The sequence below is a fragment of the Streptomyces prunicolor NBRC 13075 genome, assembly GCF_000367365.1.
Taxonomy (GTDB): Bacteria; Actinomycetota; Actinomycetes; order Streptomycetales; family Streptomycetaceae; genus Streptomyces; species Streptomyces prunicolor.
Map to the genome: position 1 here is coordinate 1 of NZ_BARF01000110.1, position 57671 is coordinate 57671.

General features: G+C 70.2%; 46 protein-coding genes (1 of these 46 running past the window's edge). 28 read left to right on the forward strand and 18 right to left on the reverse strand.

From position 1 onward, the window contains the following. Nucleotides 1-1295: 1295 nt before the first annotated feature. On the forward strand, nt 1296-2285 hold the full coding sequence (locus tag SPR02S_RS45765; RefSeq protein WP_019063770.1) for a helix-turn-helix transcriptional regulator: 990 nt from the start codon (nt 1296-1298) through the stop codon (nt 2283-2285). Nucleotides 2286-2321: 36 nt separating this feature from the next. Further along, nucleotides 2322-2804, forward strand: coding sequence for a DUF456 domain-containing protein (locus tag SPR02S_RS45770; RefSeq protein ID WP_019063771.1), 483 nt, complete (start codon nt 2322-2324; stop codon nt 2802-2804). A gap of 11 nt (nt 2805-2815) precedes the next feature. On the opposite strand, the gene SPR02S_RS45775 is transcribed toward SPR02S_RS45770, so the two are convergent. Continuing rightward, on the reverse strand, nt 2816-4024 hold the full coding sequence (locus SPR02S_RS45775; RefSeq protein WP_019063772.1) for an SGNH/GDSL hydrolase family protein: 1209 nt from the start codon (nt 4022-4024) through the stop codon (nt 2816-2818). Between the two features lie 181 nt (nt 4025-4205). On the opposite strand from SPR02S_RS45775, the gene SPR02S_RS45780 reads away from it, so the two are divergent. Next, the gene (locus SPR02S_RS45780) at nt 4206-4577 is read left to right on the forward strand and encodes a PPOX class F420-dependent oxidoreductase (RefSeq protein WP_019063773.1); all 372 of its coding nucleotides are present in this window, start codon (nt 4206-4208) and stop codon (nt 4575-4577) included. 31 nt (nt 4578-4608) lie between these two features. On the opposite strand, the gene SPR02S_RS45785 is transcribed toward SPR02S_RS45780, so the two are convergent. From SPR02S_RS45785 to SPR02S_RS45800, 4 genes are all read right to left on the reverse strand, one after another. Then, nucleotides 4609-5118: a methylated-DNA--[protein]-cysteine S-methyltransferase gene (locus tag SPR02S_RS45785; RefSeq protein ID WP_019063774.1), complete on the reverse strand. Its 510-nt coding sequence runs from the start codon at nt 5116-5118 to the stop codon at nt 4609-4611. Next, a complete protein-coding gene (locus SPR02S_RS45790) occupies nt 5115-6548 on the reverse strand; it encodes a DNA-3-methyladenine glycosylase 2 family protein (protein WP_019063775.1) in 1434 nt (477 codons plus the stop codon). Before SPR02S_RS45790 ends, SPR02S_RS45785 begins: the two co-directional genes overlap by 4 nt. 80 nt (nt 6549-6628) lie before the next feature. Next, complete coding sequence (gene rsgA / locus SPR02S_RS45795) at nt 6629-7720, reverse strand: ribosome small subunit-dependent GTPase A (protein WP_019063776.1); 1092 nt, start codon at nt 7718-7720, stop codon at nt 6629-6631. 296 nt (nt 7721-8016) lie between these two features. Next, nucleotides 8017-9039, reverse strand: coding sequence for an LLM class flavin-dependent oxidoreductase (locus SPR02S_RS45800; RefSeq protein WP_026151482.1), 1023 nt, complete (start codon nt 9037-9039; stop codon nt 8017-8019). Between the two features lie 369 nt (nt 9040-9408). On the opposite strand from SPR02S_RS45800, the gene SPR02S_RS59325 reads away from it, so the two are divergent. Beyond that, nucleotides 9409-11502, forward strand: coding sequence for an eCIS core domain-containing protein (locus SPR02S_RS59325; RefSeq protein ID WP_052347161.1), 2094 nt, complete (start codon nt 9409-9411; stop codon nt 11500-11502). 133 nt (nt 11503-11635) lie between these two features. Here SPR02S_RS59325 and SPR02S_RS45810 read toward each other — a convergent pair whose 3' ends face one another. The 3 genes from SPR02S_RS45810 to SPR02S_RS45820 form a co-directional block, all read right to left on the reverse strand. Next, entirely contained in the window at nt 11636-13141 is a 1506-nt protein-coding gene (locus SPR02S_RS45810; RefSeq protein WP_019063778.1) for a cellulose-binding domain-containing protein, read from the reverse strand. 214 nt (nt 13142-13355) lie between these two features. Then, complete coding sequence (locus SPR02S_RS45815; RefSeq protein ID WP_019063779.1) at nt 13356-14684, reverse strand: radical SAM protein; 1329 nt, start codon at nt 14682-14684, stop codon at nt 13356-13358. A gap of 240 nt (nt 14685-14924) precedes the next feature. Further along, nucleotides 14925-15602, reverse strand: coding sequence for a pyridoxamine 5'-phosphate oxidase family protein (locus SPR02S_RS45820; RefSeq protein ID WP_019063780.1), 678 nt, complete (start codon nt 15600-15602; stop codon nt 14925-14927). A gap of 145 nt (nt 15603-15747) precedes the next feature. Between SPR02S_RS45820 and SPR02S_RS45825 the strand changes: the two genes are divergently transcribed. The 14 genes from SPR02S_RS45825 to SPR02S_RS45895 all read left to right on the forward strand — a co-directional run bounded on the left by SPR02S_RS45825 (nt 15748) and on the right by SPR02S_RS45895 (nt 32581). Further along, nucleotides 15748-16992 (forward strand): FAD-binding protein, encoded by a 1245-nt coding sequence (locus tag SPR02S_RS45825; protein WP_019063781.1) that lies wholly within the window; start codon nt 15748-15750, stop codon nt 16990-16992. Nucleotides 16993-17097: 105 nt separating this feature from the next. Beyond that, a complete protein-coding gene (locus SPR02S_RS45830; RefSeq protein WP_019063782.1) occupies nt 17098-18354 on the forward strand; it encodes an ROK family transcriptional regulator in 1257 nt (418 codons plus the stop codon). A gap of 115 nt (nt 18355-18469) precedes the next feature. Next, nucleotides 18470-20353 carry a glycoside hydrolase gene (locus SPR02S_RS45835; RefSeq protein WP_019063783.1) on the forward strand — a complete coding sequence of 628 codons (1884 nt, stop codon included), beginning with the start codon at nt 18470-18472 and terminating at the stop codon, nt 20351-20353. Nucleotides 20354-20578: 225 nt separating this feature from the next. Then, entirely contained in the window at nt 20579-21844 is a 1266-nt protein-coding gene (locus SPR02S_RS45845) for an ABC transporter substrate-binding protein (RefSeq protein ID WP_026151483.1), read from the forward strand. A 20-nt stretch (nt 21845-21864) separates the two neighbouring features. Continuing rightward, the gene (locus SPR02S_RS45850; RefSeq protein WP_019063787.1) at nt 21865-22833 is read left to right on the forward strand and encodes a carbohydrate ABC transporter permease; all 969 of its coding nucleotides are present in this window, start codon (nt 21865-21867) and stop codon (nt 22831-22833) included. Beyond that, the gene (locus SPR02S_RS45855) at nt 22830-23696 is read left to right on the forward strand and encodes a carbohydrate ABC transporter permease (protein ID WP_019063788.1); all 867 of its coding nucleotides are present in this window, start codon (nt 22830-22832) and stop codon (nt 23694-23696) included. Before SPR02S_RS45850 ends, SPR02S_RS45855 begins: the two co-directional genes overlap by 4 nt. Nucleotides 23697-23723: 27 nt before the next feature. Continuing rightward, nucleotides 23724-26591 (forward strand): glycoside hydrolase family 2 TIM barrel-domain containing protein, encoded by a 2868-nt coding sequence (locus SPR02S_RS45860; RefSeq protein ID WP_019063789.1) that lies wholly within the window; start codon nt 23724-23726, stop codon nt 26589-26591. After that, complete coding sequence (locus tag SPR02S_RS45865; protein WP_078623199.1) at nt 26588-27760, forward strand: MFS transporter; 1173 nt, start codon at nt 26588-26590, stop codon at nt 27758-27760. The genes SPR02S_RS45860 and SPR02S_RS45865 overlap by 4 nt, the downstream gene beginning before the upstream one ends. Nucleotides 27761-27794: 34 nt before the next feature. Next, nucleotides 27795-28805, forward strand: a complete 1011-nt coding sequence (locus SPR02S_RS45870) for an ABC transporter ATP-binding protein (protein ID WP_019063791.1) — start codon at nt 27795-27797, stop codon at nt 28803-28805. Nucleotide 28806: 1 nt separating this feature from the next. After that, the gene (locus SPR02S_RS45875; protein WP_019063792.1) at nt 28807-29610 is read left to right on the forward strand and encodes an ABC transporter permease; all 804 of its coding nucleotides are present in this window, start codon (nt 28807-28809) and stop codon (nt 29608-29610) included. 5 nt (nt 29611-29615) lie between these two features. After that, nucleotides 29616-30416 (forward strand): ABC transporter permease, encoded by an 801-nt coding sequence (locus SPR02S_RS45880; protein ID WP_019063793.1) that lies wholly within the window; start codon nt 29616-29618, stop codon nt 30414-30416. Continuing rightward, nucleotides 30413-31411, forward strand: coding sequence for an MFS transporter (locus SPR02S_RS57860; RefSeq protein ID WP_019063794.1), 999 nt, complete (start codon nt 30413-30415; stop codon nt 31409-31411). Before SPR02S_RS45880 ends, SPR02S_RS57860 begins: the two co-directional genes overlap by 4 nt. 76 nt (nt 31412-31487) lie before the next feature. After that, entirely contained in the window at nt 31488-32057 is a 570-nt protein-coding gene (locus tag SPR02S_RS45890) for a SigE family RNA polymerase sigma factor (RefSeq protein WP_019063795.1), read from the forward strand. Continuing rightward, entirely contained in the window at nt 32054-32581 is a 528-nt protein-coding gene (locus SPR02S_RS45895) for a PASTA domain-containing protein (RefSeq protein WP_019063796.1), read from the forward strand. The genes SPR02S_RS45890 and SPR02S_RS45895 overlap by 4 nt, the downstream gene beginning before the upstream one ends. 41 nt (nt 32582-32622) lie before the next feature. Here the strand turns inward: SPR02S_RS45895 and SPR02S_RS45900 are convergent, their stop codons facing one another. The 3 genes from SPR02S_RS45900 to SPR02S_RS45910 all read right to left on the reverse strand — a co-directional run bounded on the left by SPR02S_RS45900 (nt 32623) and on the right by SPR02S_RS45910 (nt 35939). Continuing rightward, nucleotides 32623-33939, reverse strand: coding sequence for an MFS transporter (locus SPR02S_RS45900; RefSeq protein ID WP_019063797.1), 1317 nt, complete (start codon nt 33937-33939; stop codon nt 32623-32625). After that, entirely contained in the window at nt 33936-34559 is a 624-nt protein-coding gene (locus SPR02S_RS45905; protein ID WP_019063798.1) for a helix-turn-helix domain-containing protein, read from the reverse strand. The genes SPR02S_RS45900 and SPR02S_RS45905 overlap by 4 nt, the downstream gene beginning before the upstream one ends. 102 nt (nt 34560-34661) lie before the next feature. Continuing rightward, nucleotides 34662-35939, reverse strand: coding sequence for a YhgE/Pip domain-containing protein (locus tag SPR02S_RS45910; RefSeq protein WP_019063799.1), 1278 nt, complete (start codon nt 35937-35939; stop codon nt 34662-34664). Between the two features lie 123 nt (nt 35940-36062). On the opposite strand from SPR02S_RS45910, the gene SPR02S_RS45915 reads away from it, so the two are divergent. From SPR02S_RS45915 to SPR02S_RS45925, 3 genes are all read left to right on the forward strand, one after another. Further along, nucleotides 36063-36644, forward strand: a complete 582-nt coding sequence (locus SPR02S_RS45915; RefSeq protein WP_019063800.1) for a TetR-like C-terminal domain-containing protein — start codon at nt 36063-36065, stop codon at nt 36642-36644. Nucleotides 36645-36745: 101 nt separating this feature from the next. Then, entirely contained in the window at nt 36746-38173 is a 1428-nt protein-coding gene (locus SPR02S_RS45920; RefSeq protein WP_026151484.1) for a prenyltransferase/squalene oxidase repeat-containing protein, read from the forward strand. Between the two features lie 22 nt (nt 38174-38195). Next, complete coding sequence (locus SPR02S_RS45925) at nt 38196-38921, forward strand: hypothetical protein (RefSeq protein WP_019063802.1); 726 nt, start codon at nt 38196-38198, stop codon at nt 38919-38921. Here SPR02S_RS45925 and SPR02S_RS45930 read toward each other — a convergent pair. Then, nucleotides 38908-39330 carry an NUDIX hydrolase gene (locus SPR02S_RS45930; RefSeq protein ID WP_019063803.1) on the reverse strand — a complete coding sequence of 141 codons (423 nt, stop codon included), beginning with the start codon at nt 39328-39330 and terminating at the stop codon, nt 38908-38910. The genes SPR02S_RS45925 and SPR02S_RS45930 overlap by 14 nt on opposite strands. Before the next feature lie 195 nt (nt 39331-39525). Between SPR02S_RS45930 and SPR02S_RS45935 the strand changes: the two genes are divergently transcribed. Further along, on the forward strand, nt 39526-41097 hold the full coding sequence (locus tag SPR02S_RS45935; RefSeq protein ID WP_020684279.1) for a hypothetical protein: 1572 nt from the start codon (nt 39526-39528) through the stop codon (nt 41095-41097). On the opposite strand, the gene SPR02S_RS45940 is transcribed toward SPR02S_RS45935, so the two are convergent. Then, nucleotides 41042-42748 carry a DUF2264 domain-containing protein gene (locus SPR02S_RS45940; protein ID WP_019063804.1) on the reverse strand — a complete coding sequence of 569 codons (1707 nt, stop codon included), beginning with the start codon at nt 42746-42748 and terminating at the stop codon, nt 41042-41044. The genes SPR02S_RS45935 and SPR02S_RS45940 overlap by 56 nt on opposite strands. Nucleotides 42749-42832: 84 nt before the next feature. Then, nucleotides 42833-43876: a rhamnogalacturonan acetylesterase gene (locus SPR02S_RS45945; RefSeq protein WP_019063805.1), complete on the reverse strand. Its 1044-nt coding sequence runs from the start codon at nt 43874-43876 to the stop codon at nt 42833-42835. A gap of 188 nt (nt 43877-44064) precedes the next feature. Here SPR02S_RS45945 and SPR02S_RS45950 point away from each other — a divergent pair, with 188 nt between their 5' ends. Continuing rightward, nucleotides 44065-45744: a rhamnogalacturonan lyase B N-terminal domain-containing protein gene (locus tag SPR02S_RS45950; protein WP_019063806.1), complete on the forward strand. Its 1680-nt coding sequence runs from the start codon at nt 44065-44067 to the stop codon at nt 45742-45744. Nucleotides 45745-45828: 84 nt separating this feature from the next. Further along, the gene (locus SPR02S_RS45955; RefSeq protein WP_026151485.1) at nt 45829-47061 is read left to right on the forward strand and encodes an RNA-guided endonuclease InsQ/TnpB family protein; all 1233 of its coding nucleotides are present in this window, start codon (nt 45829-45831) and stop codon (nt 47059-47061) included. Between the two features lie 125 nt (nt 47062-47186). On the opposite strand, the gene SPR02S_RS45960 is transcribed toward SPR02S_RS45955, so the two are convergent. Beyond that, complete coding sequence (locus SPR02S_RS45960; protein WP_026151486.1) at nt 47187-48599, reverse strand: RICIN domain-containing protein; 1413 nt, start codon at nt 48597-48599, stop codon at nt 47187-47189. Nucleotides 48600-48759: 160 nt separating this feature from the next. On the opposite strand from SPR02S_RS45960, the gene SPR02S_RS45965 reads away from it, so the two are divergent. After that, nucleotides 48760-50862, forward strand: a complete 2103-nt coding sequence (locus SPR02S_RS45965) for a hypothetical protein (protein ID WP_019063809.1) — start codon at nt 48760-48762, stop codon at nt 50860-50862. A 115-nt stretch (nt 50863-50977) separates the two neighbouring features. On the opposite strand, the gene SPR02S_RS45970 is transcribed toward SPR02S_RS45965, so the two are convergent. Further along, on the reverse strand, nt 50978-52084 hold the full coding sequence (locus tag SPR02S_RS45970) for a hypothetical protein (RefSeq protein ID WP_019063810.1): 1107 nt from the start codon (nt 52082-52084) through the stop codon (nt 50978-50980). A 67-nt stretch (nt 52085-52151) separates the two neighbouring features. Between SPR02S_RS45970 and mmuM the strand changes: the two genes are divergently transcribed. Next, entirely contained in the window at nt 52152-53093 is a 942-nt protein-coding gene (mmuM, locus tag SPR02S_RS45975) for a homocysteine S-methyltransferase (protein ID WP_019063811.1), read from the forward strand. Here the strand turns inward: mmuM and SPR02S_RS45980 are convergent. Both SPR02S_RS45980 and SPR02S_RS45985 read right to left on the reverse strand, forming a co-directional pair. Beyond that, nucleotides 53083-54138 carry a LacI family DNA-binding transcriptional regulator gene (locus tag SPR02S_RS45980; RefSeq protein WP_019063812.1) on the reverse strand — a complete coding sequence of 352 codons (1056 nt, stop codon included), beginning with the start codon at nt 54136-54138 and terminating at the stop codon, nt 53083-53085. The genes mmuM and SPR02S_RS45980 overlap by 11 nt on opposite strands. Nucleotides 54139-54317: 179 nt before the next feature. Then, the gene (locus SPR02S_RS45985; RefSeq protein WP_019063813.1) at nt 54318-55928 is read right to left on the reverse strand and encodes a carboxylesterase/lipase family protein; all 1611 of its coding nucleotides are present in this window, start codon (nt 55926-55928) and stop codon (nt 54318-54320) included. 260 nt (nt 55929-56188) lie between these two features. On the opposite strand from SPR02S_RS45985, the gene SPR02S_RS45990 reads away from it, so the two are divergent. After that, on the forward strand, nt 56189-57202 hold the full coding sequence (locus SPR02S_RS45990; RefSeq protein WP_026151487.1) for a hydroxyacid dehydrogenase: 1014 nt from the start codon (nt 56189-56191) through the stop codon (nt 57200-57202). A gap of 120 nt (nt 57203-57322) precedes the next feature. Next, nucleotides 57323-57671, forward strand: partial view of a LacI family DNA-binding transcriptional regulator gene (locus SPR02S_RS45995; RefSeq protein ID WP_019063815.1) — the beginning only. Its footprint extends 743 nt past the window's final position; only the first 349 of its 1092 coding nucleotides appear in the window; the start codon lies at nt 57323-57325; its stop codon lies beyond the right edge, outside the window.

Consider the following 57671-nt stretch of genomic DNA (forward strand, 5'->3'; position numbering starts at 1 on the left):
TGGGGGCGGCGGGTAAGGTCCCGGGCCCTCCGGACGCCGGGCCTTCGGAGCAACGGCGGGACTCTCCTCAGGGCGTACGGGAACGGCCATGGGATGCGGGGCGGACAGACCGTCCGGGCGGAGATCCGCCGGAGCGACGGCGGGACTGTCGGCAGGCGGTGCGGGAACGGCCGGCTGCGGGTACGCGGGCGGGAGCTCCGCGTCGGCCGCCCGCTGAGGGGGTGCCGGTGGGAGGTCGGGCTGCGTGTCCGCGTGGGGCGCCTGCCGAGGTGGGGCGGGCGGGGCCTGCTCCCCTGGGGCGACGGAGGCCATGGGCTTGACCAACGGAGGCTCGGGATAGGAATCCGCGCCCGCATCCCCCGGAACCGCAGACGGCGACGCGCCATCGCCAGGAGCGGCAGGAGCGGCAGGAGCGGCAGGCCGGAACAACGGAGGCTCGCCATACACATCCGCCCCGGCACCTCCCGGCCCCGGAGGCGCACTGGACGGCGGCTCCCAGGAAGCACCCGGGGAGCCGGAACCCGTAACAGCAGGCGCCTCGGAGGAGGGCTCGCCGCCCGCACGTGGCCCCGGAACACCCGGCCCCACCGAACTCCCCCGCTCATCCGCCGGAGGCACCCCCACTGTCCCCGCCGCCGAAGCGAACCGGTCGTCGACGGAGTCGCCCGCGGCCGACGGCCCCGTGTCCTCCGCGGTGTCGTCGTACAGCTGGCTCCACCAGTCGTCCTCGTGACCGGTCGGCGTTCCCCCCTGCTGGCTCATGCCCCTAATTGTCCACCGCACAGGCCAGTTGGAAACGGGGCGTCCGGAAAATCGGGTGCGCGCCCCTCCTCGAACGGCGTGTCGGACGACGTGCCGAACACCCGTCCGCCACCGGGCGACGCACGCCACACAGGGCCGCCGGACGGTCCCACCCCCCACGGGAGAACCGCCCGGCGACGACTGAGTGACCCGGCCCCAGCTCCCCTGCGTGCCGGCGCACGTCATGGGCCCGGGTCACGTTCCAAGTGACCGAATCCCGTTGCGGGTTCGGCCCACCCGGTCCCGAGTGTGACCGGCTTTCCTGAAGCTCCGCTGTGATTCGCGCCCGTCCCGCCTGTCACCCGCCGTGCGCGAACCTGCAGGCCGACCATCCCCAATACGGGCATTCCGGGCGGAAGTTGAGGCCCCAGTGGCGCAACCTTGGCAGAGGGGCGGGTGGTACGGCGATGATGTGCCGAGGCGGTTTCGCGCCGTGGCCGGTTTCCGCCAGGGCGCGTGCGGACAACGGGGTTTTCGGGGAGGGGCGGCACCTGATGCTGGCGGCGATAGGCCTGGACGAGGCGCACGAGTCGGCGTACCGGGCACTGGTGGCGGTCGGCGCCGCGGAGGTACCCGATCTCGCCCGACGGCTGGCCCTCGGGGAGTACGACACCGAGCGTGCCCTGCGCGGCCTGGAACGGCACGGACTCGCCGCCCAGTCCTCGGCCCGCCCCGGCCGCTGGGTCGCCGCCCCGCCCGGGGTCGCCCTGGGCGCCCTGCTCACCCAGCAGCGGCACGAACTGGACAAGGCCGAACTGGCCGCCGCGCAGCTCGCCGAGGAGTACCGGGCCACCGCCGCCGAACCCGCCGTACACGATCTGGTGGAGGTGGTGATCGGCGCCGCGGCCGTCAGCCAGCGTTTCCTCCAGCTCCAGCTCGGCGCGACCGAGGAGGTGTGCGCGCTGGTCACCGGGACCCCGGTCGCCGTCACCGGCGGGGAGAACGACGCGGAGGAGCAGGCCGCCCGCCGCGGGGTCCGCTACCGGGTCGTCCTCGAACGCGCCGTGCTCGACCAGCCGGACGGCATCACCGAACTCACCGCCGCGCTGGGCCGCGACGAACAGGTACGGGTGGTCGACAAGGTGCCGACGAAGCTGGTGGTCGCCGACCGGACCCTCGCGCTGGTGCCGCTGACCTCGCACACCGCGGAGCCCGCCGCGCTCGTCGTGCACGCGAGCGGCCTGCTGGAGCTGCTCCGCGGGCTCTTCGAGTCGGTCTGGCGGGACGCGCTCCCGCTGCGCCTCGGCGCGTCCGGCGCCACCGAGCGGGCCCCCGACGGCTCCGACGGCCCCGACGCCACCGACCTGGAGGTGCTGTCCCTGCTGCTGGCCGGGCAGACCGACGCCAGCGTCGCCAAACAGCTCGACCTGGGCCTCAGGACCGTACAGCGCCGGGTGAAGCGGCTGATGGAGCTGACCGGCGTCACGACCCGGCTGCAACTGGGCTGGCACGCCTACGAACGGGGCTGGGTGGCCCGTAGCTGACCTGCGGTTTCACCCGGGATCCCGCAGGCTGGGCAGATGGGAGTGGCTGAACTCCTCCTGGTCGGCGTCGTCATCCTGCTCGGCCTGTGCGGAGTCCTGGTGCCCGGAGTGCCGGGGTCGTGGCTGGTGTGGGCCGCGGTCCTGTGGTGGGCGCTGAAGGATCCGCAGCCGGTGTCCTGGGGCGTCCTCGTGGGCGCCACGGTCGTCCTCTTCCTCTCCCAGGTGGTCCGCTGGGCCCTGCCGCCCCGCCGGCTGCGCGCGAGCGGCGCGACCCCCCGAATGGGCGTGTACGCCGGAGCCGGCGCGTTCCTCGGCTTCGTCCTGGTCCCCGTGCTCGGCGCGATCCCCGGCTTCATGGCCGGGATCTACCTCCACGAACGCCTGCGCCTGGGCCGCCACGGCGAGGCCATGGCCTCCCTCCGTACGGCGATGCGCTCGGGCGGCTCCAGCGTGCTGACCGAGCTGTTCACCTGCCTGCTGATCATGGGCGCGTGGGTGGGCGCGGTGATCTGGGGCTGACGTCAAAGGGATCAGCCGAGCATGGTCAGGTCGACCGTGTCGGCCAGTGCCCGCATGCCCGCGTCGTTGAAGTGCAGATGGTCGCCGCAGTCGTAACCGGGCCGGATCCGCTGCGGCTGCTCCGGGTCGCGGACGGCGGTGTCGAAGTCGACGACCCCGTCGAAGCCCCCGCCGCCGCGGATGAAGGCGTTGATCTCCTGCCGTACGGCCTCGCGGGCCGCCGTGTACCCGCTGCTGCCGCCGTACGGGGTGAGGGTCGCGCCGATGACGCGGATGCCGTGCGCGTGGGCGCGGCTCACGAGGGTGCGGTAGGCGCTTTCGAAGGCGTCGGGGTCGGTGGCGTTCGGGGTGCCCTTGATGTCGTTGATGCCTTCGAGAACGATCAGCACACGCACCCCCGACCGCGACAGGGCATCCGCGTCGAGGCGGGACAACGCGCTCGGGCCTACGTCGTCGCGCAGCAGGCGGTTCCCGGAGACACCGGCGTTGAGGACACCGAGGCGGAGGTACGCGGGCAGGGCGGCCAGGCGGTCGGCGAGGCGGTCGGGCCAGCGGTGGTTGGCGTCGCGGGTGGAGCCGTTGCCGTCGGTGAGGGAGTCGCCGAGGGCGACGACGCTGCCGGCCGCCGGGGCGTCGAGGACGTCGACGCCGGTGACGTAGTACCAGGAGGTGGTGGTCGTCGTGTACGCGGAACCGTCCACTTCGGCGGCCCGATCGCCGTTCGACGCACGGTAGTTGGTCTGTCCGGCCGCGCGGTGGTAGGTCGCCGGGCCGGAGTCGTCGGGCGTGTGGACCGTGACGAGCAGATCCGCCGCGTCGGGCACGGCCAGCAGGACGGGATCACTGACCAGGTCCTCGCCCGCCGGGATCGTCACCGTCCGCACGCCGCCGAAAGTCGCGACGCGCATCGAGCCGGCCACGGCGTCCGGACCGGTCTCCCGCAGCGCGACGGTCACCGCGTCGAGCCGGAGCGGCGCGCTGCCGAGCCGGTTGCTGAGCCGGACCCGGGCCGCGCTGCCGCCGACGCTGAGGTGGACGACGTTGCGGAAGGAGGCGCCGGGGTGGGCGGTGGCGGTGCCGGAGGGGGCGGCCTCCCAGGTGCCGGTCCAGGTGCCGAAGGGGTCCCGGGCCGGGGCTTCGGCGATCGCCGTACCCTGCCCAACTCCCGCTCCCAGTACGACCACCAGCATTGCGACGACGATCCGTCCGGCCCCGACCATGAACGCTCCACCTCTCCCCACCGACCACGAGGAGGCGACCGTGACACGCGGCAACGGGCCGACGGCGGAGCACCACCGGTGCCGGGCTCCGCGTCCCCTGTCCGGCGTAGGACGTGGAGCGGAGGGAGACCTGGGACCGAAGGCCGATGCGCGGGGCGGGCAGGCGTGTTTGGCTGCGGTCATGACCGAATTCACCGAGGCCGAACGCGCGTACCTCGCCTCGCAGCGACTGGGCCGCCTCGCCACCGTCGACCCCCAGGGCCAGCCACAGGCGAACCCCGTCGGCTTCTTCCCGCAGGCCGACGGGACGATCCTGGTCGGCGGCTATGCGATGGGTACGACGAAGAAGTGGCGCAACCTGCGGAAGAACCCGAAGGTCGCGCTGGTCGTGGACGACATCGTCAGCCTCAGCCCCTGGCAGGTACGCGGTATCGACATCCGCGGCGAGGCCGAACTCCTCGTCGGCCCGCACGAGTTGGGGCCGCACATGAGCGAGGAGGTGATTCGCATCCACCCGCGGCGGATCCACAGCTGGGGCCTGGAGACCGACTAGAACTGATCGAATAGAACTGATCGAAGCCGACTCAGCCCAACGCGTCCTCCAGGGTGAGGAGTTGCACCTTGCGGTCGAGGCCGCCCGCGTACCCCGTCAGCGATCCGTCGGCACCGATCACACGGTGGCAGGGCCGGACGACCAGCAGCGGGTTGGCGCCGATCGCCCCGCCCACGGCCCGGACGGCGGCCCGGGACGCGCCGATCCGCGCAGCGATCTCGCCGTACGTCGTCGTCGCGCCGTACGGGACGGAGTCGAGGGCACTCCACACGCGCTCACGGAAGTCGGTGCCGGAGGTGCGGAACTCCAGCTGGAATTCCTTGAGTTCACCGGCGAAGTAGGCGGCGAGCTGTTCGCCGACGGCACGGAAGGGGCCGGGGTCCTGCCGCCACTGGGGCTGGACGGTACGGCCGCCCTTCTGACCGGGCACGGAGAGGGAGGTCAGCGCGCCGAACTCGTCTGCGGTGAGGAGGAGTTGCCCCAGGGGACTGTTGAAGCTCGTCCAGCGGGTGACCGCGGGATCGGCCGTCGGGTCGGTCATCGTGACTCCAACTCCCCTGCCGTTCGCAGGTGTTGTACGTGTTCGAGATGTTCCATGTGCTGTACGGCATAGGAACGCCAGGGGCGCCACGCGTCCGGAACGTCGACGCCGGGCGGTGCGACATCGGGGTCTCCGAGGGCGCGGGTACGGATGACGGCGACGGTCGCGGCGTCCATGCCGGGCAGCGCCAGCAAGGCCTCCTCCACGTCGTCCCGGTCGACACCGCCGTCGAGCCGTACGGTGCCGTCGGCCAGGGCGGCGGCGAGGGCGGCCAGGGGTTCGCCGGGCACGGCGTCCACCAGCGCGGACGGTTCGGGGAAGAGGTGGGTGAGGCCCCCGGACGGGGCGTCCAGCGTCTTGCCGTAGCGCCGCACCAGCCGTTCGGCCTCCGCCCGCCCGACAAGGGCCCGTACGGCGAGTTCCTCCGGGTCGGCGGTGCCCGGTGAACGCAGGCCGGGGCGGGCGGCGACGAGCGGGGCGAGCCGGGGATCGGCGCCGAGCCGCTCGTCGACGGCGTACGGATCGGCGTCGAGATCGAAGAGCCGTCGTAGGCGCTGGACGGCGGTGGTCAGGTCGCGGTGGTCGGTGAGGTGCAGCCGGGCGTCGAGCCAGCCGCCGGGGTGGGCGGGGGACGCGGCCTTGAGGGCGCCGGGTCGTTCGTCGACGGCGACGATTCCGGTGCCGTAGGGGAGGCGGAGGGTGCGGCGGTAGGTACGGCGGCCGGGGGTGCCGGTGATCTCCTCGATGCCGGGGACGGCCTCGCGTGCGAGCAGGTCGAAGACGGCGCCGGACTGGTACGGGCCCCGGTACGCGAGCCGCAAGGGGATTCCGGCGGACGGGCCGGCCCCCTTCGCCGGTGCCTTGGGCGCGTGGGGCGTCCTGGCCGTCCGCAGCTCGCTCGGGGTCGACGCGTACACGGCGCGGATCGTGTCGTTGAACTGGCGGACACTGGCGAACCCGGCGGCGAATGCCACCTCCGTGATCGGCAGGTCGGTGGTCTGCACCAACACCCGTGCGGTGTGCGCCCGTTGGGCCCGGGCGAGGGCGACAGGACCGGCGCCGAGTTCGGCGGTGAGCTGCCGCTGGACCTGCCGCGCGCTGTATCCCAGCCGCACGGCGAGCCCGGCGACGCCCTCACGGTCCACCACGCCGTCGCCGATCAGCCGCATGGCCCGGCCGACGACATCGGCCCGCACGTTCCACTCGGCCGAGCCCGGCACGGCGTCCGGACGGCACCGCCGGCAGGCCCGGAACCCCGAGCCCTGCGCGGCGGCGGCCGTCGCGAAGAACCGCACATTGCGCCGCTTCGGCGTCACCGCCGGACAACTGGGCCGGCAGTAGATCCCGGTCGTGGCCACCCCGAAGAAGAACTCCCCGTCGAACCGGGCATCCCGGCTCCGCACGGCTTCGTACCTGGTGTCTTCGTCCATCACGCTGCCCAGTCTCCGCCATCCCCGGGGGTGGGGCTGGCGGAAATCGGACGGGACGTTGACGCCATGCCGGACAGGCCCTAAGCCCACCGCCCCCGCTTCGCCTCCATCGCCGCCTTCCCCTCCGCCCCCTTCCGCTTCCAGTCGCGGCGGAGTTCGGCGCGGGCCCGGGCGTCGGTCTTGGCGACGATCCACTGGTTCTCGCGCATGAGCTTGCGGTAGCTGTCGAGCCGGCGTTCGGAGAGATCGCCGGAGTCGACGGCGGCGAGCACCGCGCAGCCCGGTTCGGCGACGTGGGCGCAGTCCTGGAAGCGGCACTGCCCCGCCAGTTCCTCGATCTCGGCGAAGACCTGCCCGACCCCGGTCTGCGCGTCCCACAGCCCGACGCCACGCAGCCCGGGTGTGTCGATCAGCACCCCGCCACCCGGCAGGGCGAGCAGATTGCGCGTGGTGGTCGTGTGACGACCCTTGCCGTCGACGTCACGCGTGGCCTGCACCTCCATCGCGTCCTCGCCGATGAGCGCGTTCGCGAGCGTCGACTTGCCCGCGCCGGACTGCCCGAGCAGCACGGACGTACCGCCGGCGGCGACCGCGGCGAGGACGTCGATCCCCTCCCCGGTGGCGGCGCTGACGGTCAGCACCGGCACGCCCGGCGCCGTCGTCTCCACGTCCTTGACGAGATACGACAACGTCACCGCGTCCGGCACGAGGTCGGCCTTGGTCAGCACGACCACGGGCTGGGCACCGGACTCCCAGGCGAGCGCCAGGAACCGTTCGATACGGCCGAGGTCGAGATCCCCGGTCAGCGGTACGGCGACGATCGCGTGGTCGACATTGGCCGCGAGGATCTGCCCCTCGGCCCGCTTGGAGGAGGTGGAGCGCACGAAGGCGGTACGGCGCGGCAGATACGTCCGTACGTAACGCGGGTTGCCCGCGGGTTCGACGGCCACCCAGTCGCCGGTGCACACGACGCGCATCGGGTCGTTCGGGGTGACGAACGCGGTGTCGGCGCGCAGCGTCCCGTCGGCGGTGACGACGTCGCACTGCCCCCGGTCGACCCGGATCACCCGGCCGGCCAGCAGTCCTTCGGCGTCGTAGCGGGCGAATTCGTCCGCCCATGCGTCGTCCCAGCCGTAGCGGGCGAGCGCGAGAAAAGCAGAGGTGGAAGTCAAGGGAGACCCTTCACAAGGGTGGCCCCGGCGCGCGCACTTCGGCGCGGTGGAAGAGGAAGGTCAGCCGGTGGCCACGGAGGTGGACTTGATGCACTTCTGAATGCGGGCAGCGCCCATCACAGAGACAGCCATCGGTCACACCTCCCACAACACAAGCCACGTCACCGGCGACACCACGAGGGTGGCCGCTCCAACACCACGAACCTTAGAAGGCGCCCGGCCGCCGTGCCACCGAATTACGGCGCACCGGCGGTGAGCACGTTCCCGTCCTCCCATGGACCCGGGCGAACGAACACTCAGCGCCAGCCGAGCTCCGGTGCCACCTGGGTCAGGATGCTCTCCAGCACATGGGCGTTGTAGTCGACCCCGAGCTGGTTCGGAACGGTCAGCAGCAGGGTGTCCGCGGCCTGGATGGCCTCGTCCTCCTGGAGTTGCTTCACCAGCACGTCCGGCTCGGCGGCGTACGAGCGTCCGAAGATCGCCCGGGTCGTGTCGTCGATCATGCCGACCTGGTCGCGCGAGTCGCGGTCGTGGCCGAAGTAGGCCCGGTCCATGTCGTCGGTCAGGGCGAAGATGCTGCGGCTGACGGACACCCGCGGCTCGCGCGTGTGGCCCGCCTTCTTGTACGCCTCGCGGTACGCCTCGATCTGCTTGCGCTGCTGGACGTGCAGCGGTTCGCCCGTCTCGTCGTCCTTCAGGGTGGAGCTCTGCAGGTTCATGCCCAGCTCCGCGGCCCAGACGGCGGTCGCGTTCGAGCTGGAGCCCCACCAGATCCGGTCGCGCAGCCCCTCGGAGTACGGCTCGACGCGCAGCAGTCCCGGCGGGTTGGGGAACATCGGCCGCGGGTTGGGCCGCGCGAAACCGTCGCCCTCGATCACCTTCAGGAAGGCCTCGGCGTGCTGGCGGGCCATGTCCGCGCCGGTCTCGCCCTCCGCGGGCGCGTAGCCGAAGTAGCGCCAGCCGTCGATCACCTGCTCCGGTGAGCCACGGCTGATGCCGAGCTGCAGTCGGCCGCCGGAGATGAGGTCGGCGGCGCCCGCGTTCTCGGCCATGTACAGCGGGTTCTCGTAGCGCATGTCGATCACGCCGGTGCCGATCTCGATCTTCGAGGTCCGCGCGCCGATGGCCGAGAGCAGCGGGAAGGGGCTGCCCGCCTGCTGCGCGAAGTGGTGCACGCGGAAGTACGCGCCGTCCACGCCCAGTTCCCCGGCGGCGACCGCCAGGTCGATGGACTGGTGCAGGAAGTCCGCGGCGGACCGGGTCTTGGAATGCGGACTCGGCGACCAGTGACCGAACGAGAGGAAACCGATTTTCTTCACGCACGCCAGAGCGTTTTGCGGCCACGATTGATTCCCCGCCACGACCTGGACGGCGGTCTCCTCGACCGCGACGGACACGGCGAAGACGGCGGTACGGCCGTCCCGGTCCCGGAGATCCGGGTCGAACCCGGGCCCGGCTTCCGGGCGGCGAGCCCCGAGGACGATCCCGTCTCCAGCGCGATCAACACGCCACGACGGCTCCTCGATCCGATCGTGACAGCCCGCGCATCCGGCCGGGACGACGGACCTCGCGCCAAGTCTGCCCCCGACTCTGCCCCTACGGACTCCCCACCCCCACACCCCCGTCCGGTAAGAGGAAAGGGCACCCGTAACAGCGAAGGACGCCCGCCGACCGAAGGGGAACCGCGTATGCGTATCCAGGGAGAGGACCGCCCGAGCGGTGACCGTGCCGGTGCGCGCCCCGTGGCCCGGCCCGCCGCCGCCCTGCCGCCGCTCGCCGCGCTCCAACAGGCCGCCGGGAACGCCGCGGTGAGCCGCGTGATCCAGCGGGCGCGGGACGAGCAGCGTGCCGAGGAGCAGCCGGGCGGGTCCGAGGCACGCGCCGCCGAGGGGGCCGTGCCGGTGCGGCGGCGGTCGTCCGTCGTCGACGCCGTCGGTTCTCCCGGCCGGCCGCTGGAGCCCCGCATCCTGCAGCGGGCCGAGCGGGCGTACAGCATGGACTTCGGACATGTACGCGTGCACAGCGACCCGGTCGCCCAGCGCTCGGCGGAGGATCTCGGCGCCCTGGCCTACACCACGGGTGCCCATATCGTGCTCGGCGGCGACCGCGTCGAGGACGAGGTGATGTTCGAAGAGGTCGACCACGTACGCCAGCAGGCCCTGGGCCCCGTGCCCGGCACCGACAACGGCCGCGGCGAGAAGGTCTCCCACCCGGACGACCCGTTCGAGCGGAGCGCCGGCGCCAACGGCCGGAAGCTGGCCCGGGGCGCAGCCCCCGAACTGTCGCTGCCCGGGGCCGACTTACCCGGTGGAGCGGTGCAGCGCAGCGTGGAGCGGGACGTCTCCGTCCAGCGCGCGGACCGGCCCGGACCGTCGACCACCCCTCCGGCCCAGACCCCGCCCCCGGCCTCGCCCTCACCTCCGATCCAGGACTCGCCCCCGGCCATCGCCCGGCTCGCGGGGCTGCTCGTCAGCGGCAAGAAGGTGATCAGGAACAAGGATGTGCGGGCGGTCATCCACACGAGGGTGCGCAGCGGCCCGGGCTTCACCGACGCGGAGCTCGACGCGATCGGGGCCGTGGAGTCCGAGGACCCCAAGTGGCTGAAGACCGTGGGTATTTGTACCCGCGCCGAGGCCGACGCGTACATCAAGGCGGGCGACTTCCACAGCTGGCTCCAGCAGCCGGAGGGCAAGCGCCTCCTGGTGGCCACCCTGCGCTGGCGGCAGGAGGTCGCGGACCGCGCCGAGGGAAAGTCGACGGACAAACCCACCCGCTCGGACTACCAACTCGCCCGTCACATGGCCATGCACGACAAGGACACCCCGGAGGCCGAGAAGGAGCAGCTCACGGGGGAACGGAACGAGCAGATCTTCCAGACCTTCGTGACGACCATGGCCCCTCCCGGTATCGACGACAACGTGCCGGACGCCGCCAAGCACCGGGAGCGGGTCCAGCGTGGCACCGACGTGCTGACCAAGATCTTCCTGATCCTGAAGGAGGGGCTGAAGATCTTCAACCCGGAAACGGGCATGCACGACGACTTCAAGGACGACATCGCCCACGCCCTGGCCTACGGCGGACGCGTCAACATCCGTATCCCTCAACTGGCCGACGGTCAGCACGGATACGAGCTGCCCCAGTGGCTCCACATCACCAAGGAGAACGTGCAGCCCTGGCAGCGCATGTCGAAGCCCGAGGAGCCTGTGTACCGGCGCAAGTTCGCCACGCACCACATGGAGATCGGCAAGGACAACCCGGACGGAACGCCGGGCAAGTTCGTGGAGAAGGGTGAATTCGGGGCCACCGTGCAGAACTGGTTCGATCCCAGCACCCATCTCTACGGCATGCCCCTGGCCGCCGGAGGCATGGGAAACCTCGACTACCACGGCGACACCATCCTCCCGAACGAGTCGTACGGACACATGTTCGTGGGGTACAAGACCCCGACCAGCACGAAACCCGGGGCACTTCAGGTCGGTCTCGAAACCACCGGGCCGGGCGGCACCACCCCCGACGGCTACAAGCACGGCATCACGAGCAGCGAGAAGAACAGCAACCCCGTGAGCCAGTTCGGCGGGCACAAGGACGACAAGCCCGGCGGCAACGCGCCCCTGAGTTCGAGCCAACGCCATGTCGACCTGGACAAGTTCGGCGACTGGGTGCAGCAGCTGAAGGACCTGGAGAAGGCATGGAAGGCCGAACTCGACAAGGCCAAGACAGATGAGGAACGCGCCGCCCTGTACCGGGACTTGATCGGCAAGCGCACCAACACCGATTCGTGAGCGCGTAGTTCGTCTTCTACGGTCGTCACTGCCCCGGAGCACGGAGAGATCGCCGGGGCGGGTGACGGCCGGACGCCGCACGGCCAGCGGTACGGCCGCATGAACAACCGGGTGAACAGCCGGACGGGCAGGACTACTTGCTGCAGGCCGCCCCGTTGAGCGTGAATCCGTACGGTGCCGAGTTCTTGCTGTTGTCCCACGTCCCGAGGAAACCGAAGGTGAAGCTGCCGTCCGCGGCGACGTTCTTGTTGTAGTCGGCGGCGGTGGCGGTGACCCGGGAGCCGTCCTGGGCGACGCTCGCGTCCCACATCTGGGTGACCTGCTGGCCGTCGCGGTAGGACCAGGCGAGGCGCCAGGTGTCGAGGGCCTTGGTGGTGGTGACGGTGATGGAGGCCTGGAAGCCGTCGGGCCACTGGTTGACGAGGTCGTAGGTGACGTCGCAGCTCGCCGGAGTGGTCGTACCCGGACCTGATCCCGCACCCGAACTCTTCGTCGGCGCCGGTGAGTTGCTCGCCGTCGCCGAGGCGGTGCCCTGGGGCTCCGTGTCGGGGTTCTTGTCCCCGGGGTCGGTCGCCGTGTCGCTCGCGGTGGGCCGGGGGGACGGCGAGGCCGTGCCCGACGGACGGGTGCCGACGGACGACATGGTGGGGGCGGGGTCGGACACCGGCTGACGGTCGGCGTCGTCGCTGGCCGTGTTGTCGTGCCCGGAGCCGCCCATCGGCATCATCGACACCCCGAGCGCCACCAGCGACAGCACGACGGCCGCGGCGAGCAGACTGTTGCGTACGAGGCGTGCCTTGTTCGCGCCCTCCTTCGGCTCCCCGGCCTCCAGTTCGGCCACCGGACGCCCCGCGCCGAGCCGTACCTCGGAGGCCCGGCGGCGGCGCTCCAGATAGGCGAGCCCGCCCCAGCCGATCACCCCGCCCGCGAGGGCGGCGGGCAGTCCGCCGCCGGCCAGTCGCAGGCAGGCGGCCGCTTCCGCGCACTGCACACAGGTGGCGAGGTGCCGTGAGAGGTCCTCGGGTGTGTCGGCGGCCGGTGACCGGGTCACCGCGTCCAGCAGCCGGGCGTAGCTGCGGCACTCCGCGGCCATCGGGGTGTCGAGGTGGTTGCGGTGGCAGCGGTCCCTGAACAGGGCCCGCACCTGGGCGAGTTCACTGGAGACGACCGCCGGGTCGAGGCCGAGCCGGCGGGCCACGACGGGCAGCGGCAGCGCCTCCACCTCGGCCAGCCACAGCAGCGCCGCGTCCGCCTCCTGGAGGTCCCGCAGCCCGCGCAGCGCGATCGGGCGCTGCAACGGCATGCCGTGATAGCGGGCCGCCTTCTCCGAGTTGAGCCACAGCCGCAGGTCCGGGTCGAGCCGGTGCCCCCGCCCGGCGAACTCCCAGGCCGCGGCCGTGGTCCGTACGGCGGTCAGCAGCAGCGGTATCACCGGCAGTACCCGGCGGGCCGGTCCGCGCATCGGGCCGGACCCGGCGGAGCGGGCCTCCTGGATGCCAAGTGCGAAGGCCTCACTGGCCAGTTCGGTGGCCGAGGCGGCTCCGGACGTGCACAGGTCGGCGTAGGACAGCACGGCGTCCCAGCTCTCGGTGAACAGCGCTGCCTCAGCGGCGTCCTGAGGAGTCGGCAGGTCGGGCATGGGTCTCCTGCATCCACGAATGACGGCCAACTAGCTCTGACAGTAAGCGAGTTGGAGGGGGGCTGCCTCGTGACAGGGCCAGAGCCTTTCACGCGTCCCACACAACTGACAAGCCGCCTATTCAATTACGGTGACTGTCAGTCGCCTCTGTGCAGTTGTACGTGTCCGAGCCTCTCCCGACTCACCTGTCGCAGGAGTTGGCCACACCGTTACCTTACAAAGGCGTGGGCTCCTCGGCGGGCTCGGCGGGGAGACTGTCCATGAAGGAGCTGACGGAGAAGACGGCGCGGCCGGGGCCCGGTTGGCCGTATCCGGGCGGGGACTTGAGGCCGAAGTCCTCCATCGTCGCGCGGTAGGCCTCCAGCAGCCGGATGTGGTACTCCAGCGGAGCGCCCTGCGGATTGGCCTTGCCCAGCGGGGTGGTTGGCTCGGGGCACCAGGTGGTGAAGCGGGGCGTGATGCCCTGCGACATGAAGAAGCGCAGCCCTTCGGTGGTCGACGCGATCGCCTCGTCGACGGTCTTGAATCCGAACGGCTCCGCCATCTCCACGCCGGCCACGAAGTTGGGGATGACATTGCGCGCGCCGAAGATCTCCGCGGAGTCGAGAATCCGCTTGTGCCACTCGGCACGCCCGACGTAGCGCTCCTTGCCCGGGCAGTGCAGCTTGAACAGATACTCGTCCCACACCTCGTAGTTGGGGTGGTAGATCTGCACGCCGTAGTCCTTGAACCGCTGCACGTCGTCCTTGGGCAGCGCCTGGGCCACGACCTTGCCGATCCACCGCCCCGGGAAGCGCTCCTCGATGGCCTTGGCGTAGTGGCCGTAGAAGTCGGCCTCGTCGCGCCCGGCGACGGTCTTGGTGATCGCGCCGCCGGTGAGGGTGTAGGCGGTGGACACCTTCGCGGTGTCGTACCGGTCGATGATCTCCAGCGCTTCGAGGACCTCTTCCACGTCCTTGACCCCGGTGTACGGCCGCCCGGCGGCCTTGTGCTGGCGCCAGTTGTGGTTGATGTCGCAGTACTGGCACTCCTCCTTGGCGCCGAAGTACTGGCAGACGCGGAAGACGGTCAGGTAGATCAGGTAGCCCCACTGGATGGTCGGGGCCACCTCCATGACGGACTTCCCGTTGGCGAGCTTGTGCTTGTAGTACTCCGGCATCGGCGGCACACCGACATCCGCGATGCGCTTCCCGTCGAGGTAGAGCCCGAGGACGCCGTCCTCGTCGGAGGCCACGCGGTACGGCGAGGTCGGGTTCACCCGCACGGAGACGACGGTCCGTCGCAGGTCGTACGGGCCCCCCGTGAGGATGATCTCCTCGGGCGGGCGCCGTAGCGCGGCCTCGCCCAACTCGGGCAGGGTCCCGTGGTCGAAGGAGAAGATGAAGTACGACTTCGGCTTCACCTCACCGCCCTCGTTGTCGCTGAGCGCCGACGGGTCGAAGGCGACGCCCCCACGCAGCAGGTCCTCCTTGAAGACGGCCTCCCGCGGCACATGCGGAAAGCGCTCCATCAGATCCTCGACCAGCGCGGTGCGGCTGCCCATCCCGTATCTCCTCCCGCCTCAGACGCCCTGCTCGGGCGTACGACTCCTCACGGTATGCCTCCGGCGGTTGGGCGGGGGGAGCGGGGGGTCGGTGTGGTGCGGTTCGGGTGGGTTTGGCGGGGTGGCCGGGTCGGGGGTGGGGGCTCGGGTTGATTGCGGGGTGCGGGTGCGTTGTGGCTGGGTGCGCAGTTCCCCGCGCCCCTTGGGGCATGGGGGTGGGCCGGGTTGGGGGCGATCAGGTCAGCCCTGTCCCGTTCCCTCGCGGCGGGCGATGTGCTCCGGTACCGGGATGCCCAGGGGCAGAACCGGGTCCGATACCGGTGTGCCCCAGGTTGAGGTCAGAGGGAGGGTTCCCGCCCACACGGCCAGTTCCGCGTCGGGGCCGTCGGCGTCGTCCGGTGGGCCGGTGCGGATCTTGACCGAGGCTTCCTCCAGGGAGAGGGCGAGGAGGGTGGTCGCGGCGAGTTCCTTGCGGTTGGGGAGGCGGGCGTACGACCACTGGCCGGGGGTCGCGTGTTCGGTGAGGCAGCGCAGGCCGGCCAGTTTCTCCTCCGGGTCGGTGACCTTGTGGGGTACCCCGTGGATCATCGCGCTGCGGTAGTTGACCCCGTGCTCGAAGACCGACCGGGCCAGCACAAGGCCGTCGACATGCGTGACGGTGACGCACACGGGAGCTCCGCCCGTGAGGCTACGACTCGCGACGGAGCCGTGGAAGTACAGCCGCCGCCCGTCCCTCCCGTACACCGTGGGTACGACGACCGGCCGCCCCTCGATCACGACCCCCAGGTGACAGACGAAACCGGCGTCGAGGATCGCGTCCAGGTCGGCACGGTCGAGGCTGCCCTGGTCGGCGAGGCGGCGGTGGCGGGTGCGGTCGTTCACGGGGAGCGGGTCGGTGGCTGGGCGCGGGTCGGTCATGGCAGCAGAGGCTACCGATATCGCAGGACATAGGCTACAGATTGACCATCACGTCGCTTTCGCCGACGAAAGTCGACGAAATCCGTACTCGCCGTCGGCGGATGAGAAGGTCAGGGAAAACGCACGCACCGGAGGGACGACAGGGATGACGGAGACGGTCACCAACTGGGCCGGCAACATCACCTACGCGGCGAAGGAACTCCACCGCCCGCGCACACCCGGCGCCCTCAGGTCCCTCGTGGCCGAGAGCGCGCGGGTACGGGTGCTGGGCAGCGGCCACTCCTTCAACGAGATCGCCGAGCCGGGCCCCGACGGCACCCTGCTGTCGATCGCCGCGCTGCCGCCCGAGTTCGACGTCGACACGACGGCCCGTACGGTACGGGTGTCGGGCGGCGTCCGGTACGCGGAACTGGCCCGCCGGGTGGCCGCGCACGGCCTCGCGCTGCCCAACATGGCGTCCCTGCCGCACATTTCGGTGGCCGGTTCGGTGGCGACCGGCACGCATGGTTCGGGCGTCGGCAACGGCTCGCTCGCCTCGGCCGTCCGTGAGGTCGAGATCGTCACGGCGGACGGTTCCACGGTGACGATCGCGCGCGGCGACGCGCGCTTCGACGGTGCCGTGACCTCCCTCGGCGCCCTCGGGGTCGTCACCTCGCTCACCCTGGACCTGGAGCCTGCCTTCGAGGTCGAGCAGTACGTCTTCACCGAACTCCCGCTCGCGAGGCTGGACTTCGAGACGGTGGCGGCATCGGCGTACAGCGTGAGTCTGTTCACCGACTGGCGGGAGCCGCGCTTCGGGCAGGTGTGGCTGAAGCGGCGCACCGACCAGCCGCCGGTCGACTTCCCGTGGGCGACGCCCGTGACCGTGGCGCTGCACCCGGTGCCGGGAATGCCCGCGGTCAACACCACCGAGCAGCTCGGGGCGGCTGGGCCGTGGCACGAGCGACTGCCGCATTTCCGGGCGGAGTTCACGCCGAGCAGCGGCGCGGAGCTGCAGTCGGAGTACCTGCTGCCGCGGTCGGCCGCGGTCGACGCGCTGTATGCGGTCGACGGCATCCGGGAGACGGTCGCCGGTGTACTGCAGATCTGCGAGGTGCGGACGGTCGCCGCCGACACTCAGTGGATGAGCCCCTCGTACGGGCGGGACACGGTGGCGCTGCACTTCACCTGGATCGAGGACACGGAGCGCGTGCTGCCCGTGGTGCGACAGTTGGAGGAGGCACTCGATGCCTTCGACGCGCGGCCGCACTGGGGGAAGGTGTTCACCACTCCGGCGGCGGTGCTGCGCGGGCGTTATCCGCGGCTCGGCGACTTCGCGGCGCTGGCGCGGGACCTCGACCCGGAAGGCAAGTTCGCCAACCCCTTCGTCCGGAACATCTTCGGCGACTGACTTTGTACAGCCCCTTTCCTAACCCCTTGTCGAACGTCGGCCGCTGCCCATAGCCTTGCGGCGCGCCGATGCCGTCGTGCCTCGGCATGACGCGAGGGGGAAGGGATGGCGGCCACTCCGCCGAAGCGCACATCACGCGACATCCGTACCGCGAACCGCTACGAAGTACTGCGCCAGATCATCGCCGAATCGCCCACCTCCCGGCAGGAGTTGGCCGCCGCCACCGGGCTCAGCCTGGCCACGGTGGCCACCCTCGTCGGTGAGCTGCTCGACCTCCGCATGATCACCGAGGTCGGTTTCGAGGACTCGGCGGGGGGCCGCCCGCGCGGTCTCGTGGCGGTCAACGCGTCGGGGGGCGCGCTGATCGGCGTCGACATCGCGGAGACGTACGTCCATGTCGAACTCTTCGACCTGGGACTGAACGTGCTGGCCCGCGCCGACGAGGACATGCGCCCCGGCGAGAGCCTGCCCGAGCAGGTGGTCAGCCATGTGGCCGCCGCCGTCGGCTCGGTGGTCGCGCAGGCCGGCATCGAGGGCGCGCGGGTGCTGGGCGTCGGGGTGAGCGTGCCGGGCCAGGTGGACCGCGACACCGGCATCTCGGAGTACGCGCCCAACTGGGACTGGCACGACGTGCCGTTGCTCGACCTGCTCTCCGAAGTGATCGCCTATCCCCTGTACTTGGACAACCCGCTGCGCGCCGGCGCGGTCGCCGAGATGTGGTTCGGGGCGGCGCGCGGACGCGGGGACGCGGTGGTGGTCAACCTCGGAACCGGCGTCGGCGCGGGGCTCGCGCTCGGCGGGGCGCTGTACCGGGGGGTGAGCAACAGCGCCGGGGAGTGGGGCCATACGACCCTCGTCCTGGACGGGCGGCTGTGCCGCTGCGGCAACCACGGCTGTGTGGAGGCGTACGTCGGTGCGCCCGGAATCATGCTGAACCTACGGGAGTTGAGCCCGGACAGCCCGCTGCTGCACCCCGAGGACCAGACGGCCACCATCGACGCCCTGGCCCACGGCGTGGACGAGAACGACCCCGTGGCCCTCAAGGTCGTCCGGGAGACGGCCCGTTACATCGGCGCGGGCATCGCCAACCTGGTGAACATCCTCAACCCCGAAGTCGTCGTGCTCAGCAGTTGGGTCGCCCGCAGGCTCGGTGAGCCCCTGCTGCACGAGGTGCGCGAGGCCGTCCAACGGCACGCGCTCAGGCGGCCGTTCGCCGCCACCCGGATCGTCCTCTCCCCCATTCTCACCGACCCGGCGTGCCTGGGCGCGGCAACGTTCGCGCTGGAAGGAGCACTTCAGTCGGTCGGGCAGCGGGGCGCGTCGGTGTCGAGGGCACGAGCGCGCGGAGGCCCGAAGGGCTGAGCACGGTCGTGCCCTCGACACCGACTTAGGCGCCCTCGCAGAAAAAGGCACAGCCAGGCAAGCGCACCACCCCCGCAAGGAGCCGTACCGCACCACCTTCATGACGACGGAAGGGATGCACGTGACTCACCCCCACCCCAGGACAACGATCCTCGCGACAGCGGCAGCCGCACTCGCTGTCACCGGGGCCCTGCTCTCCGCGCCGCCCGCGAACGCCGACGGCGTCGCACCGGCCGAAGTCTCCCCCCACGCGGCCCAGACCATCGACAACATCGGCGCGTCCGGCGCCTGGTGGGTCAACGACCTGCAGAACTTCACGCCCGCGGTCCAGGCCCGGGTGGCCCAACTCCTGTTCTCCGAGCAAGGGTTGGACCTGTCCTCCTACCGCTACAACATCGGCGGTGGCGGCACCGCGGTCACCACCCCGGCCCGTGCGGCGCAGGACTTCCTCAACGCCGACGGCACCTACGACTGGAGCAAGGACAAGGGCGGTCGAACGTTCCTCAAGTACGCCGCGCAGTACGGCGTGCAGGACCTGATCGGCTTCGTCAACAGCGCGCCCGCGCAGTGGACGACCAACGGGCAGAGCTGCGGCGGCCAGTTGAAGCCGGAGAACGAGAGCGACTACGCGAAGTACATCGCCGACGTCACCGCGCACTTCGCGAAGCAGGGTGCGAAGTTCGACTACATCAGCCCCTTCAACGAGCCGAACAACAATTTCGGCGACTGCGGCCAGGAGGGCATGCAGGTAACCGTCGACCAACGCGACGACATCGTGCGGGCGTTGGGCGCAGAGCAGCGGGCCCGGCAACAGAAGACCTCGATCATCGCCGACGAGTCGAGCAGCACGGTCAGCTTCAGCACGGAGGTCCCGCAGTGGATCTCGCAGCCGGACACCGCGCAGTACGTGTCGAAGCTCGCGCATCACACGTACAACAACCCGAACGACGGCCGGTTGGGCAATGTCTACGAGACGGCGAAGACGGTCGGCAAGACCTCCTGGGCCACCGAGATCTGCTGCTTCGGCAAGGGCGGCACGGGCTGGAACCAGGAGTACGACCCGACGATCGACAACGCCCTGCTCATGTCCCGCATCATCTACAAGGACTTCGCGACCTCGCACGACTCGGCGTTCCAGTGGTGGGTGGCGCTCGCCAGCGGCTACGGCACGGACCCGGCCGCGCGCAACGACGTCGGCTGGAACGACGGGCTGGTCTACTACGACCCCGACTACGCGACGAACGGCAACCAGACCCTGTACTTCACCAAGCGGTACTACGCGCTGGGCCAGTACAGCAAGTTCGTGCGGCCCGGCTCCGTCGCGCACAACGTGACGGGTGCGCCGAGCGGTGTCGAGGTGAGCTCGTACGACCGGGACGGCAAGTGGGTCGTCGTGGTCAACAACCAGAACACGACGGACACTTCGCTGAATCTGCACTTCAACAGCAAGGTTCCGGTGCGGGCGACGCAGGCGGTCCGCACCTCGGCCACGGAGAACTGGGCGAAGGTCGCGAAGCCGGACGTGAGCGGCTCCACGGTGTCCACGACCCTCGCCGCCCGCTCGATCACGACGTACGTCTTCGACCAGAAGGACCGGAAGGACCAGAAGGCCCTCAAGGGCCGGACGGGTCACGGGAGTTCGACAGCCGTCACCGGCGCCCTCCAGGGCAAGCAGTCCGGCAAGTGCCTGACGGCGGACGCCTCGGGAGCCGCGATCGGCACCTGTACCGGCGGGGTCGAGCAGACGTGGTCGTACGACGCGAAGGGCGGCCTGAAAAGTGCCAACGGGTATCTGACGGTGGGGAGTTCGGGGCTCACGACCGCCGCCGACTTCACGGGTGATCCCGGCCAGCGATGGCTGCTGAACGGCAACGGACAGATCCTCAGCGAGGCGTCCGGGAAGTGCCTCGACGTGAGCGGGCAGGCGACCGCGGACGGCAGCAAGGTGATCCTCTACAGCTGCAACGGCGGGGCCAACGAGGCCTGGTCGAAGGTGTGATGACCAGCTGAGCGCATGGTGCGGGCCGCCTCGACGGCGGTCCGCACCTTCGTCACGTCCGGTATCCCGAACGCTACACAACGCTTCGAACAGGCTTCGTCCAACCCCTTGCCGAAGGCTTAGGCGAAGGTTAACGTCCCGCTCCGCACCTCGATTTGAGCCACTGGCCACCACTCAGCCGTGGAGCCGTGGAGCCGCAGCCGCGCGAGAGACAAGGACGTCACCATGTCGGCAATGAGCAACAGCAACTGGTCCCGACGATCGATATTCCGGGCGGCCGCGGGGATGGCCGCGGCCGGCACCCTGGCCGCCTGTGGCGGCAACAACGGGCGGGGCGGGGGCTCCGGTTCGGGCACGAACCTCGTCCAGTTCTTCCACGCCTACGGCGAGGCGGGCACCGAACAGGCCATCAAGCGGTACGCCAAGGCCTACTCGAAGGCCAACGTGTCCACCACCTGGATCACCGGCACCAACTTCGAGGCCAAGCTCTTCTCGTCCCTGCTCACCAAGCAGGCGCCCGACGTCTTCGAGTTCCACCCGCAGTTGCAGTTGGTCAAGAGCGGCCAGGTGGCCGACCTGAGCGACATCATCGATCCGGTGAAGTCCGACTTCAACCCGGCAGACATCAACTCGCACACCGTGGACGGCAAGATCTACGGGGTCCGGATGATCGACGACCCGCAGTTCTTCTACTACCGCAAGTCGATGCTGGAGAAGGCCAAGGTCGAGGTCCCGACCACGCTGGACGAACTGCTGGAAGCCGCCGCCAAGTTGACCACCGACAAGGTCAAGGGCATCGATCTCGGCAACGACTTCACACCGGTCCAGGGCAACCTGATCTGGTCGGCCGGCGCCGACACCCTCGACGCGAACAACCAGATCGCCTACCACACGGACGCGGTCGTCCAGGGCCTCAAGCAGCTCCGCCAGCTGTTCACCAGCGGCCATGTGCTCCTCGACGCGCCGACCGACTGGTGGGACCCGTCCTCGCTCAACCAGGGCCTGTGCGCCATCCAGTGGGGCGGCCTGTGGTCCATGCCGGCCATGCAGAAGGCGCTCGGTGACGACCTCGGCATCTTCCCGTTCCCGAAGGTCGGCGACAACGGCAAGCTGTCGGTCACCAACGGCGGTTGGTCGATGTTCGTCAACGCCAAGGGCAAGAACGTCGAGGCGGCCAAGGCGTACGTGAAGTGGCTGTGGATCGAGCAGAAGAAGTACCAGGAGGACTGGGCGCTCTCGTACGGCTTCCACGTCCCGCCGCGCAGCTCGATCGCCGCGCAGGCCACCAAGCTCAAGTCGGGTCTGCCGGCCGAGGCCGTCAAGCTCTTCACCGACTACGGCCACTTCGACAACATCGCCTGGGACCAGACGATGATCACCGCCCTCAACGACGTGATCGCGTCGAGTGTCCGCAAGGGCGGCGACCCGGAGGCCGCGCTCGACGCCTGCGACAAGAAGGTCGATGTCGAGCTCAAGAAGCTGTTCGGATAGGCCGGCGGACGGAACACGACATGTCGACCACCACCACGCGCGGGGTCGCCCAGCCCGCCCCGGCCAAGGCCTCCCAGGCCCGGCCGCGGCGGGGCCTGCGGTCCAACGCCACCCTGAACTTCTGGCTCTTCACCGGCCCCTTCCTCATCGGCCTGGTGATCTTCGTCTTCGTCCCCATCGGATGGAGCATCTGGCTCAGCTTCTTCGACGCCCGCTACACCGTCACGCCGAGCAACTTCGTCGGCTTCGACAACTACCGGCAGATCCTGACCAACAGCAACTTCCCTGATTCGCTGCTGACGTTCACGATCTTCGCCGCGTTCATCGTGCCGACCACATGGGCACTGTCGCTGGGTCTGGCCCTGCTGGTGAACCAACTCCGGTTCATGCGGGCGTTCTTCCGGTCGGTGTTCTTCCTGCCGACCGCCGTCTCGTACGTCGCCGCCGCGCTGATCTGGAAGATGTCCCTCTTCACCGGTGTCCGCTTCGGCCTGGCGAACACCGTCCTCGGCTGGTTCGGCGTCGACAACATCGCCTATCTGTCCAACCCGAGCCCGCCCTGGTACTGGGTGGTGCTGGTGAGCCTGCGGCTGTGGATCCAGTCCGGTTTCTACATGATCCTGTTCCTCGCGGCGCTGCAGAACATCCCGGCCGAGCTGTACGAGGCCGCCGAGATCGACGGCGCCAAACGGGGCTGGCAGACGTTCTGGTACATCACCCTGCCCCAACTCCGGGCCACCTCCACGGCGGTGATCCTGCTGCTGCTCATCGCCGCCTACCAGGCGTTCGACGAGTTCTACAACCTCATCACCACCAAGGCGACTTGGGCCCAGACCCCGCTCATGGAGCTCTACAAGGCGGCCCTCGGCACGAACCAGGACTACGGCGCGGGCAGCGCGGGCGCGGTCATCCTGTCCCTGCTGATCTGCATCGTCACGCTCGCCCAGGGCAAGATCATGGGCTTCGGAAGAGGGGAGGAGGCCAAGTGACCACCACCGCACCGCAGTTGGACAAGAAGCGGAAGAAGCGCGGCGGCATCCTCGGCAACACCGGCCTGTACCTCGCCGTCGGCATCGCCGCCCTGCTCTTCCTGATCCCCTTCTACCTGATCCTCCGCAACGCCCTCTCCACGGACGCGGAGATCACCGGCGAGAACTGGCGGCTGCTGCCCTCGTTCCAGTGGGGCAACATCTCCGAGCTCTTCGACGACCAGACCGTCCAGTTCGGCCGCGCCCTGTGGAACTCCACGGTCGTCGCCGTCCTGATGACCGTAGGCACCCTCCTGGTCTGCTCGCTGGCCGGCTACGGCCTGGCCCGCATCCCGTACAAGCACTCCAACAAGGTCTTCTACGTCGTCCTGGCGACCCTGATGGTCCCCACAGCCGTCACCTTCGTGCCGAGTTTCGTCCTCGTCTCGTCGCTCGGCTGGGTCGACACCTACCGGGGCCTCATCATCCCAGGCCTCTTCAGTGGTTTCACCTGCTTCCTCTTCCGGCAGTACTTCCTGGGGTTCCCCAAGGAGTTGGAGGAGGCGGCGCGCGTGGACGGGCTCGGCTACTGGGGCGCGTACTGGCGGATCGTCGTGCCCAACTCGCTGAACTTCTTCGCGGCGATCGCCACAATCACCTTCATCAGCGGCTGGAACGCCTTCCTCTGGCCGCTGGTCATCGGCCAGGACCCGAGCTCCTGGACCGTGCAGATCGCCCTGTCGTCGTTCATCACGAACCAGACCGTCAACTTCCATCTCATCTTCATGGCCACCGCAGTTTCCATCCTGCCCCTGGTGTTCGTGTTCCTCTTCCTCCAGCGCTGGCTGGTCCAGGGCATCGCGCAGACCGGCATCAAGGGCTGACACCCGCATCTCACGACCTGGAGACCGATGACTTCCAGCACCGTCGCCGACTACATCGAGGACGTCTCGCCGGGCAGCGGAGCCCTCCCGCCCCGCGCCCGGTACGCGTCCCCGGACACGAAGTCACTGTCGCTGAACGGCAGTTGGCGCCTGCGTGTGTCGGCGACGGCCGACGCCGAGGACGACTCGTTCGCCGAGGAGGACTACGACGCCGGGGACTGGGCCGAGGTCACGGTCCCCGGCCACTGGGTCCTCCAGGGTCACGGCTCCCCGATCTACACCAACCACCTCTACCCCTTCCCGGTCGACCCGCCGCGCGTCCCGACCGAGAACCCGACCGGCGATCACCTCCGCACCTTCGACCTGCCGTCCGAGTGGCCCTCGGACGGCGGGGCGGTGCTGCGCTTCGACGGCGTCGAGTCCTGCGCCCGGGTCTGGCTGAACGGCACGGACCTCGGCGAGTTCAAGGGGTCGAGGCTGCCGCACGAGTTCGCGGTAGGCCATCTCCTGAAGCCCTCCGGCAACGTGCTCGCCGTCCGCGTCCACCAGTGGTCGGCGGGCTCCTACCTGGAGGACCAGGACCAGTGGTGGCTGCCCGGCATCTTCCGTGGCGTCACCCTGCTGCACCGCCCGCCGGGCAGCGCCCTCGACTTCTTCGTGCACGCCTCCTACGACCACACCGGCGGCGAGGGCACTCTGCGCGTCGACTCCGACGTCGACGGCCGGATCACCGTGCCCGCCCTGGACATCGATGTCGCGACGGGTGAATCGGTCACCGTGCCGGTGCGTGCGTGGACGGCCGAACTCCCTTACCTGTACGACGGGTTGCTGACGACGGAGGGCGAACGCGTCCCCCTGCGCATCGGCTTCCGGACCGTCGAACTCTCCGACGGCCTGATCAAGGTCAACGGCAAGGCGATCCTCTTCAAGGGCGTCAACCGCCATGAATGGCACCCGGAGAAGGGCCGCGCCCTCGACCTGGAGACCATGCGGGAGGACGTGCTGCTGATGAAGCGGCACAACATCAACGCCGTCCGCACCTCGCACTACCCACCGCACCCCGACTTCCTGGACCTGTGCGACGAGTACGGCCTCTGGGTCATCGACGAGTGCGACCTGGAGACCCACGGTTTCACCGAACAGGCCTGGCGCGACAACCCTGTTGACGACGACCGCTGGACCCCGGCCCTCCTGGACCGCGCCGCCCGCATGGTCGAACGCGACAAGAACCACCCCTCTGTCGTCATCTGGTCGCTCGGCAACGAGGCCGGTACCGGTCGCGGCCTCACGGCCATGTCCGAGTGGATCCACGCCCGCGACGACTCGCGCCTCGTGCACTACGAGGGCGACATCGACTGCCGTGACACGGACGTCTATTCACGGATGTACGCCGACCACGCCGAGGTCGAGCGCATCGGCCAAGGCCTCGACGGCGGCACCCACAAACGCCGCCAACTCCCCTTCATCCTCTGCGAGTACGCCCACGCCATGGGCAACGGTCCCGGCGGACTCGCCGACTACCAGCGCCTCTTCGAGTCGTACGACCGGCTCCAGGGCGGTTTCGTCTGGGAGTGGATCGACCACGGCATCAAGGACGAGCGCTACGGCTTCGCGTACGGCGGTGACTTCGGCGAGGAGCTGCACGACGGGAACTTCGTCTGCGACGGCCTGCTCTTCCCGGACCGCACCCCCTCCCCCGGCCTGCTCGAGTACAAGAAGGTGATCGAGCCGGTCCGCATCACCGGCGACGGCGCCGACGGCACCGTACGGATCACCAACGCGTACGACTTCGCCGACCTGTCCGCCCTGACCTTCACGTGGTCGTACCAAGTCGACGGCGAGACGGTCGAGTCGGGCACCCTCACGTTGCCGTCGCTCGCCCCCGGCGAGTCCGCCGACGTCAAACTGCCCGAACCGCCCACGGAGTCCGACGGCGCCGAATCCCAGTGGACCGTACGGGCGTCGCTGGCGTCCGACACCGCATGGGGTGCCGCCGGCCATGTCATCGGCTGGGGCCAATTCCCGCTCACGGCACGCCCGTTGCCGTCCGTCTCCGCTCTCGCCGGGCCGGTGCTCGCCGATCGGCGGATCGCCCTCGGCCCGGCCACCTTCGACGCGCGCACAGGTGAGTTGAAGACGATCGGCACGGTCGAGGTCACCGGTCTCCGCCTCGACGTATGGCGGGCGCCCACCGACAACGACGACGGCGCGTCCTGGCAGACCGACGTCCGCTTCGGCCTGCTCTGGCGCAAGTTCGGGCTGCACCGCATGCGGAACCGCCTGGACGGCGTGGAGTTGAGCGAGGACGCGCTGACCGTCCGCACCCGGGTGGCACCCGCCGCCTGGGAGATCGGCCTCGCCACGGTGTACCGCTGGACCTCCGACGGTTCGCGGCTGCGGCTGACGGTGTCCGTGGCACCCGAGGGCAACTGGACGTTCCCGCTGCCGAGGCTCGGTGTCCGCTTCGGCCTCGACGCGAGCGCCGACCGCGTGAAGTGGTTCGGCGGCGGCCCCGGTGAGGGTTACCCGGACACCAAGTCGGCCTCGCTGCTCGGACGTTGGCAGTCCACGGTCGACGACCTCCAGACCCCCTACGTCCGCCCGCAGGAGAACGGCGCCCGCCCGGACGTCCGTTGGGCGGAACTGGGCGGCCTGCGCATAGACGGTGACCCGGAGTTCTGGTTCACCGCCCGCCGCTGGACCACGGAAGAGCTGGACGCGGCCACCCACCGCACCGACCTCGCCCCCGGCGGCACTGTCTGGGTGAACCTCGACCACGCCCAGCACGGCATCGGCTCGCAGTCCTGCGGACCGGGCCCGCTCCCGCAGTACTTCCTGAACGCCCGACCCACCGAGTTCTCCTACGTGTTCTCGGAATCCCCGGAGACCAGTTGACTGGCACAGCGTTGAAATCGTCCGCGGCCGACCGGCTCTTCGCCCGGTCGGCCGCGGTCGCGTCCTGCGTCGGCTTCGTTCTCATCGGCATGCTCCAGTCCCTCTACGGCCCCGCGATCCCGGGCCTGCGCCACGAGTTCGGCCTGTCCCCTTCCTCCGCCGCCCTCGGCCTGAGCCTGCACTTCGCGGGCGGGGTGGCCGGAGTCCTCGCCTTCAACGCGATCCACTCCCGGATCAGCAACAGGTCACTGCTGGCGTGGAGTTACGGCCTGATGGCGGCGGGCGCGGCCGGATTCGCACTCGCGCCGAACTGGCCCCTCGCGCTCACCGCCGCGTTCCTCGGCGGCCTCGGCTTCGGCGGGGTCGACTACGGCCTCAACCAGCTCTTCGCCGTCGGCTTCGGCGACCGTTCCACCGCCATGCTGAACGTACTCAACGCGCACTTCGGCATCGGCGCGGTGCTCGGCCCGGCGGTCATCGCGTGGCTCGGCCCGGACGACTACCCGTACGCGTTCGGGGCGTGCGCCGTGCTGGCGGCGGTGCTGGTGTTCGCGGGCTCAAGTGGCGTACGTACACGTGTATCTGACACCCCACCAGCGACGACGAAAGCCAGATCCCTTGGGCTGTCCCGAGTCCTCGTCGGCTTCCTCGTGCTCTACATCCTCAACGTGGCCGTGGAGGCGGGCGTCGGCGGCTGGGAGCCGACACATCTGGAGACGGTCGGCTACACCGCCACCGTGGCCGCGTCGGCGACCTCGGTCTACTGGCTGATGATGACGGCCGGCCGTTTCCTCGTCGTACCGATCACGACGCGCTACGCCCCCGAGCGCATCCTCGCGGTGTGCGCGGCCGGGATGACGGTGTGTCTGCTGTTGACGCTGATTAAAGGAGTGGCACCGGTGGCGTACGCCGGTGTTGGCTTGTTCATCGCGCCGGTATTCCCGACGGGCCTTTCGTGGCTCAACTCGGCGCTCCCGCAGGCCAGGCGGGCCGGTGCGTGGGTGATCGCGGCCTCGAACGTCGGCGGGGTGGCGGCTCCACCGCTGCTCGGCGTCGGGATCGAGGCCTCCGGGATCCACGCGGTGCCCTGGCTGTTGACCGTGTTGTCGGGCGCGTCGCTGCTGGCGACCGTCCGGCTGATCCGACTGACGAGGAGGTCCGCATCATGAACGCACTGTTCCGGCTCACCCGAAGGTCGATCCAGTGAGCGCGAGCAGCATCGAGGTACGGGGGTTGTCCCGCACCTTCCACACAACTGTCCGCCGCCCGGGCTTCGTCGGCGGTCTGCGCTCCCTCGTCAACCCGAAGCGCGTGCCCAAGTACGCCGTCTCCGACGTCACGTTCGACGTCGCCCCGGGTGAACTCCTCGCCCTGCTCGGCCCGAACGGCGCCGGCAAGTCCACCACCATCAAGATCCTCACCGGTATTCTCCGGCCCACCTCCGGCGAGGCCCGGGTGGCGGGCGTGGTGCCGTACGAGGAGCGGGAGCGCAACGCCCGTAATATCGGGGCGGTGTTCGGGCAGCGCACCCAATTGTGGTGGGACCTGCCGGTGCGTGAGTCGTTCGCGATCCTGCGGGACATCTACGAGGTGCCGAAGGCCCAACACGCGGCGCGGTTGCGGGAGTTCGACGACCTCCTCGAACTGTCCACCTTCTGGGACACCCGGGTACGCCATCTCTCCCTCGGGCAGCGGGTGCGCTGCGATCTGGCCGCCGCCCTGCTGCACGACCCTCCGGTCGTCTTCCTCGACGAGCCGACCATCGGCATGGACGTGGTCGTGAAGGAGCAGGTGCGGGAGTTCCTGCGGCACCAGGTGGAGGAGCGCGGCCGTACGGTCCTGCTGACCACGCACGACATGACCGAGGTCGCCCGGCTCGCCGAGCGGGTCGTCCTCATCAACCACGGCCGGCTGGTACTGGACGGCACCCTCGACGAGATCCGCCGCACGTTCGGCTCGACCTGGCAGATCCGCGCGACCCTCGCCGACGCGCACGCCGAGGTCGTACCGCTGCCCGGCATCGCGCTGGTACGGCGGGACGGCCCGCAGGTGGTGTTCGGCCCGGACGGGACCGAGGGGCCGACCGTCCATCAGGCGCTGAAGCAGGTCATCGAGCGCTACGAGGTGACCGAAGTCGCCATGGACGAGGCCGACTTGGAGGACGTGATGCGGGCCGCCTACGTCCAGGCCGGGCCGCCGGCCGAGGAGGCCTGAGATGGCCGCCCTGTACGCCTGGCGCGCCGCCCGTGTCACCCCGCTCGGCGAACTGCTCGCCCCGCCCCGCATCACCGCCGCCCTGCTCCGCCTCACGGTGCAGGTGGTCCTGGTGGCGTCCCTGTGGCGCGGCCTGTACTCGCAGACCGGCACCACCGCCGGACTCACCCGCGACCAGGCGGTGACGTACGCCGTCATGGCCGTACTCGCCTCCCGGCTGCGGGAGTTGGACCAGCGCTCGGGCCGGGACGCGGTCCTTCAGCACATGCACTTCGGCACGATCATCTACTGGTACCTGCGCCCGCTGCCGCCCCAGCGGTACTACGCGCTGCGGGCGTTCGGCGAGCAGATGTACGGCCTGGCCTGGGCACTGGCCGGCTACGTCGTCTGCCTCGCGACCGGGGTGGTCGAACCGCCCAAGTCACCTGCGGTGGCAGGGGTGTTCGCGCTGAGCATGCTGCTGGGCCAGCTCGTCCTGTACTACGTCATGCTCCTCATCGACCAGTTGTGCTTCTGGACGCTCCGCAACGGGGCCGCGATGCTCATCCTGATCTTCGCGCAGAACCTGTTGTCCGGGGTGTACGCGCCGCTGTGGTTCTTCCCGGACTGGTTCATCACGATGAGCCGCTTCCTGCCGTTCCAGGCGACACTCAGTGTGCCGCTCTCGATCTATGTGGGCCGTGTCCCGCTGTCCGACGCGGGGGCCCAACTCGCCCTGCAGGCGGTGTGGGTGGCGTCCCTGGCCCTGTTCACCCGGTTCCTGTGGCGGCGCGCCGCCCGTCGAGTCGTGGCCCAAGGAGGTTGACGCGAGTGGAAGCCGTCCGGATCGTCTGGCGCATCACGCGTCTCAACTTCCGTGCCCAGCTGGAATATCGCACCGAATTCCTGCTGATGATCGCGATCGGCGCGATCTGGCAGGTGTCGGTGATCGTGTTCGCGACCGTGCTACTCACCCGGTTCTCCGGGATGGGCGGCTGGGACAGCTCGGACGTGCTGCTGATCCCGGCGACGCGGATGATGGCGCACGGCCTGATGGTGCTGTTCCTGGGCCGGATGCACGGCATCGGCCGGTACATCCAGGAGGGCCGTATCGACATCTACTTGGTGCGCCCGATGCCGGTCCACCGCCAGGCCCAGCTGGAGTACTTCCCCACCAACGCGATCGGCGACCTCACGGTGGCGGGCGGGCTGATGGTCGGCGCGCTCAGCCGCAGCCACCTGGACTGGACCGCGGGCCGCGTCGCGTACCTGATCGCCGCGCTGCTGGGCGGCATGCTCCTGGAAGCGGCCCTCTTCACCACCGTGGCCTCCGCCTCCCTGCGCTTCCCGTCCGCGGACTACTGGAGCCGCTGGGTGGAGGACCTCCTCGGCACCTTCGGCAACTACCCGCTCAACGTCCTGCCCCGAGCGGTGGGCGGCTTCCTCACCTACGGCCTTCCGCTCGCGTTCGTCGCCTTCCTCCCGGCCGCCGTACTGACCGGGCACGGCCACGACATCGGGGTGCCGTACTGGCTGGCGGCGAGCTCACCCCTCGTAGGCCTGCTGCTGTATCTCGCGGCGCGGCTGCTGTGGCGGTGGAGTCTGGGCCACTACACGGGGGTGAACGGGTGACCGCGACGGCGGTCCCGTCCGACTTACGGGCCCGTCTCGCGGTCAGCCTGGTCTTCGTCATCCTCGGCTGCACACAGGGCAGTTGGATGGCGCGTATCCCGGCGACCCGCGACCAGGTGGGGCTGGACACTTCGGCACTCCCGGCGCTGGTGCTGGGTCTGGCGGTGTGGGGTCTGTCGGCGACGTTCCTGAACACTCCCGTGAACGCCCTCGCGGTAGCCGTCGAACGCGCCCACGGCAGCCCGCTGATGTCCCGGTTCCACGCCTCCTTCAGCTGCGGGGTGCTGGCGGGCGGGGCGATCGGCACCCTGGCCGCGGCGGGCGGGGTGCCGCCGGGGGTCCAACTGGCGGCGAGCAGCACGGTACTTGGGGTGCTGCTGCTGATCCTGGGCGGGCGCCTGCCGGACGAGGAGGTGGCCGCGGAGCGACACCGCAGGTCGTTGCGGCACCGTTTCACACCGCAGTTGGTGCTGCTGGCCGGCGTCGCGTTCCTGGCGTCCTTCGTCGAGGGCGCGGCCTCGCAGTGGAGTTCGGTGTTCACGGCCGACTATCTGGACGAAGGGGCGGCGCTCGGCGCGGCGACGTACACGTGCTTCACCGTGGCGATCCTCGTCGGGCGGCTGGTGGGCGATCGCTTCGTGGCGAGGTGGGGCCGCCGGGTCTTCGTGCAGGTGTCGCTCCTGACGATCGTGCTGGGGGTGGGAGTTGGGCTCGTGCACCCCGGACTGCCGTACGCGCTGGCCGGCTTCACGGTCGTAGGACTGGGTCTGGCGTGTGTGCTTCCGGCGGTGTTCGCGCCGGCCGGGCGGCAGCCCGAGGTGCCGCCCGGTGAGGCGGTGTCGGTGATCACGATCGGTCAGTGGCCGGGGTTTCTGCTGGCCGGGCCGGTGGTGGGGCTGCTGGCGGGGGCGACGAGCCTGCGGTTGGCGTTGGCGTCGCTGGCCGTGGCGGGGCTGGGGGCGGCCGTACTGACGAGCAGGATCTCGATGGCGTGACCCAGGTCACGTCAGGGCCGTGCAGCAGATCCGTGGGCTTTCTCGTCGAGGAGGGGTGACAGGAAGGGAGGAGCGTGTGGATCTGGCAGCCAAGTGGGCAACGGGCGCGGGGCGCATCGGAGTCGGTTCGCTGGAGGGGGACTTCCATGGATTCGTCGCCGCCCGGTCGGCCGCGCTGTTCCGGGGCGCGCTGGTCCTGACGGGCAGCCGCGACGCGGCGGAGGATCTGGTCCAGGAGACCCTGGAGCGGGCCTGCCGCAAGTGGCGCACGATCAGTGCCAAGGACGCCCCGGACGCGTACGTACGGCGGATCATGGTCAACCTCGCCAACGACCGCTGGCGCCGATTCCGCCGTACGACTCAGCACCCGGTGGACGGCGAGCCGGCCGCGCCGGGCGACGAGTACGGACGGATCGACAGCCGGGACCAGTTGGTCCGTGCGCTTCAGCAACTGCCCATGCGGATGCGGACGGTGGTGGTGCTGCGGTACTTCCACGATCTGTCCGACGCCGAGATAGCGGCCGACCTGAAGATCTCGCCGAGCACCGTCCGTTCCCAACTGGCGCGTGGAATCGGCCGGTTGAGAAGCCAGTTTCCCGCACTCTCCGATCCTTCACCACAGCAGCTCACGGAAGGAACCCGATGAGTTCGCAGGACCCGCGGTCCTCCGGCTGCACACCTTTCGAAGAGGAACTGATCAACGCCATGAACGACTTCGCGCACTCCACCGCCACTCCGGCCTTCGACACGGCCGACATGGTCCACCGCACCCGCCGCAGGCGCGCCACCCTCATCGCCGGTGTCGCCACCGCCCTGATCGTCGCGGGCGGCGGCACGGCGCTGGCCTCCATGACCGGCGGCAGCACGCCGACGACGGCGGAGAAGCCCATGACCACGGCCACCACCAAGGGTTCCGACTACAAGAAGGCCATCCTGCTGGTGGACTTCGGCAAGGGGGGAGGCCCCGTCGCCGTCGACTTCACGGGCACGGACCTGCGCACGACCAAGGGGCAATTCCTCAAGGCCGACATCAAGCTCGGCACGGTGAGCAGCGTGAACAGCCCGGGCTGCAAGCCGGGCTCGGTGGTCGAGGTGACCCCCCACGCCCCGAAGATCGTGAAAGCGGGCGACACCGTGAACGTGAAGCTCTGCGCGGGCCGACCGAGTTGACCGGGTAGGGCCCCGGTCCTGGGCGTGCGCGCGCGAGCCGCTCAGGACCGGTCGGACGCCGGCTTCAGCACCCGTATCCCCGGTATCGGCGAAGCCAGCAACCACACCGCCGACAACGCTCCCCCGACCGCGGCGACCATCAGCATCACTCTCAGGCCCGCCAGCGTGGCCAGTCCACCGCCGACCAGCGCCCCCAGCGGACGTATCCCGTAGTTGACCGTGCTGTAGGCGCCGGCCACGCGGCTGCGGAGGCCGTCCGGGACCACCGAGGTCTGGAGGGAGTTGAGGTTGACGTCGAGGAGCATCACGCCGAAGGCGGAGAGGAACTCGGCCGCGCCCAGGGTGCCGAGACGGGCCCAACTCGGGCCGGTCGCCGCCGCGATGAGGGCGTAGGGGGCGGGGAAGACGACGGCGCCCACGACGATGCTGCGGCCGATGCCGATCCGGCGGGCGATCGCGGGGGACGCCACCGCGCCCAGGAGGCCGCCGGTCGCACCCAGCCCGAACGCCAACCCGATGGCGCCGGGCGACAGTTGGAGCACCCGGTCGGCGAACAGCACGAGTAGGCCGGTGCCCGACAGGAACGTGAAGAAGTTGACGGTCGTGGTGCAGAGCAGGCCCGCGCGCATGACGGGCTCGTGGATCACGAAGGTCAGCCCCTCCCTCGCGCGCCGCAGCAACGAAGGACCGGCCGACGTCGTAGCAACAGGAACAGGAACTTGACCTGGAACTGGAACTGGAACTGGAACTGGTTCGTCAACTCGCGTACGTCCGACCAGGATTGCCGACGCCACGAACGACAGCGCGTCCGCGATCACCGCGACCGGTGCCGTCAGTGCCTGGACGAGACCACCGCCGACCGCGGGACCGGCGATGAAGGACACCGACCTGCTCGCGCTGAGCTTGGAGTTCGCCTCGACGTACGACTCCGGCGGCACGAGGTGGGCGAAGAAGGACGAGTACGCCGTGTTGAACACCACCGCGGCCGTGCCGGTCAGCAGCGCCACCGTGTACAGCTGGCCGAGCGTGACGGTGTCGAAGGCGTAGGCGATCGGGAGCGTCAGCAGTACGGCGGCTCTGAACAGGTCGGCGAGCAGCATGAGTTGGCGTTTGCCGGGTCGACGGTCCACCCAGGCACCCAGGAACAGGCCCAGGAGGTTCGGTGTCCAGACCAGGGCGGTCAGCAGGGCGACCTGGTTCGCGGAGGCGTGCAGTGCGCCAACCGCCATGAGCGGCAGGGCCAGTTCGGAGATCCGGTCGCCGAACTGGGAGACGGACTGTCCGCACCAGAACCGTACGAAGCGGCGGTCCCGCCACAGTGAGTCCGGGCCCGGCCGCAGGACCCGACCGCCCTTCACTCCGGGGCGTCCGTGTCGTCGCCCGCGTTCCCGGCGCCCTCCGGCAGCGCGTACGTCAGGAGCCGGACATCTCTGCTGCCCGGGGGCCGCCAGTCCGGTTCGCGGACGACGTACGGCGCGATCAGTACCTCCAACGCGTCCTTCAGCGCGGCCAGTTCGTCCGCCGTCACCACGATCCGCGTGTTGCTCGCGCCTGCCAGCCTGGTCCACTCCGGTTCCAGTCCGGGTGCCGTGTCCGTGAGCCAGCGCAGCGGCAGGTCGGCGTTGCGTGCGAACATCTCGCCGGTCAGCACCTGCGCCGCCGACCGGCCCTCCTCGTCCTCCGGCGTCTCGAACCGGAAGCCCCTTGCCACCGCCGCCCAGCGCCGCTCCCGCCGGTCGGTGCCGCCCTCGGCGTCGCGGACCAGGCCGAAGCCGGCGAGATGGCGCAGATGCCAGCTGGTGACGGACGGGGTGGCGCCCACGTGCGGGGAGAGCCGGGAGGCGGTGGCGGGGCCGTGGCGCTGGAGGCGTTCGAGGATCGCGAGGCGCACGGGGTGCGCCAGCGCGCGCATGGTCCTCGGGTCGGATATCTCTAGGTCGCCGAAGCGGTTGCCGGAATCGCGGTTGCCGGAATCCATGGTCTGAGAGTGTTCTCTTAGAAAACCTGAGAGTCAACTCTCAGATCCAGCCGAAGAGTTGGGAGCGGGATGCCTCGATCGGGGCGCCTCAAGCGGGGCGCCTCAAGCGGGCTGCGGCGTCAGGCGCTTGTGGCCCTTCCTGTCGTAGTACTGGACCATCGCGAAACCGAAGAGCAGACCGATGGCCGTACCGACCCCGATCATGGTCCACGCGCGTGTGAGCCCCGCGTCGCCGCGGGCGTCGAAGTAGAGGATCGCCCTTACGCCGTCGCTGAGTTGGCGCATGGGCTCGAAGTGGGAGAGGAAGCGGTAGAAGCCGGGGACGGCCTGGAGGGGGACGGTCGCGCCGGAGGAGGGGAGGCCCAGGACGATGAACACGAACATGGAGACCAGCTGGCCGATTCCGCCGAACGCGGCGTTGATGGCCTGGACGCCGAGGCCGACGGCGAGAGCCGCGCAGTAGGAGTAGATCCACAGGAGCGGGATGTGGGTCGCGTCCATGCCGAGGATGCTCACGCCGGCGAGCATGATCAGGGAGACGCTGAGGAGGGTGATGCCGGCCGTCATGACCATCTTCAGGAGCAGTGTCTGGGTGCGGTCGATGGGGACGGTGGGGCGGCGGGTGTGCCAGGGGCCGATCTCGTTGTCGGCGTAGCCGAGGCCGGTGTCGACGCCGTTGCTGATGACGTTGCCACCCATGAAACCGGCCAGGACCAGCAGCAGGGTGTAGTAGAAGGCGGTCAGGCCGATGCCGCTGTTGTCGCCGATGGGGTGGCCGACCTGGGTGATGATCCGCACCGGGTCCGCGAGGAACAGCTTCTGCGTGGCGTCGGCCTGCGTGGCCGCCGCACCGAGCTGCTTGCCGATGGTGAGCGAGGCCTGCTGGGCCGCCGTGGAGGAGATCTTGCTCGCGAGGGACGAGCCGAGGCTGCCCTTGCCGGGGTTGGTCAGCACGGTGATGGTCGGGCGGGCGGTGGCGTTCGTGGTGGTCAGTGCGGCGACGGAGTTCGTGAAGTCGGCGGGGATGACGAGGGCGCCGTAGACCTTGCCCGCGTCGAGTTCGTCCTGGGCCTGGGCTCTCGTGAGCTGACGCCAACCTGCCGCGCGGCTACCGGAGTTGGTCGCGATGGAGTGGGTGATCTGGGTGCCCAGGTTCTGCTGCTGGCCGGTGAGGGGTTTGCCGGTGTCGCTGTTGACGAGGGCGATGGGGAGGTCGCGCAGTTCGCGGTTGGGGTTGACGATGCCGCCCATGTAGAGGAGGGACAGCAGGAATGCGAGCAGGCCGGTGAGCACGGTGGGGATGAGCCACAGTTTGGGGCGGCCGAGGAGTGCGGTGGCGCGGAGGCCGGTGGGGGCGGGGGTGCCGGAGTCGTCGTCCATGGTGGGCAAGTCTGGTGCCGGAGTCCGGCGGGGCGGTGCGGAAACGCGCCGGACACCCCTGTTGTTATTGGCTATCGTCCTAGGGGTTCTGGTTTTCGCAGGTCAGAGGAGAGGTGGTGGGTCGTGCCGCGCGCGGGACTCACCGCCGACCGGGTCGTGGCGGCCGCCGCCGACCTCGCCGACGAGGTCGGTTTCGAGAACGTCAGCCTGTCCGCGCTGGCCCGCGGCTTCGGCGTGAAGGACGCGAGCCTGTACTCGCACGTCCGGAACCTCCAGGACCTGCGCACCCGGGTCGCGTTCCTCGCGGGCGGCGAGCTGATCGACCGCATCGCCGTCGCGGTCGCCGACCGCACGGGCCGGGAGGCGCTGGGCGCCTTCGCCGACGCGTACCGGGCCTACGCCCTGGAGCACCCGGGCCGGTACGCCGCCACCCAGATCCGCGTCGACCAGTCCCTGATCGCCGACTCTCCCGCCCTGCGCCGCACCGCCGAGATCACCTACGGCATGCTGCGCGCCTACGGCCTGACGGAACCCGATCTCACCGACGCCGTACGGCTGTTGAGGAGTACGTTCCACGGTTACTGCGCGCTGGAGTCCACCGGCAGCTTCGGCGCGCCGCGTGACGTGCGGCGGTCCTGGGAGCGTGCGGTCGACGCGCTGCATGTGGCGCTGACGCACTGGCCGCGGGAGGGTCAACCGGGGTGACGGAGATGCCGGTTCCGGTCCGCGCCCCAGGTGTATCGCTGACCACTTAGACTGGAAACTTCGCGAACGTCACGTGCCACCCAGGGGGGAGGGAGCGCGCCTTGTCTCAACAGCAACTGGGACGTGGTCCCTTGAGGGCCCCGGGGCCGCCCGGTCCGGCGACTCCCGGCGGGAGCCCGCCGACCCGCTTCGTGAGCTGGCTCGGCCGGTTCGGGTGTGTGGCCGCGGGATACGCGGTGTTCCAGTTCCTGTTCGGCGTGCTGCCCGACTCGATCGACGGGGAACCGGCCAAGTATCTGATCTCCGGGCTGAGCGGATTCGCCACGGTCGGGATGACCTGGCTGGCGGCGGCCCTGCTCCGCGCCCGCACGGCAGGACCCGCACCCCTCACCGCGCCCGCGCCGCTCGCGCCGAACGCCCCCGGCCCGCTGCCACAGGTGTTCACTTCGGCCTACGACACCCTCGCCGCGCAGGTCGCCGTGGTGGACGACCCGGTGCGCGGCCGTCTCGTCGGCTGGCCGCACTCCCTCCAGGAACTGGACGGCCCGGTCCGGCCGACCTCGCTGGCCACCGCGTACGGGCTGCACATCGTGCTGGACCTGGGGGTGGCGGACGGACGGCTGCACACCGGCGATCTCATCGACACGCTGTGGCGGCTACGGCTGCAGGGCGGCGGCTGGTCGGCCCGTTCGCAGGGGTCGGTGGCCCGCCCGGAGGTCACCGCGATGGTGCTGGGCGCGCTGGCCCGGGCGGGTGCCTCGCGGGAGCGGCTGGCGGACGAGGTGGCGCGCTGCGAGGCCGGGTTCACCCGTGAACTCGACGGTACGGGGCGGGCGTTGACCCATGTCGTCACCACGGTGATGCGGGGGCTGCTGCGTGCGGCACCGGACGCGCCGACGATTCCCGTGCTGCGCGGCGCCCTGGTCGACGGCGCGTTCTCCGACCCGCAGCGCCAGCACCGCCGCTGTTGGAGCCACCGTCTCTCCCCGCTCCCCTGGGTCGGGCACCCCGCCCAGCCCTCCGCCCTGCACACCGCGCAGGCCGTGGTCGCCCTGGACCGGGCGGCCGTTGTCCTGGGCGAGGGGCCCGTGGAGCGGTCGGCGCGCGAGGACGGGGTGCGCTGGCTGCTGGCCTGCCCGGCGACCGGGCACGACAACTGCGCCGACCTGGCGAACCTGCGGGAGGAGGTGCGCCGCCGGCACCCGGACGACTCCTCGCACCACGAGGTGCTCAACGTCCGGCATTTCACGGCGAGTTGGATCGTGCGCGCGCTGCTCACCCCGGGCGCCCAGGAGATCGCGCGCCAGGACGGCGTCGAGGACACCTGGCGGGAACTGCTGAACGGCGCGGCCGCCGCGGTGTGGGCGGCCCAGACCGACGGCATCTGGTCCTGGAGCCGGGACGGGTCCGGGTTCACGACGACCGAGGAAATGCGCCAGCCCATCTGGATGACCTATCAAGGGCTTTCGGCGCTGCGCGCACATGCCGTATGGATGTATCAGCCGGATACTCGAACGAGCCCGGTGTGAGCCGTAGTTGGGGAGTGAGTGCATGGGTGGTCGGCAGATCCTGGCGGCGCGACGGCTGCTGACCGAGACGCTGGACGGCGAACTGTCCGACCACGAGACGGTGACCGCGGCCCGTGCCGTCGTCGCCGAACTGGGCTCCCCCGACCGCCTGTTGGAGCTGGTCGCCGAACTCGCCTCCGGCGAGGGCGATCCCGAGGCCTGCGCGAAGCTGTCGTACCGTCATGTCCTGGGCTTCGACAAGCTGTTGCTGATCGACGGCGGACCGCGCCACATGCTGCGTGCGCACTTCTGGCATCCCGGCGCGAGGGCGATCGGCACGGAGGACATTCACAACCACCGTTCCCCGCTTGCCTCTTACGTGGTCCGGGGCCGGCTCGCCATGGAGTTGTACGAGGCGCGAGACGACGGCGGGATCACGGCGGACCGGTACGAGGAGTCCCTGGCCGAGCGCAGCTCCGACTGGCGGCTGCGGCCGACGGGACCGGCACGACTGCGGCTGACGCACACGGGTCAGTACGCGGCGGGCAGCGCCTACGCCCTCCCGGCGTACACCCTGCACCGGGCCTGGTGCGACACGGACGTACCGACGGTGACTCTGTTCCTGGAGACGGGTGCCGAACGGCGGCGCCACACCGATGTGTTCACGGCGGCGGGCCCGCATCCGGGGGCGGTGGCGAAGGTGCCGCTCGAAGCGCGGGACTATCTCGCCGCGCTGAACGGCCTCGCGGAGTCGCTCAGAAGTTCGTGAGGGCCTGTCGTACGACGTCCAGGTTGTACGCGTCGATATCGATCCCCGCACCGGCGAGCTCGGACGGCGGGAGCCAGAGATACGCCTGGTCGGGCTCGGGGAGGGTGATCTCCAGGGTCAGCGGCCTGACCAGGAAGTTGTCCTGCCAGTTCTTGATCTCGCCGCCCCGGTACTCGCTCACGAAGGACGATTCGCCGATCTTGCGGACGATCTCACCGAGCAGCCCGGTCTCTTCCTTCAGCTCCCGCAAGGCACCGTCCTCGGGAAGCTCGTCCGGCTCCAGCTTCCCGCACGGAACGCCCCACACGCGCGGCAGGAACCGCTCGGTCGCACTGCGGCGCACCAGAAGTACGCGCCCGTCGTCGTCCATAACGACAGCCGCCGCCAGTCGCTTGTCGCCGGGGTCCATGGTCATGGTTCCTCGGTCCCTCGCCGGAGATGAGTCCAAAGGGTCTGATACCCAGGAAAGCATCCAACGTACCAGGATCGGCCTGCCCCGGCTGTGGAGCCGGTCTCACCTCGGGACGCCTGCGCATTCATCTCCCTCCGAATATTTCGCGCAGCGCCACGGCAACCTCCCCCGCACCAGTGGCGACATGGGAACATGACCAACGCAAGACGCACCACGACACACCGTCGCCGCTCCCCCCGCCGCATCGCCCGCAAGCCGCTCGCGGGCTCGCTCGCCGTCGCGGCCCTGCTCGGCGGTGCGTGGTACGCGACCGCGGCGACGAACAGCGGCGACAGCGGTGGCTCGACCGCGGCCAAGACGTCCACCTCCGCGTCCACCAGTGCCTCGGCTTCCTCCGAGGCCGCAGCCGACGGCTCTACGTCCGCCTCCGGCACGGCGACCGCGTCCGCCTCGGCGAAGACCACCCCGAAGGCCGTCGCGAAGACCTCGACGGCCGCCAAGGCCGCGACCGGCACGCTCACCCCGATCAGCACCACGGTGGCGCTCGCCGCCAAGTTCCCTTATCTGACCGCCGGTTACAACAACACCCGCGAGTGGACCCGTACGACCACGGCCGTGGCCCCCAACGGCACCCTGCGCGTGGCCTGGCCCGCCGCCGACGGCGTCCACGTGACCCCGTTGAACGCCGCCGGACTGCGCTCGGGCGCCGACACAATCGTCAAGGGCGCCAAGGAAGTTGGCGGGCTCGTCGCACACAACGACGGCTTCGCGCTGCTCACCCGGGTCTCCGACACCAACAAGTGGAAGGAGACGGCCGCCGCGATCGTCCGCTACACGGGCGGCAAGCAGACCTTCCGCACCAAGCTCACCGGCACCGCCTCCAACGACACCTCCCCGGGTCTCGACGGCCAACTCACCTGGAACGGCACCAAGTACGGCGCGTACTTCGTCGTGCACGGCGCGGGCGGTTTCGCGGACGGCCACTTCGGCGACAAGTTGACGTACATCAGCGCCAAGGGGGCGAAGCTGAGCGGTGGTTGGAGCTGGGGGTGCAGCCACAACGAGGGCACCGCGCTGCACGCGGAGACCTCCGGCGCCTTCACCTCGCTGTGCTTCGACGACTGGCGCTCGGGCCTGTTCGTCTCCACCGGGATCGGCGCCCCGGACGTCGCACCGGTCGTGCAGCGCGAGCAGTGCTGGGCAGGGTACTGCGGTGGTACCTTCCCCAGCCGCACCGGTGACCTGGTGAAGTCGGCGAGCGGCCGGTACGCCACCGCCTTCGCCTCGCGCGGCGCCGCCTCGGCCAAGAAGAACTCCGCCGACTCCAGCGGACGCGGCTGGACGGTCACCCCGAAGACGAGCACCCACCAGGTCGCCGTCGCCTTCATGGCGAACCGCAACTCCGGTCCCGGCAAGGCGGTTTACCTCACGAGCGCGGCCGGCACCGAGAACGTCAACGTGCACATCGCGCCCTACGGCAAGGACCGGCTCCTGGTCTCGTGGGAGTCCCTGAAGGGTGCCAAGTGCAACGCGGGCACCTGCACCGGCACCTTCACGGGCACCCACCTGCGGCTCATCGACTGGAACGGCAAGGCCCAGAGTGCGGACAAGGTGGTGACCGCCCGGATCAGCGGTGACATAGCGGTCCTGAAGAACGGCACGCTGACCTGGGCGTACGCCCCGGTCACCCCGACCTACGCGAGCCCGCTCAACGGGGCTTCACCGACCACGACGAGTCTGCGGATCGCCCGGCTGACTCCGTGAACCGGAACCCCGTCCGCTTGCCGCCGGTCCACTGAACGGAGACGCCGTGATCCCCGTCGACCTCCACGGACACGAGTTCCGCGAGGGGACGGGGGTCCAGTTCTCCGGTGAGGCGGGCCAGCGCGACGAACAGGATGGGCCCGTCACCGACCTCACCCACGCCGTCCAACAGGCCGTGCAGGGAAACGAGTTCGGCGCGCGGCCCTTCCTCCGCCGACCACCCCGTGACCCGGACCGGCGTCCCCGCAGCCGCGCCCACCACCAGATGGGCCCGCACCTCCACAGCCCCCTCGGCCACCACCAGGCTGACCACCCGGGCCCCGGAAGCCGCCGTGTGCCGGGAAGCGACCCAGCCCTCCCCGGCCCCCAAGGGCACGATCTCCGTACGGCTCGGATCCCCGCCGACGATCACGCTGTTGTCGTACGACGACGAAGGCTCCGTCACCGTCGAGTAGGCGAGGCGCGTGTAGTACGGGTCGTAGCGGACGTCCTCGCTGCCGTGGTTGTGGAGGCGGACCAGGCCGTCCGAACTGGTCGACTGGAGCAGCCAGTTGGCGGGCGCGATCGCCGTGATCGCATCCTCCCGCTCCACCGGACCAGGCTCCTCGGCCGCCGTCCACACCTCGTGGTCCGGCGGGAGGAGCAGGCCGAGGAATCCCTTGCTGGCCCAGTACGGGGACGCGGGGCCCGAATAGCCTTGCAGGACAGCCTCGTTGGGCCCGTGCCAGCCCAGACTCAGCAGCCCCCGGTCGTCCACCGCCCCGCGCTCCAGGAAGTACTTCAGCGCGCCCGACGCCAGCCGTCGCGTCTCCCCCGGCGGCAACGGCGTACGACCCGTCAGCGCCCCCAGCCACAGCGGAGCCGTCGTCGCGAAGCGGTACGTCAGGGACCGGCCCTGGTGCATCGGGGCGCCGTCTCCGCCGAACAGGCGGGCGTAGTCGGCGAGATGGCGTTCCAGGCGACCGCCGTAGAGGTCGAGGAGGCGGGGGTCGTCGGCGAGCCAGGCGTGCAGGACCGGGTAGAGGTGCATCGCCCAGCCGTTGTAGTAGTCGAACTTGCGGCCGTCGCCATCCGTGTACCAGCCGTCGCCGACGTACCAGTCCTCGATGCGCGACAGTCCTCGGTCGACGGCCTTGCGGGACTCGTCGACCTCGTAACCGATCTCCTGGAGGAAGCCGCCGACCGTGACGGGGAACAACTCCCAGTTGCAGGGCCAGGGTTCGGCGGTGAGGGCGTCCGCGAGCCAGGCCGCCGCGCGCTGCCGTACGGGTTCGTCGAGGCGGTCCCAGAGGAGGGGGCGGGTCAGGCGCAGGGCGAGGGCGATCGAGGCGGCCTCGACGAGGGGCTGGCTGCGGTCCTCGATGCTCGGCCAGACGCCCGCGACGCCTGCCGCCAGACCGTCCGCGTAGCGCTCCAGGGCCGTCTCGTCGCGGCGGAAGGCGGCCAGCAGCAGGGTGCGGGCGTAGCCCTCCAGGCCGTCGGAGAGGCTGCCGGACCAGCTGGTACGGGTGCCGGGGAGGTGGTAGAGCGCGCGGTCCTCGGTCGCGTACGGCTCCACCGCCGTGAGGAGGGTGTCGGCGGCCGTCTCCCAGTGGGCGCGGGTGTAGCCGGTGCGCGGGCTCAACACACGGTTGTCGGCAGGGAGTTGCATCGGCTCGCTTTCACACGCACGGCGGGAGAGTGGAACCTGGGGCGCCCCGGTTCCGGTCGGAACGCCCCAGGGGTCTTTCGGGTCTCACCCCACTCGTACCCGGTCCTCCGGCAGCAGATGCCGGGCCACGAGTGCGTCGCGGACCAGGCCCGCGTACACGGTGGCCCCGTGCGCGGAAGTATGCGTGTTGTCCTTCTTCTCGTTGTAGAGGTAGAGGGCCTTGGAGCCTTCCACTCCCAGCGATTCCACCAGCGCTTTGGTCTGCGCCGTGAGATCGATCAGCGTTACCCCCTCGGTCGCGGCGACCGAGCGGATGACGCCCGGCAGGTCGACGCCGAGTCCGTTCACCAGCAGCGCTGTGTTGTTGTTCAGTGTGCCGTCGGCATTGAACCAGCGTCGGACGATCGGTGTCACGAGGGCCGGCCGACCGCCCTTGTCACGGATACCCGCTACGAGGGTTTCCAAGTTCGCGCGATACGTGGCCTCGTCGGTCGTCTTGTCGTTGTGGGCGAGTTGGACGAGAACCAGGTCGCCGGGGTGGATCAGCGGCTGAACTGTCCCCCACAGCAAGGGATTCTCCAGGTAGGTGACCGTACTCTCCCCGGAATCCGCGTAGTTGGCGACGGACACGCCCTTGCGCAGGAACTGCGGGAGCTGTTGGCCCCAGCCGGAGTACGGGTCGCCCGGTTGGTCGCAGACCGTGGAGTCGCCGATCAGGATGATCTGGCGGGCATGGTGGGCGGGGGTGACGCGGATGTCGGCGAGTGCGGGGGCGGTGCCGCCGATGGCGAGGTCGAGGCCGGGGGTGCCGTCGGGGCCGGTCGGTTCGCCTTCTGGCGTACGGACGTTGACCGTGAAGCTGCGGGTCACAGTGCGGCCCGCCGCGGTGGCCGTCTCGGGGAGCAGGGAGCGCCGGGTCTCGCCCGTGATGGCCGTACTCGCCGCGCTCTCGCCGCCGAGGCGGACCGTGACGTCGTAGGTGCCGGCTGGGACGTCGAAGTGGCAAGCGGTGGCGATGCAGTTGGCGAGGCCGAGCGGGGGCGTGCGGTCGTGGGCCTGGGCGGGTGCGGTCGACAGGGCGGTGCTCAGGGTCAGTGCGGCCAGCAGGGCGATGTTGAAACGTCTCATGCGTGGCTCCTCCGTCCGACGACAAGGCCTGGCGGTGGACCGTACCGCTCCGGACAAGCGCTTTCTAGACCTGCGGCAGATTTCACTTCATTGCCAACTCCAAGGCTGCGAAAGCCCTTTCGCGAAATCGATTCAACTGCCACCCTCCAAAGCACCCGCACCCCCACCCTCCCGAAGGAGGCACCCCCATGTCCGGCTCTGTGAACAGACCGGTTCGCCGCCGCACCTTCGTCCTCGGCGCAGCGGCCACGGCCGGTTCGGCGGCGCTCGCCGGGCCGCTCGCCGAGACCGCGTCCGCCGCGAGCTTCGGCTACACCGACGACGGCTCGAACTACGTCGTCGACACCGGCGCGAGCCTGGTCTTCAAGGTCAGCAAGACGAACGGCGATCTGACCTCGCTGGCCTACAAGGGCACCGAGTACCAGGGCTACGGCGGCAAGAACTCGCACGTCGAGTCCGGCCTCGGCACCTCCACCGTGACGATCGCGCAGTCCGGCACGACGATCCTGATCTCCGTCGCGTACGGCACGCTGAAGCACTACTACGCGGCCCGCAGCGGCGAGAACAACGTCTACCTGTGGACCAACAAGGCCGACACCTCGGTCAGCGCGACCCGCTACATCGTGCGCGTGAAGGCCGGCCTGTTCCTCAACGACGAGCCGGATTCCTACACTTACGCGCCGACCACCATCGAGTCCGCCGACGTCTTCGAGAAGTCCGACGGCCAGACCCGCTCCAAGCACTACGCGAAGAAGCGGGTCATCGACTACGACTACGTCGGCTGGACCACCGGCAGCGTCGGCCTGTGGGTCGTCCGCAGCAACCATGAGAAGGCGTCCGGCGGCCCGTTCTACCGCTCGCTGCTGCGTCATCAGAGCGCGGACGGCGGCGGGTTGTACGAGATCCTGTACTACGGCGAGAACCAGACGGAGGCGCAGCGCTTCGGTCTCCAGGGGCCGTACGTCATCGCGCTCACGGACGGCGGCGCGCCCTCCTCGTCCCTGTATCACGCCAACCTGACCACCGCGTGGGCCGATTCGCTCGGCATCTCCGGGTACACGGCGGCTAGTTCGCGGGGCCGGGTCGCGGGCGTGGGCATCACCGGGCGCGACACGGCGTACGCGTACACGGTCGGGCTCGCCAACTCGGCTGCCCAGTACTGGGGTTCGGCGCGGGCCTCGGACGGCTACTTCTCCATCGCCGGAGTCCTGCCGGGGACCTACACGTTGACCGTCTTCAAGGGTGAACTCGCCGTCTACACCGGGTCGGTGGCGGTCACGGCGGGCGGGACGACGACGCTGAACAGCATCGCGATCCCGTCCTCCAACGACCCGTCCAACGCGAGCGCGATCTGGCGGATCGGCAACTGGGACGGTTCGCCGAGCGGGTTCAAGAACGCCGACCTGATGACGTACGCGCACCCGTCGGACGTACGAGCCGCGTCCTGGACCGGCAACGTCGTCGTCGGCAGCGGCACGGAGACCTCGGCGTTCCCCTGTTACCTCTGGAAGGACGTCAACAGCGGCATCATCGTGTACTTCAAGCTGACGGCGGCTCAGCTCGCCGCCGCGCACACGCTGCGCATCGGGGTGACGACGGCGTACGCGAACGGCCGGCTGCAGATCGTCGTCAACGACGCCTGGACCTCGGCCGTCCCCTCGCCGCCGACCCAGCCGAGCACCCGGTCGCTGACCGTGGGTTCGTACCGGGGCAACAACAACACGTTCACGTACAGCGTGCCCGCGTCCGCCTGGCTGACGGACGCGAGCGCGTACAACACGCTGAAGATCTATGTGGCGAGCGGCTCGGGGACGACGTCGTTCCTGAGTGCCGGTACGTCGGTCGACGCGATCGATCTGCTGGCGTAGAGGCGGCACGCCGAATCGTTACGGCAGATCCGGGTTCAACCGATCGGGCTCGGAGTGTCGGTGGTGGGTGTTAGCGTCCGGATCATGCAGCTTCGGTATGCCTTCCGTCTCGACCCGGGTCCGGGCCAGCGCGCTGCGCTGGCCCGGGCGTTCGGGTGTGCGCGGGTGGTGTACAACGACGCGGTCGCGGCCCGGGAGCGGGCCCGGCGGGAGGGCGCCCCGTATCCGGGAGCCGCCGTGCTGTCGAAGACACTGATCACCGAGGCGAAGTCCACGCCGGGGCGGACCTGGCTGTCCGAGGTGTCGGCGGTGGTGTTGCAGCAGGCGCTGCGGGACGTCGAGCGCGCCTACACCAACTTCTTCGCCTCCCTCAAAGGCGCCCGGCAAGGGGCACGGGTGGGGGCGCCGCGTTACAAGTCGAAGCGGGACGCCCGGCAGGCGATCAGGTTCACCGCGAACGCCCGCTGGAAGATCACCGAAGCGGGGCGGCTACTCCTGCCGAAGGTCGGCGAGGTGAAGGTGCGCTGGTCACGTACCCTGCCGTCGGTCCCCTCCAGCGTGACCGTCATCCGGGACGCGGCGGGCCGGTACTTCGCCTCCTTCGTGATCGAAACCAACCCGGACGCCGACCTGGCGCGGATGCCGGAGGCCGACGACCTGCCCAGCGTCGGCATCGACCTGGGACTGACCCACTTCGCGGTCCTGTCCGATGGTACGAAGATCGACAGCCCGCGGTTTCTGCGCCGGGCGGAGAAGAAGCTGAAGAAGGCCCAGCGGGAGCTGTCCCGCAAACAGAAAGGCAGCAGAAACCGGGAGAAGGCCCGCCTCAAGGTTGCCCGGGCGCACGCGCAGGTGGCCGACGCCCGCCGCGAGTTCCACCACCAGCTCTCCACCAAGCTGATCCGCGAAAACCAAGGGATCGGTGTGGAGGACCTGGAGGTCAAGGGCCTCGCGCGCACTCAGCTCGGCAAGGCGGTCCACGACGCGGGATGGGCCTCCTTCCTGGCAATGCTGGAGTACAAGGCACAGCGCTACGGGCGCACCCTCGTGAAGATCGGCCGGTTCGAGCCGACCAGCCAGGTGTGTTCGGCCTGCGGCGTCAAGGACGGCCCCAAACCCCTCCATGTACGCACCTGGACGTGCAGCGCGTGCGGCACCGTCCACGACCGCGACCACAATGCCGCGAAAAACGTCAAACAGGCCGCCGGACTGGCGGTGACAGCCTGTCGAGCGCAGGTAAGACCAGAACCATCGGTTCCGGCACAGCGCGAAGAAGCAGGAAGCCACGGAATCCGGCCCGGAGCCCGTGCCGCGTAGCGGCAGAGCACCGGACCGGAAGGCCAGAATCTCCCTGTCTCAGCAGCGAGAGCAAGTCAAACGGCCCAGAAGTACCTGGCGGTGGCGGGCACGGACGGTTGGAATCCGGTCCGGTAACCGTGTGCTCAACTACCGCGCGTCCACTGCTGGTTGGTAGCCCCGCTGCACGTGTAGGTGATGATCGCGGCGGAGTTGGCGGTGGACGCGCCCGACACGTCCAGGCACTCGCCGCTCGTTGCGGCCTTGACGAGGACGTAGCTGCCGGACGTGGTCAGGCTCCACTGCTGGGTGGTGGCGCCGGTGCAGTTCTCCTGGGTGACGTTGGTCGAGTTCTCCTGGAGACACAACGAGCTGCCCCGGCCCATGAGTTCGTAGTAGCCGGTACCGAGGTCCTTGAACCACCACTTCTGGTTGGTGCCGCTGTTGCAGGTGTACTGGCTGATCGCGATGCCCTGCCACAGCGACTGGTTGGCCACGTCAGCGCACTTGGCGCTGTTGCGGGCGATGAGCGTGTTGTACGTCGCGCTCGTGCCGCTGATCGTGCCGGCGGCCGTGTCGATCGACACCTCCGGGTACCAGGACGCCATGGACATCGAGGTGGTGGTCGGGAAGGTCAACGGCAGCCACACGTAACGGGAGTCGTTGACGGTGCCGCCGAAGGAGTTGCCCCAGCGGTCGCCCATGTAGAGGTACGAGGTGCCCGAAGTCCCGGTGATCGGGAGGACGTAGGCGGTCTGCGAGTTGTACGCGGTCGAGTCGCCGACGTTGGTGAACGCCGTCCACGGGCCGGTGATGCTGGTCGCGGTGGCGTACTGCTGCTGGTTGGCGCTCCAGCCGGTCGCGCCCGAAGTCAGCATGAAGTAGACGCCGTTGCGCTTGAAGAGGGCCGGTGCCTCGCGGTGTCCGCCCACCCACGGGTTGGCGACCAGGCTGTCGATGGCGGTGTAGTCGGCGGTGAGCTTGTAGATGTGCAGGTCGTAGTTCTCGTTGGCGGCGGAGACCATGTAGGCGGTGCCGTCGGTGTCGACGAACGTCGTGATGTCCCGCGACATGTTGTCGCCGAGCGGCTGGAAGCTGCCCTGGTAGGTGTAACTGCCGTCCACGGTCGAGGAGACGGCGACGGCGGCCTTGGCCTCGCTGTAGTCGACGCCGTTCTCCTTGTGCATCCACATCACGAACTTGCCGGTGGACGCGTTGTAGACGACCTTCGGCCGCTCGATGTAGGCGGTGCCCAACTCGGAGGCGCTGGACTGGGTCAGGACGTGGTTGCGGAACTCCCAGTTCTTCAGGTCGGTGGAGCGGTACGCGTCCACGTACTTGAAGGTGTTGTCGGCGTTGCGGTCCTCGCCGAACCAGTAGTAGTAGCTGCCGACCTTGATCACCCCGCCGCCGTGCGCGTGCACGGCGTTGCCCGAAGTGTCCGTGAACTGCGTGCCGTTGGTGATGGTCTGCGCCGCGGCCTGGGCCGGTCCCGCGGTCGCCAGAGCGGCGGCGAGCACACAGCACAGGGCGACGAGGATTGCGTACACACGTCTCATCTGACGCCTCTCGGAGGGGAGTTCGAGATTTCGTACGGCATCTGTCATTACGAACGCCGAAAAGGTATGGGTGTGTTACGGGAAGGTCAACGGGTCGCGCGTGACAAAGATGGACGCGAGATTTCTGTTATCGCCGCCGCCGACGCACGTCTCCAGTGATGTGCGCAGCCAAACCCGCAAGACCTCAGCCGCCGTAGGCGCCCTCGCGACCGTCGCCCTCCTGGTCGGCGCGCCTCCCGCCTCGGCCGCCGGCGCCCGTGACGCGACCGCCGACGTCCTCGCGAACCGGGACGTCACGCTCACCGGCGACACGGTGGTCACCGTGCCGTCCGGGACGACGACGTACAACGGGGTGTTCCGCGGCCAGGGCACGCTCACCGTGCGCGGCGGCGGCACGCTGATCCTCACCAAGGACAGCGACTTCACCCTCCCGGCGGCCCGGCAGCGGCAGAAGGTGACCACCCAGGGCGGCAACCACCCGTACACCACCGTCAGCAACCCGGACCCGCCCGCGATCACGGTCGCGAGCGGCACAACTCTCCAGTACGGCACGGGTGGTGGGACCGGCCTCATCGGCCACTTCCCCTACAGCACACCCGGGTATCAGCTCAACGAGCTGAACGTCCGCGTCGACGGCGCCCTGCGCCTCTCCCTGACCCGCACCTTCAACATCGGCACGATCAGCGGTTCGGGCCTGGTCACGCAGCCCCGCAACATGTGGGGCACGCTCGACCTCGCCGGAACTCACCCGTTCTCAGGGGTGATCGACAACGGCACCGGCATGGCGGTCGGCCGCCCCGAGTACCCGGTCGCGCTCCCCAACGCCCGCGCGATCCTCAACCAGGGCTCCTGGATCATCGACACCCCGCTGTACCAGACGATCACCCTGCGCCAGAACTTCTATCAGCGCGAGTACGGCAGCGACGTCAACGTCCACTCCCGGCCGGGCAGCAAGGTCGTCCTCACGGGCCAGTACAGCTACAGCGACCAGGGTGGCGACACGAACCCGTCCCTCAGCGACTCGAACCTCAACTGGCGTGCCATCGCCCACCAGTTGAACAAGCGCGGCACCAACATCGAGGGCGCGAACGTCCAGTGGGGCGACGGCACCACCCACCAGATCTTCATGCCGGGCACCAAGGACACCGTCTACATCAACCTCCACGCGGCGAGCGGGGTCCGGTCCCGGCTGACCTTCGACTACGACGGTCCGGTCACCCTGGGTGCGCCGATCGGCGGCGGCAGGTACCACGACACGCTGGCCGCGCCCGGTGCCGGGGACATCGTGATCGCCGGGACGCGCGGGAATGACGTGACCTTCGCGGCGCCGCAGTACTACGACGGGTCGACGACCGTGGAGAAGGGGGCGGTGCTGCGACTGGGGTCCGGGAAGTCGGGCGGCGACGGTGGACTGCTGACCGGCACGGAGGGGCGTCGGATCGTCGACGACGGGACCCTTGTCCTGCGGAACGTGTCACTTCCCACGAATCTGTCGCGCCTCGGCGGCAAGGGGTCCCTGGTCCAGTCCGGCGCCGCCACAACGACACTGACGGGCACGGCGGTGACGTACACCGGGACGACGACGGTCTCCAAGGGCACGCTGGCGCTGAGATCCGGGGCAACTCTCGCCCACAGCAAGGCGATCCGGCTCACCTCGGCGGGCGCGCGGCTGGACGTGGGGACGGCGGGCCTGCGGGTGTCGACGGAACTGACCGGTCTGGGCACGGTGAAGGGTTCGGTGACGAACGACAGCCTGGTGACCACCGGGCTCACCGTGACCGGCAACTACACGCAGAGCGCGAAGGGTGAACTGGTCCTGGGCGCCAAGCCGTTGAAGGTCGCGGGCAAGGTCGGGCTGGCGGGCGACCTGGACCTCTCGGCCGCCGGGACGCACCCCGCGCGGACCGTCACGATCCTCGACCACACGGGTAAGGGCTCAACGACGGGCGCGTTCAAGGGACTTCGCGAGGGCACCAAGCTGAAGCTCGCCGACACGACGTACCGCATCAGCTACCGGGGCGGCGACGGCAACGACGTCGTCCTGACCGCCGTCACCGCGACCACCCCCTCCCCCAGCACCCATCCCACATCCTCGCCGGGGACGACGCTCGCCGAGGCCCGCACGACGAACACCGCCCGCAGCGACGGCTTCGGCTGGTGGCCCTACGCCCTCGGACTCGGCCTGCTCGGCGGCCTGCTGATCCCGGCAACCAAGCGCACGCGGGGCGCCGGCAGGCGCGGGGGCGGGAGGCACGCGGCGTAGGACTGAGCAGGGGCGGCTGGGCAGCGCCCCTTCAGGGGCGCGGGGAACTGCGCGACCAGCCACGACGGCGCTGGCAGCAAAACGACTGCACATCGCGGCACAACCAGCAGAGCGCCTAGCGGCCACTCGGCGCCTCCGGGAACCCCAACTGCGAGGCCAGCACACGCGCCTCAGCGGCCCACCCGGCGAGGAACGCGAGGGCCAACCCCCGCTCCCGGTACCGGAGTTCCGCGGAGACGGCGCGCTCACCGCCGTAGTCCCGCTGCTCCTCGCCCGCGCGGGAAAGCATCGCGGCGGTGAGCCAGTCGTACTTCACGACGGACGCGCACAGCCCGAGCCGTACGAGCCGTTCGTCGACCCGGCTGCCCGACTCCCGGAGGCCGTGCAGATACGCGTCGTAGGCCCGCGCCGCGTAGCCGGGCAGGTCGGCGGCCGGGACGAACAGGTCGAAGACGGAGTCGGGGAGGTAGTTGCCGAGGTCCTCTCCGAGGGCGCCGTCGCCGGCGAAGGCCCAGTCGAAGAGGACGCTGTCCCGGTCCTGCGTACGGACGTTGGCGGGCCACTGGTCGAGGTGGCTGAAGGCGCGCGGCAGGGCCTCCATGACGTCCAGGAACCACTCGCGGTCGTGGTGCAGCCGGACCATGTCCTGGCGCAGTCCGGCGGGGAAGTGGTCGCGGACCAGGGGCTGTTGCCAGGCCGCGTCGTCGTCGAGGAGTTCCTCGCCGAGTGTGTTGCTGCCGACGTACTGGCGCAGGAAGCGGTGCGAGAGCCAGGGTTCGTCGGGGACGGGTGCGGCTCCTTGCGCGGCGCCGAGGCGGCGGGCGTGTTCGATGTGGCGGGCGAGCGGCCAGGCGGTGCCCGGCTCGCCGCGCACGTGCTCCAGCCACAACGCCACGTCCCCGTCGGCTCGTTCGACCCGGGCGAGCAGCCGGGGCGCGCGGATGCCGTACGGCTGCCAGGTCTGCGCGAGCCCGGAGTCGTAGACCTGCGCCTCGCGCAGCCAGTAGTTCCAGTGCCGGGGGTCGTCGGAAGCGGCCCAGCGGCCGGTGGCCGGCTTGCTGCGGGTGAGGACCTTGAGGACGGCCGTACGGTCGCCCGCGGTGACGGTCCAGACGCCCGCGGTGACGCCGTTCTTGGGGTTGTGGGTGAGCGGTGTCGCGGAGACCGGTCCGGTGGAGTGGCCCAGGACGTCCCGCGCTTCGGCTTCCGTGATGTTCCCCATGGTGGGCGATCCTTTCACCAGCCGGACGGGGACCGCCGGGTACGGCCGTATCGACTAGCGTCGAGACATGACCAGCGACACCGCTCCCCTCCTCGCCGACGCGCTCGCCGCCGGGACGCTCGTCCTCGACGGCGGTCTGTCCAACCAGCTCGGGGCCGCCGGGCACGACCTGAGCGACGAGCTGTGGTCGGCGCGGCTGCTCGCGGACCGGCCCGAGGCGATCGCCGAGGCGCACCTCGCGTACTACGAGGCGGGCGCCGACGTGGCGATCACCGCCAGCTACCAGGCCACCTTCGAGGGCTTCGCGAAGCGCGGGATCAAGCACGACCGGGCAGCCCAACTCATGGCAGAGAGCGTGGAGTTGGCCATCGATGCGGCGGTGGACGCGGGAGGGCGGGGCATCGAGCGGCCGTTCTACGTGGCGGCCTCGGTCGGGCCGTACGGCGCGATGCTCGCGGACGGCTCCGAGTACCGGGGCCGGTACGGGCTGAGCGTGGCCGAGCTGGAGGCCTTCCACCGGCCCCGCCTGGAGGTGCTGGACTTCGTCGGGCCGGACGTGCTGGCCTTCGAGACGATCCCGGACGCCGATGAGGCCGAGGCGCTGCTGCGGGCGGTGCGCGGACTGCGGACGCCCGCCTGGCTGTCGTACTCGATCGCCGGTGATCGCACCCGTGCCGGGCAGCCGCTGGAGGAGGCGTTCGCCCTGGCCGCCGACGCGGACGAGATCATCGCGGTCGGCGTCAACTGCTGTGCGCCCGAGGACGTCGAGGGCGCGGTCGGGATCGCGGCCCGCGTGACCGGCAAGCCGGTCGTCGTCTACCCCAACAGCGGCGAGACCTGGGACGCCAACGCCCGTGCGTGGACGGGCCGTTCCACCTTCACCGCCGAACAGGTCGAGGGCTGGCAGGCGTCCGGCGCACGGCTGATCGGGGGGTGCTGCCGGGTGGGGCCGGAGGCGATCACGTCGATCGCGCGGACACTCGAGCCGGGTTCCCGACTCAGGAAGTGACCGCCGCGATCGAGTCCCGCACCACCACATGCGTGCCCAGCAACAGGTGCTCGTCCGGGGATTCCGCGGTGCGGCCCAGGGCGGTGCGTACGGCGAGGCGGCCCAGCTCCTCGTAGGGGACGTGGACCGTGGTCAGGGCGGGGTAGAGGTCGCGGGCGAACGGGATGTCGTCGTAGCCGGCGAGGGAGACGTCGCCGGGGACGTCCAGGCCCGCCTCGTGCAGCGCGGTGAGCGCGCCCGCGGCGACCATGTCGGTGGCGGCGACCACCGCCGTGAACTCCAGTTTCCGGCTCAGGGCGAGGCGCATCAGGCGGTGGCCCGAGTCGCGGGTGAAGTCGCCGTGGAGGAGGAGTTCCGGGTCCGGGTCGAGGCCGCGGGCGCGGTGCGCGGCGAGGTAACCGCGTTCACGGCCCTGCGCGGTCGCATGGTGCGGCTTGCCGCCGAGGAACAGGATGCGCTGGTGGCCCTGGGCCAGGACGTGCGCGACGAGGGCGTAGGCGCCACCCTCGTTGTCGTACTCGATGACCGTGACGGGTGCGCCCGGGCCGAGCGGCGGCCGACCGCAGAGCACGAGCCGCGAGCCCGCTGAGGCCAGTGAGTCGGCGATACGGCGGGTGCGCTCGCGGTACTCGGGGGTGTCGGCGGTGCCGCCGACGAGGATCACGGCGGCGGTGCGCTGGGCGCGCATGGTCTCGATGAAGTCCAGTTCGCGCTGGACGTCGCCCTCGGTGCTGCATACCAGGCAGAGGTGGCCGAGCCGGGTCGCCTCGCGCTCCACGCCGTGTGCCATCAGCGCGAACGACGGTCCCGTGATGTCCTCCAGGACGAACGCGAGGGTCGGCGTCCCGACGCCCGCCACGGCCTTGGCGCGGGCGTCGGCGACGTAGTCCAGTTCGCGTACGGCCCGCAGCACGCGGGTGCGGGTCGCCGTGCTCACCGGGTAGTCGCCGCCGAGCACCCGCGACACCGTGGACGCGGACACCCCGGCGCGGGCCGCCACGTCCCGGATGGTGCTCCCGTTCGCGTCCTGGCTCTTCCTGGTCATGTACCCGCCTCGCCCCTCCCCGGCCTGTGGCAACACTCCGGCAACCGGTTCCCTGAGCGGAGAGTAGCAGTGGGTGAAGGCCGGGAGGAGGGGCGTGCGTCGGCCAATTCGCCTACGTCAGCAAGGCAGTTGCCGGCGACCGGCGTTGGGCAACCGGTTTCCACGCCGTATCCGCCCCCTCACGACGACCGCCGCACATCCCCCGTCCCCGTGCGCCGCAACCGCCTTACGACCGACCGCAGTTCGGTGGCGCTCCGCACCGGCGGCGCGCCTTCGGCCGGAATCGCCGCTTCCTTCGCCTTCGCCACGGCGTCGGCCGCCCACAGGGCGAACTCGGGGTCGCGCGGCCCGTGTGCGACGTACGGCTCGCCCTCGCCGAAGATGCGTACCGGGTGGGTGTCGTCCCAGGCCTGCCACCCGGGGTCGCCGTCCACGGCGAATCGCACCCACGCCCCGTGCATGGCGTCGGCGAGTTCCTGGGGTGCGCCCTGGCCCGCGAGTTTGGCGGCCTCGGGGATGTCGCCCGTGTCGAAGACGAAGCCGAGTTCGAGGGCGTGGCAGGAGCCGAGGTCGGGGAGGTTGGAGGGCCAGGCGAACTCGTAGACGTGGGAGGTGCCGGGGCGGGCGTCGGCGAGGCGGTGCAGGGGGTAGCGGAGGAGGTGGTCGGTGACGAGCTGGCCGACGGTCTCGGCGGTGCCGGCGCCGGGGTGCAGGGCGCGGTAGCCGCGCGGGACCTCGACTCCGCAGTGGCAGCGGGCCATCGCACCGGCCAGGGCGACCGCGCCGAGCCGGTCGACGCGCTCGTGCAGCCCGCCGGGGACCAGCCACAGCCGGTACTCGTCGCGGGTCCAGCCGAGCATCAGGTCGACGCCCCGGGCCGCGTCACCGGCGACGAGGGCCTCCAGCGGATCGCGGGGCACGAGGTCGCCGTCGATGACGATCCCGAACGTGGGTCCGCCGAGCACCGGGCTGCTGAGTCTGCCCACGTCGGCCTGGGTGCGCAGCAGGAGTTCGCGGTCGACGGCGGCGAAGGCCTCGGCGGTGGCGGGGATCTTCAGCCGGGTCGCCATCCGGCGCACCATCCGCCGTACCTTGTCGCGGTCGAAGGCCTCCGGGGGCCCGCTCTGGAGGATGGCCCGGTGTACCAGCCCCTGGGCCTGCGGGGCGGCGAGCAGCGCGCCGATGCTGATCGCGCCGGCGGACTGGCCGAAGAGGGTGATCCGGTCGGGGTCGCCACCGAACTCCGCGATCGACTCGTGCACCCAGCGCAGCGCGGCGAGCTGGTCGCGCAGGCCGGGGTTGGCGGGGGCGTCCGGGAAGAGTCCGTAACCTTCTACGCCCAGGCGGTAGTTGAGCGAGACGAACACGACTCCGTCGCGGGCGAAGGCGTGTCCGTCGTAGACCGGGACGGCCGACGAGCCCCGGGTGAGCGCGCCGCCGTGCAGCCAGACCATCACGGGCAGCCGGGCGCCCGGGCCGGGTTCCGGGGTCCATACGTTGAGGTTGAGGCAGTCGTCGCCGGGCAGGGCGGGGTCGGAGAGCAGTTTGGCGAAGGCTTCGGAGTACGGCGGTTTCGGCGCGGTCGGGCCGAAGGCGAGCGCGTCGCGCACTCCGGTCCAGGGCTCGGGCGGGACGGGCGGGCGGAACCGCCGGGGGCCGATGGGAGGGGCCGCGTAGGGGATGCCCCGGAAGACCGCGATCCCGTTCTCGTACCGGCCGCGTACCGCCCCGTGGGGGGTGCCCACCACGGGGTCCATCTGCTCCGCCGTCTGCGTCGTCGTCGCCGTCATCCGCCCACCAGCTCCTCACCACGCTCGTGAACCATGCTGCTCATCAGAGCATCACACCGAGCCCAGCTATTCCGGCGGACGAGCGCGGCTGGACGGGTCATGACGGTGCACCCGGGGGCGTACTACGTCCGTTCGGGTCGGGAACCGATCGAAATATTTCCGCGCCCGGGGTCCCCTCTCACCGATTGACCCCCGCTCCACAGCAGATCTACGGTAGAAGACGTTTTCAGAAAACGTTTCCCACTCCGTACTGGAGGGTCATGCCCAGCGCCCAGCCGCCGAGGGCCATGTTCGCCATGGATCCGGTGCACCTGCCCCTGCTCTTCCCCTCCCCCCTGATGGCACGGCTCCGGCAGACGGCCGAGATCGACCCGGGGCTCGTCGTACAGGACTTCGCCGACCCCCAGGCCGCCCGCGCCCTGGCCGAGGCCGAGGTCCTGATCACCGGCTGGGGCTGCCCGCACCTCGACGCCGACGCGCTGGCGGCGGCACCCCGGCTGCGCACCGTGCTGCACGCGGCGGGCTCCGTCCGTTCGCTGGTCGGCGAGGCCCTGTGGGAACGCGGGGTGACCGTCTCCAGCGCGGTCACCGGCAACGCGCTCCCGGTCGCCGAGTACACCCTCGCGATGATCCTGCTCGCCGGGAAGGACACCTTCGCCCAGCGGGAACGCTTCCGGCACACGCACGCGTACCCGACACCCGCCGAGACCGCGCCGATCGGCAACCTCGGCCGCCGCATCGGCGTCATCGGCGCCTCCCGGGTGGGCCGCAGACTCCTCGAACTGCTGCGGCCGTACGACTTCGAGGTCCTCCTGCACGACCCCTACGTCAGCGTCACCGAGGCCGCCGCGCTCGGGGCCGAACTCCTGCCGCTGGACCACCTGTTGAGCGGCAGCGACATCGTCAGCCTGCACGCCCCCGACATCCCCGAGACGCAGCACATGCTGGACCGCGGACGGCTCGCCCTCATCCGGGACGGCGGGGTGCTGATCAACACCTCCCGGGGCGCCCTGATCGACCACGAGGCCCTGACCGACGAACTGTTGTCCGGCCGCCTGACCGCGATCCTCGACGTCACCGAACCCGAGCCACTGCCCCCCACATCTCCCCTGTACAAGCTGCCGAACGTCTTCCTCACCCCCCACATCGCGGGCTCCCTCGGCAACGAGCTGGCGCGGCTCGGCGGCATCGTCGTCGACGAGCTGGAGCGGCTGGCCGCGGGCCTGCCACCGGCCCACGAGGTACGGCACGCGGACCTGGCCCGTGTCGCCTGATCCGCGCCGTCCACAGGCCGGCGCACCGGGAACAACCGTGGGATACGGTTTCCGGACCGGCGCCGGAGCAGGCCCCAGGGCGCCCGGTGGAAACACGGTCATGGTGAAGGAGTCCCTACGGTGAGTCAGCGCAAGGCGTCGGGCGACGTCGGCCGGGCGACGATCCGGGACGTCGCGGAGCGCGCCGGGGTCTCCGTGGCGAGCGTCTCGCGCGTGCTGTCCGGCAACTACCCGGTGTCGGAGGAGCTGCGCCGCCGGGTGCTGAAGGTGGTCGGCGACCTGGACTACGTCACCAACGCGCACGCCCGTTCGCTGGCCGGCGGCGGTACGCCCACGGTGGCGATCCTCATCAACAACATCACCGGCGCGGCATTCGCCCACGTGGCCAAGGGAGTTGAGGGCGCGGCCACCCTGCGCGGCTGGCTCTCCCTGGTCGGCACGACCGGCGACGACCCCGAGCGCGAGCTAG

What these genes read in the sequence shown, in the direction of transcription:
- SPR02S_RS45985 (WP_019063813.1), bottom strand. Translation starts at nt 55,928, where the DNA reads ATGACGGCGACGACGACGCAGACGGCGGAGCAGATGGACCCCGTGGTG.
- mmuM (WP_019063811.1), top strand. Translation starts at nt 52,152, where the DNA reads ATGACCAGCGACACCGCTCCCCTCCTCGCCGACGCGCTCGCCGCCGGG.
- SPR02S_RS45930 (WP_019063803.1), bottom strand. Translation starts at nt 39,330, where the DNA reads ATGGACCCCGGCGACAAGCGACTGGCGGCGGCTGTCGTTATGGACGAC.
- SPR02S_RS45845 (WP_026151483.1), top strand. Translation starts at nt 20,579, where the DNA reads ATGTCGGCAATGAGCAACAGCAACTGGTCCCGACGATCGATATTCCGG.
- SPR02S_RS45790 (WP_019063775.1), bottom strand. Translation starts at nt 6,548, where the DNA reads ATGGACGAAGACACCAGGTACGAAGCCGTGCGGAGCCGGGATGCCCGG.
- SPR02S_RS45860 (WP_019063789.1), top strand. Translation starts at nt 23,724, where the DNA reads ATGACTTCCAGCACCGTCGCCGACTACATCGAGGACGTCTCGCCGGGC.
- SPR02S_RS45810 (WP_019063778.1), bottom strand. Translation starts at nt 13,141, where the DNA reads ATGCCCGACCTGCCGACTCCTCAGGACGCCGCTGAGGCAGCGCTGTTC.
- SPR02S_RS45990 (WP_026151487.1), top strand. Translation starts at nt 56,189, where the DNA reads ATGCCCAGCGCCCAGCCGCCGAGGGCCATGTTCGCCATGGATCCGGTG.
- SPR02S_RS59325 (WP_052347161.1), top strand. Translation starts at nt 9,409, where the DNA reads ATGCGTATCCAGGGAGAGGACCGCCCGAGCGGTGACCGTGCCGGTGCG.
- SPR02S_RS45830 (WP_019063782.1), top strand. Translation starts at nt 17,098, where the DNA reads ATGGCGGCCACTCCGCCGAAGCGCACATCACGCGACATCCGTACCGCG.
- SPR02S_RS45785 (WP_019063774.1), bottom strand. Translation starts at nt 5,118, where the DNA reads ATGACCGACCCGACGGCCGATCCCGCGGTCACCCGCTGGACGAGCTTC.
- SPR02S_RS45940 (WP_019063804.1), bottom strand. Translation starts at nt 42,748, where the DNA reads ATGCAACTCCCTGCCGACAACCGTGTGTTGAGCCCGCGCACCGGCTAC.
- SPR02S_RS45970 (WP_019063810.1), bottom strand. Translation starts at nt 52,084, where the DNA reads ATGGGGAACATCACGGAAGCCGAAGCGCGGGACGTCCTGGGCCACTCC.
- SPR02S_RS45950 (WP_019063806.1), top strand. Translation starts at nt 44,065, where the DNA reads ATGTCCGGCTCTGTGAACAGACCGGTTCGCCGCCGCACCTTCGTCCTC.
- SPR02S_RS45910 (WP_019063799.1), bottom strand. Translation starts at nt 35,939, where the DNA reads ATGGACGACGACTCCGGCACCCCCGCCCCCACCGGCCTCCGCGCCACC.
- SPR02S_RS45895 (WP_019063796.1), top strand. Translation starts at nt 32,054, where the DNA reads ATGAGTTCGCAGGACCCGCGGTCCTCCGGCTGCACACCTTTCGAAGAG.
- SPR02S_RS45945 (WP_019063805.1), bottom strand. Translation starts at nt 43,876, where the DNA reads ATGAGACGTTTCAACATCGCCCTGCTGGCCGCACTGACCCTGAGCACC.
- SPR02S_RS45770 (WP_019063771.1), top strand. Translation starts at nt 2,322, where the DNA reads ATGGGAGTGGCTGAACTCCTCCTGGTCGGCGTCGTCATCCTGCTCGGC.
- SPR02S_RS45875 (WP_019063792.1), top strand. Translation starts at nt 28,807, where the DNA reads ATGGCCGCCCTGTACGCCTGGCGCGCCGCCCGTGTCACCCCGCTCGGC.
- SPR02S_RS45980 (WP_019063812.1), bottom strand. Translation starts at nt 54,138, where the DNA reads ATGACCAGGAAGAGCCAGGACGCGAACGGGAGCACCATCCGGGACGTG.
- SPR02S_RS45955 (WP_026151485.1), top strand. Translation starts at nt 45,829, where the DNA reads ATGCAGCTTCGGTATGCCTTCCGTCTCGACCCGGGTCCGGGCCAGCGC.
- SPR02S_RS45765 (WP_019063770.1), top strand. Translation starts at nt 1,296, where the DNA reads ATGCTGGCGGCGATAGGCCTGGACGAGGCGCACGAGTCGGCGTACCGG.
- SPR02S_RS45775 (WP_019063772.1), bottom strand. Translation starts at nt 4,024, where the DNA reads ATGGTCGGGGCCGGACGGATCGTCGTCGCAATGCTGGTGGTCGTACTG.
- SPR02S_RS45815 (WP_019063779.1), bottom strand. Translation starts at nt 14,684, where the DNA reads ATGGGCAGCCGCACCGCGCTGGTCGAGGATCTGATGGAGCGCTTTCCG.
- SPR02S_RS45825 (WP_019063781.1), top strand. Translation starts at nt 15,748, where the DNA reads ATGACGGAGACGGTCACCAACTGGGCCGGCAACATCACCTACGCGGCG.
- SPR02S_RS45820 (WP_019063780.1), bottom strand. Translation starts at nt 15,602, where the DNA reads ATGACCGACCCGCGCCCAGCCACCGACCCGCTCCCCGTGAACGACCGC.
- SPR02S_RS45905 (WP_019063798.1), bottom strand. Translation starts at nt 34,559, where the DNA reads ATGGATTCCGGCAACCGCGATTCCGGCAACCGCTTCGGCGACCTAGAG.
- SPR02S_RS45925 (WP_019063802.1), top strand. Translation starts at nt 38,196, where the DNA reads ATGGGTGGTCGGCAGATCCTGGCGGCGCGACGGCTGCTGACCGAGACG.
- SPR02S_RS45835 (WP_019063783.1), top strand. Translation starts at nt 18,470, where the DNA reads ATGCACGTGACTCACCCCCACCCCAGGACAACGATCCTCGCGACAGCG.
- SPR02S_RS45780 (WP_019063773.1), top strand. Translation starts at nt 4,206, where the DNA reads ATGACCGAATTCACCGAGGCCGAACGCGCGTACCTCGCCTCGCAGCGA.
- SPR02S_RS45960 (WP_026151486.1), bottom strand. Translation starts at nt 48,599, where the DNA reads ATGAGACGTGTGTACGCAATCCTCGTCGCCCTGTGCTGTGTGCTCGCC.
- SPR02S_RS45850 (WP_019063787.1), top strand. Translation starts at nt 21,865, where the DNA reads ATGTCGACCACCACCACGCGCGGGGTCGCCCAGCCCGCCCCGGCCAAG.
- SPR02S_RS45935 (WP_020684279.1), top strand. Translation starts at nt 39,526, where the DNA reads ATGACCAACGCAAGACGCACCACGACACACCGTCGCCGCTCCCCCCGC.